Source organism: Bradyrhizobium sp. STM 3562, from assembly GCF_045571435.1.
Classification (GTDB): Bacteria; Pseudomonadota; Alphaproteobacteria; order Rhizobiales; family Xanthobacteraceae; genus Bradyrhizobium.
In genome coordinates, this window is record NZ_CP120694.1 from 7,204,301 (window position 1) to 7,260,364 (window position 56,064).

At 63.6% G+C, this 56,064-nt stretch carries 50 protein-coding genes, 1 other RNA gene and 1 riboswitch (1 of these 52 running past the window's edge); of the genes, 25 read left to right on the plus strand and 26 right to left on the minus strand.

The annotated features are described in order from the left end of the window. Positions 1-590: 590 nt before the first annotated feature. A complete protein-coding gene (locus tag P6U23_RS33200; RefSeq protein WP_407176547.1) occupies positions 591-1,838 on the minus strand; it encodes an RNA polymerase sigma factor in 1,248 nt (415 codons plus the stop codon). A gap of 116 nt (positions 1,839-1,954) precedes the next feature. Then, on the minus strand, positions 1,955-2,305 hold the full coding sequence (locus tag P6U23_RS33205) for a YciI family protein (RefSeq protein ID WP_407176548.1): 351 nt from the start codon (positions 2,303-2,305) through the stop codon (positions 1,955-1,957). A gap of 152 nt (positions 2,306-2,457) precedes the next feature. Here P6U23_RS33205 and rnpB point away from each other — a divergent pair. Beyond that, an RNA gene (gene rnpB / locus P6U23_RS33210) (RNase P RNA component class A) lies at positions 2,458-2,893 on the plus strand. A gap of 215 nt (positions 2,894-3,108) precedes the next feature. Then, entirely contained in the window at positions 3,109-3,846 is a 738-nt protein-coding gene (locus tag P6U23_RS33215) for a sulfite exporter TauE/SafE family protein (protein WP_407176549.1), read from the plus strand. A gap of 2 nt (positions 3,847-3,848) precedes the next feature. Here P6U23_RS33215 and P6U23_RS33220 read toward each other — a convergent pair whose 3' ends face one another. Next, positions 3,849-5,303, minus strand: coding sequence for a PLP-dependent aminotransferase family protein (locus tag P6U23_RS33220; RefSeq protein ID WP_407176550.1), 1,455 nt, complete (start codon positions 5,301-5,303; stop codon positions 3,849-3,851). 107 nt (positions 5,304-5,410) lie between these two features. Between P6U23_RS33220 and P6U23_RS33225 the strand changes: the two genes are divergently transcribed. Beyond that, a complete protein-coding gene (locus P6U23_RS33225) occupies positions 5,411-6,352 on the plus strand; it encodes a DMT family transporter (RefSeq protein ID WP_407176551.1) in 942 nt (313 codons plus the stop codon). Between the two features lie 126 nt (positions 6,353-6,478). Beyond that, the gene (locus tag P6U23_RS33230; RefSeq protein ID WP_407176552.1) at positions 6,479-7,405 is read left to right on the plus strand and encodes a DMT family transporter; all 927 of its coding nucleotides are present in this window, start codon (positions 6,479-6,481) and stop codon (positions 7,403-7,405) included. Between the two features lie 12 nt (positions 7,406-7,417). Here P6U23_RS33230 and P6U23_RS33235 read toward each other — a convergent pair whose 3' ends face one another. From P6U23_RS33235 to P6U23_RS33245, 3 genes are all read right to left on the minus strand, one after another. Next, positions 7,418-9,217, minus strand: coding sequence for an ABC transporter ATP-binding protein (locus tag P6U23_RS33235; protein ID WP_407176553.1), 1,800 nt, complete (start codon positions 9,215-9,217; stop codon positions 7,418-7,420). A 327-nt stretch (positions 9,218-9,544) separates the two neighbouring features. Next, positions 9,545-11,128: a DHA2 family efflux MFS transporter permease subunit gene (locus P6U23_RS33240; RefSeq protein ID WP_407176554.1), complete on the minus strand. Its 1,584-nt coding sequence runs from the start codon at positions 11,126-11,128 to the stop codon at positions 9,545-9,547. A gap of 211 nt (positions 11,129-11,339) precedes the next feature. Next, positions 11,340-12,647 (minus strand): HlyD family secretion protein, encoded by a 1,308-nt coding sequence (locus P6U23_RS33245; protein WP_407176555.1) that lies wholly within the window; start codon positions 12,645-12,647, stop codon positions 11,340-11,342. Between the two features lie 186 nt (positions 12,648-12,833). Here P6U23_RS33245 and P6U23_RS33250 point away from each other — a divergent pair, with 186 nt between their 5' ends. Together P6U23_RS33250 and arsC are read left to right on the plus strand one after the other, a co-directional pair. Beyond that, on the plus strand, positions 12,834-13,475 hold the full coding sequence (locus P6U23_RS33250; RefSeq protein WP_407176556.1) for a TetR/AcrR family transcriptional regulator: 642 nt from the start codon (positions 12,834-12,836) through the stop codon (positions 13,473-13,475). 908 nt (positions 13,476-14,383) lie between these two features. Beyond that, entirely contained in the window at positions 14,384-14,743 is a 360-nt protein-coding gene (arsC, locus tag P6U23_RS33255; protein WP_407176557.1) for an arsenate reductase (glutaredoxin), read from the plus strand. A 62-nt stretch (positions 14,744-14,805) separates the two neighbouring features. Here the strand turns inward: arsC and P6U23_RS33260 are convergent, their stop codons facing one another. Then, positions 14,806-15,849: an alpha/beta fold hydrolase gene (locus P6U23_RS33260; RefSeq protein ID WP_407176558.1), complete on the minus strand. Its 1,044-nt coding sequence runs from the start codon at positions 15,847-15,849 to the stop codon at positions 14,806-14,808. A 301-nt stretch (positions 15,850-16,150) separates the two neighbouring features. Between P6U23_RS33260 and P6U23_RS33265 the strand changes: the two genes are divergently transcribed. Then, positions 16,151-16,765 (plus strand): class I SAM-dependent methyltransferase, encoded by a 615-nt coding sequence (locus tag P6U23_RS33265; protein WP_407176559.1) that lies wholly within the window; start codon positions 16,151-16,153, stop codon positions 16,763-16,765. 98 nt (positions 16,766-16,863) lie between these two features. On the opposite strand, the gene P6U23_RS33270 is transcribed toward P6U23_RS33265, so the two are convergent. Continuing rightward, positions 16,864-18,183, minus strand: coding sequence for an extensin family protein (locus P6U23_RS33270; RefSeq protein WP_407176560.1), 1,320 nt, complete (start codon positions 18,181-18,183; stop codon positions 16,864-16,866). A 91-nt stretch (positions 18,184-18,274) separates the two neighbouring features. On the opposite strand from P6U23_RS33270, the gene P6U23_RS33275 reads away from it, so the two are divergent. Both P6U23_RS33275 and P6U23_RS33280 read left to right on the plus strand, forming a co-directional pair. Next, positions 18,275-18,448: a hypothetical protein gene (locus P6U23_RS33275; protein ID WP_407176561.1), complete on the plus strand. Its 174-nt coding sequence runs from the start codon at positions 18,275-18,277 to the stop codon at positions 18,446-18,448. Positions 18,449-18,795: 347 nt separating this feature from the next. Then, on the plus strand, positions 18,796-20,040 hold the full coding sequence (locus P6U23_RS33280; protein WP_407181670.1) for a FecR domain-containing protein: 1,245 nt from the start codon (positions 18,796-18,798) through the stop codon (positions 20,038-20,040). Between the two features lie 28 nt (positions 20,041-20,068). Here the strand turns inward: P6U23_RS33280 and P6U23_RS33285 are convergent, their stop codons facing one another. The 5 genes from P6U23_RS33285 to P6U23_RS33305 form a co-directional block, all read right to left on the minus strand. Next, the gene (locus P6U23_RS33285) at positions 20,069-22,273 is read right to left on the minus strand and encodes a xanthine dehydrogenase family protein molybdopterin-binding subunit (protein WP_407176562.1); all 2,205 of its coding nucleotides are present in this window, start codon (positions 22,271-22,273) and stop codon (positions 20,069-20,071) included. A 5-nt stretch (positions 22,274-22,278) separates the two neighbouring features. Next, the gene (locus P6U23_RS33290) at positions 22,279-23,295 is read right to left on the minus strand and encodes an FAD binding domain-containing protein (protein ID WP_407176563.1); all 1,017 of its coding nucleotides are present in this window, start codon (positions 23,293-23,295) and stop codon (positions 22,279-22,281) included. Further along, positions 23,292-23,819, minus strand: a complete 528-nt coding sequence (locus tag P6U23_RS33295) for a (2Fe-2S)-binding protein (protein WP_407176564.1) — start codon at positions 23,817-23,819, stop codon at positions 23,292-23,294. The genes P6U23_RS33290 and P6U23_RS33295 overlap by 4 nt, the downstream gene beginning before the upstream one ends. Positions 23,820-24,070: 251 nt before the next feature. Then, the gene (locus tag P6U23_RS33300) at positions 24,071-24,811 is read right to left on the minus strand and encodes an NUDIX hydrolase (RefSeq protein WP_407176565.1); all 741 of its coding nucleotides are present in this window, start codon (positions 24,809-24,811) and stop codon (positions 24,071-24,073) included. A 171-nt stretch (positions 24,812-24,982) separates the two neighbouring features. Further along, positions 24,983-25,801, minus strand: a complete 819-nt coding sequence (locus P6U23_RS33305; RefSeq protein WP_407176566.1) for a phytanoyl-CoA dioxygenase — start codon at positions 25,799-25,801, stop codon at positions 24,983-24,985. A gap of 458 nt (positions 25,802-26,259) precedes the next feature. Here P6U23_RS33305 and P6U23_RS33310 point away from each other — a divergent pair, with 458 nt between their 5' ends. Both P6U23_RS33310 and P6U23_RS33315 read left to right on the plus strand, forming a co-directional pair. Further along, positions 26,260-27,543 carry an SDR family oxidoreductase gene (locus P6U23_RS33310; protein ID WP_407176567.1) on the plus strand — a complete coding sequence of 428 codons (1,284 nt, stop codon included), beginning with the start codon at positions 26,260-26,262 and terminating at the stop codon, positions 27,541-27,543. Continuing rightward, positions 27,540-28,013, plus strand: a complete 474-nt coding sequence (locus tag P6U23_RS33315; RefSeq protein ID WP_407176568.1) for a DUF2269 family protein — start codon at positions 27,540-27,542, stop codon at positions 28,011-28,013. The genes P6U23_RS33310 and P6U23_RS33315 overlap by 4 nt, the downstream gene beginning before the upstream one ends. Positions 28,014-28,066: 53 nt before the next feature. Here the strand turns inward: P6U23_RS33315 and P6U23_RS33320 are convergent, their stop codons facing one another. From P6U23_RS33320 to asd, 3 genes are all read right to left on the minus strand, one after another. Beyond that, a complete protein-coding gene (locus P6U23_RS33320; protein WP_407176569.1) occupies positions 28,067-29,374 on the minus strand; it encodes an NRAMP family divalent metal transporter in 1,308 nt (435 codons plus the stop codon). Between the two features lie 110 nt (positions 29,375-29,484). Further along, on the minus strand, positions 29,485-31,710 hold the full coding sequence (locus P6U23_RS33325) for an AAA family ATPase (RefSeq protein ID WP_407176570.1): 2,226 nt from the start codon (positions 31,708-31,710) through the stop codon (positions 29,485-29,487). A 255-nt stretch (positions 31,711-31,965) separates the two neighbouring features. Then, positions 31,966-32,829: an archaetidylserine decarboxylase gene (asd, locus tag P6U23_RS33330; RefSeq protein ID WP_407176571.1), complete on the minus strand. Its 864-nt coding sequence runs from the start codon at positions 32,827-32,829 to the stop codon at positions 31,966-31,968. 34 nt (positions 32,830-32,863) lie between these two features. On the opposite strand from asd, the gene P6U23_RS33335 reads away from it, so the two are divergent. Next, positions 32,864-34,534 carry an aminotransferase class III-fold pyridoxal phosphate-dependent enzyme gene (locus tag P6U23_RS33335; protein ID WP_407176572.1) on the plus strand — a complete coding sequence of 557 codons (1,671 nt, stop codon included), beginning with the start codon at positions 32,864-32,866 and terminating at the stop codon, positions 34,532-34,534. 276 nt (positions 34,535-34,810) lie between these two features. On the opposite strand, the gene P6U23_RS33340 is transcribed toward P6U23_RS33335, so the two are convergent. From P6U23_RS33340 to attM, 4 genes are all read right to left on the minus strand, one after another. After that, positions 34,811-35,443, minus strand: a complete 633-nt coding sequence (locus tag P6U23_RS33340) for a hypothetical protein (RefSeq protein WP_407176573.1) — start codon at positions 35,441-35,443, stop codon at positions 34,811-34,813. A 183-nt stretch (positions 35,444-35,626) separates the two neighbouring features. Then, positions 35,627-36,316, minus strand: coding sequence for a class I SAM-dependent methyltransferase (locus P6U23_RS33345; RefSeq protein WP_407176574.1), 690 nt, complete (start codon positions 36,314-36,316; stop codon positions 35,627-35,629). 148 nt (positions 36,317-36,464) lie between these two features. Next, positions 36,465-37,520, minus strand: coding sequence for a glycosyltransferase family 4 protein (locus tag P6U23_RS33350; RefSeq protein WP_407176575.1), 1,056 nt, complete (start codon positions 37,518-37,520; stop codon positions 36,465-36,467). Between the two features lie 214 nt (positions 37,521-37,734). Next, positions 37,735-38,526: an N-acyl homoserine lactonase AttM gene (attM, locus tag P6U23_RS33355; protein WP_407176576.1), complete on the minus strand. Its 792-nt coding sequence runs from the start codon at positions 38,524-38,526 to the stop codon at positions 37,735-37,737. A 219-nt stretch (positions 38,527-38,745) separates the two neighbouring features. Between attM and P6U23_RS33360 the strand changes: the two genes are divergently transcribed. The 3 genes from P6U23_RS33360 (at position 38,746) to P6U23_RS33370 (ending at position 42,896) form a co-directional block, all read left to right on the plus strand. Continuing rightward, positions 38,746-39,636, plus strand: a complete 891-nt coding sequence (locus tag P6U23_RS33360; protein WP_407176577.1) for a LysR family transcriptional regulator — start codon at positions 38,746-38,748, stop codon at positions 39,634-39,636. A gap of 160 nt (positions 39,637-39,796) precedes the next feature. Further along, the gene (locus P6U23_RS33365) at positions 39,797-41,368 is read left to right on the plus strand and encodes a DUF4403 family protein (protein ID WP_407176578.1); all 1,572 of its coding nucleotides are present in this window, start codon (positions 39,797-39,799) and stop codon (positions 41,366-41,368) included. 316 nt (positions 41,369-41,684) lie between these two features. After that, complete coding sequence (locus P6U23_RS33370) at positions 41,685-42,896, plus strand: ABC transporter substrate-binding protein (protein WP_407181671.1); 1,212 nt, start codon at positions 41,685-41,687, stop codon at positions 42,894-42,896. Positions 42,897-43,017: 121 nt separating this feature from the next. Here the strand turns inward: P6U23_RS33370 and P6U23_RS33375 are convergent, their stop codons facing one another. From P6U23_RS33375 to P6U23_RS33385, 3 genes are all read right to left on the minus strand, one after another. After that, positions 43,018-43,233 carry a dodecin family protein gene (locus tag P6U23_RS33375; RefSeq protein ID WP_024511100.1) on the minus strand — a complete coding sequence of 72 codons (216 nt, stop codon included), beginning with the start codon at positions 43,231-43,233 and terminating at the stop codon, positions 43,018-43,020. Between the two features lie 195 nt (positions 43,234-43,428). Then, the gene (locus P6U23_RS33380) at positions 43,429-43,923 is read right to left on the minus strand and encodes a PRC-barrel domain-containing protein (protein ID WP_407176579.1); all 495 of its coding nucleotides are present in this window, start codon (positions 43,921-43,923) and stop codon (positions 43,429-43,431) included. Positions 43,924-44,123: 200 nt separating this feature from the next. Further along, positions 44,124-44,702, minus strand: coding sequence for a hypothetical protein (locus P6U23_RS33385; protein WP_407176580.1), 579 nt, complete (start codon positions 44,700-44,702; stop codon positions 44,124-44,126). 260 nt (positions 44,703-44,962) lie between these two features. Here P6U23_RS33385 and P6U23_RS33390 point away from each other — a divergent pair, with 260 nt between their 5' ends. Both P6U23_RS33390 and P6U23_RS33395 read left to right on the plus strand, forming a co-directional pair. Then, entirely contained in the window at positions 44,963-45,703 is a 741-nt protein-coding gene (locus P6U23_RS33390) for a response regulator (RefSeq protein WP_407176581.1), read from the plus strand. A gap of 1 nt (position 45,704) precedes the next feature. Continuing rightward, positions 45,705-47,054, plus strand: a complete 1,350-nt coding sequence (locus P6U23_RS33395; RefSeq protein WP_407176582.1) for an ATP-binding protein — start codon at positions 45,705-45,707, stop codon at positions 47,052-47,054. Between the two features lie 13 nt (positions 47,055-47,067). On the opposite strand, the gene P6U23_RS33400 is transcribed toward P6U23_RS33395, so the two are convergent. Beyond that, positions 47,068-47,268 (minus strand): hypothetical protein, encoded by a 201-nt coding sequence (locus P6U23_RS33400; protein ID WP_407176583.1) that lies wholly within the window; start codon positions 47,266-47,268, stop codon positions 47,068-47,070. A 217-nt stretch (positions 47,269-47,485) separates the two neighbouring features. Continuing rightward, positions 47,486-48,976, minus strand: a complete 1,491-nt coding sequence (locus tag P6U23_RS33405; protein ID WP_407176584.1) for a hypothetical protein — start codon at positions 48,974-48,976, stop codon at positions 47,486-47,488. A gap of 198 nt (positions 48,977-49,174) precedes the next feature. Here P6U23_RS33405 and P6U23_RS33410 point away from each other — a divergent pair, with 198 nt between their 5' ends. The 7 genes from P6U23_RS33410 to P6U23_RS33440 all read left to right on the plus strand — a co-directional run bounded on the left by P6U23_RS33410 (position 49,175) and on the right by P6U23_RS33440 (position 55,199). Then, positions 49,175-49,672: a lytic transglycosylase domain-containing protein gene (locus P6U23_RS33410; RefSeq protein WP_407176585.1), complete on the plus strand. Its 498-nt coding sequence runs from the start codon at positions 49,175-49,177 to the stop codon at positions 49,670-49,672. A 26-nt stretch (positions 49,673-49,698) separates the two neighbouring features. Beyond that, positions 49,699-49,839: riboswitch (TPP riboswitch) on the plus strand. After that, the gene (locus P6U23_RS33415) at positions 49,827-50,843 is read left to right on the plus strand and encodes an FAD-dependent oxidoreductase (RefSeq protein ID WP_407176586.1); all 1,017 of its coding nucleotides are present in this window, start codon (positions 49,827-49,829) and stop codon (positions 50,841-50,843) included. (Overlaps the previous riboswitch by 13 nt.) Next, positions 50,834-51,031 (plus strand): sulfur carrier protein ThiS, encoded by a 198-nt coding sequence (gene thiS, locus P6U23_RS33420; RefSeq protein ID WP_407176587.1) that lies wholly within the window; start codon positions 50,834-50,836, stop codon positions 51,029-51,031. Before P6U23_RS33415 ends, thiS begins: the two co-directional genes overlap by 10 nt. Before the next feature lie 170 nt (positions 51,032-51,201). Then, on the plus strand, positions 51,202-51,984 hold the full coding sequence (locus P6U23_RS33425; RefSeq protein WP_407181672.1) for a thiazole synthase: 783 nt from the start codon (positions 51,202-51,204) through the stop codon (positions 51,982-51,984). Further along, on the plus strand, positions 51,971-52,579 hold the full coding sequence (locus P6U23_RS33430) for a thiamine phosphate synthase (RefSeq protein WP_407176588.1): 609 nt from the start codon (positions 51,971-51,973) through the stop codon (positions 52,577-52,579). The genes P6U23_RS33425 and P6U23_RS33430 overlap by 14 nt, the downstream gene beginning before the upstream one ends. Positions 52,580-52,810: 231 nt before the next feature. Then, positions 52,811-54,676: a phosphomethylpyrimidine synthase ThiC gene (gene thiC, locus P6U23_RS33435; RefSeq protein WP_407176589.1), complete on the plus strand. Its 1,866-nt coding sequence runs from the start codon at positions 52,811-52,813 to the stop codon at positions 54,674-54,676. Between the two features lie 4 nt (positions 54,677-54,680). Then, positions 54,681-55,199 (plus strand): mismatch-specific DNA-glycosylase, encoded by a 519-nt coding sequence (locus P6U23_RS33440; protein WP_407176590.1) that lies wholly within the window; start codon positions 54,681-54,683, stop codon positions 55,197-55,199. Between the two features lie 90 nt (positions 55,200-55,289). Here P6U23_RS33440 and P6U23_RS33445 read toward each other — a convergent pair whose 3' ends face one another. Then, complete coding sequence (locus tag P6U23_RS33445; RefSeq protein ID WP_407176591.1) at positions 55,290-55,721, minus strand: hypothetical protein; 432 nt, start codon at positions 55,719-55,721, stop codon at positions 55,290-55,292. Between the two features lie 185 nt (positions 55,722-55,906). Between P6U23_RS33445 and P6U23_RS33450 the strand changes: the two genes are divergently transcribed. Then, on the plus strand, positions 55,907-56,064 hold the 5' end (the start) of the coding sequence (locus tag P6U23_RS33450; RefSeq protein ID WP_407176592.1) for a RidA family protein. Its footprint extends 229 nt past the window's final position; 158 of the gene's 387 nt are visible here — the first part of the coding sequence; its start codon is at positions 55,907-55,909; its stop codon lies off the right edge, out of view.

Sequence of the window (56,064 nt, forward strand, 5' to 3'; positions counted from 1 at the left end):
GCGTATCGCGATCGTCACGAAACGCGAGGCGGAATGCGGTGGACGCTGATTGTGCCGACGGACGAGCGGCACGTTCGCGTACGGCCAAGTCGTGTGGTCCTGGCGCGCCCATGCAGGCGCCAAGTCGGCGGACGATGCTCCACGCATCACGCCGATGACGGTGGCAAACAAGCTGGTTCACCGAGGAGAGCACGAAGTAAGCCGTCAAACCACTGCGCAGGGAAGGCCGGCGTGATTCCGCCGCCACCTGCGGTCGTCGCGCTCTCGCGCACTTTTTTCGCGCGAGGGCTGCGGGTGTCTGGCGGACATCCGGTCTTCCCTGCGCCCTCGATCTCTCGAGGGAGAAGGTCCTTGCAGAGCCCGGGCGCACGTCGTGCCGCGGGAATGCGAAGGTGTGTCTTCACGTTGCTGTTTGACAATTGAATCAGGAACGCTGTCGTCCCGGCCAACCGAAGCGCAGAGCCGGGCCCCATAGCCACAGGCAGAGGTCGTTGCGAGGATGGGGCATCCGATGTGCCGCACACTCCGGCCTGGGGTTATGGGTCCCGGCTTTCGCCGGGACGACGATTGAGTGGGGGCGGACGCTACATTCAGGCCCTCGCATCCATCTCCCGCAGCCGCCGCGCATAAAGCCTGCGCAGCGGTTCGAGCTGCGTCGCGGCCGTTGCCGCAAGATACGCTTCGCGCGCGGCGTCGCGCCGGCCGAGCCGGCGCAACAGATCGGCCCGCACCGCCGGCAACAGCTCGTATCCCTTGAGCCCGCCGCGCGCCTCCAGCGCATCGATCAACGCGAGCGCCCGCGCCGGTCCGTCGACCATCGAGATCGCAGCAGCGTGGTTGAGCTCGATCACCGGCGAGGGCGCGATGCGCAGCAGCACTTCGTAAAGGCCCGCGATCTGCGGCCAATCGGTGTCGGCGTAGCTGGAGGCACGCGCATGCAGCGCGGCGATCGCCGCCTGCACCACATAGGTCTGCGGCCGACCCGGCAGCAGCAAGGCTTCTTCGACGAGCCGCAAGCCTTCCGCGATCTGCGCATGATCCCACAGCGAGCGATCCTGCTCCTCGAGCAGCACGATGTCGCCGGCATCCGTCTCGCGCCCGCCGCGCCGTGCGTCATGCAGAAGCATCAACGCCAACAGCCCCTTGATCTCGCGGCGCTGCGGAATCAATCCGTCAAGCAGCCGGCCCAGCCGGATCGCCTCACGCGCCAGATCGGGGTGCATCAGATCCTCGCCTGCGGTCGCGACATAGCCCTCGGTGAAGACGAGATAGATCACGGCAAGCACACCGGTGAGGCGCGGCTCCAGCGCCTCGCGCTCCGGCACCTCATACGCGATGCCGGCAAGCCGGATCTTCTGCTTGGCACGCAACAGCCGCTGCCCCATCGCATCCTCGCTGACCAGGAACGCACGCGCGACCTGCGCGGTGGAGAGGCCGCAAACCGTGCGCAGCGTGAGCGCAACCTGGACCTCCGGCGCAAAGGACGGATGACAGCAGGTGAAGATCAGCCGCAGCATATCGTCGTCGAGCACGCCGGCGTCTTCCCCCTCCTCACAGCCCGCGGCGTTGTTCAAGAATTCGTGCGTCAACTCCCCCAGCTTGCCGCGAAACGACATCTGGCGGCGGATGCGGTCGATCGCCTTGTTGCGCGCGACATTGACCAGCCAGGCACGGGGATTGGATGGCGGATCGGAAGCCGGCCAGCGCTCCAGTGCGACAGCGAAGGCTTCCTGCAGGACATCCTCGGCCAGATCGAAATCGCCGACGAGGCGAATCAACGTTGCGAGCGCCCGGCTCGCCTCGTCCCGGAAGATTCGTTCGATCTCGGCTGGTGTCATGCGACTAGTCGTTACGAAACACCGTCGTTCCGACGCACCCGAAGGGTGAACCCGGAAGCTCGAGATTCCGGGTTCGCCCGCTGAAGCGAGCGCCCCGGAATGACGTAAGGAGAAGACTAATTATACACCCAGATCGGGCGGACCTCGATGGACCCATCGCGGGCGCTCGGAATGCGCGCGGCAATGCCAATCGCAGCGTCGAGATCCTTGGCCTCGATCAGGTAAAAGCCGCCGAGCTGCTCGCGCGTTTCCGCAAAGGGGCCATCCGTGGTCAGCACCTTGCCATCGCGGACGCGCACCGTCGTTGCGGTCGATGTCGGCTGCAGGCGGTCTGCGGCCTTGAAGTTGCCGCTCTGGATGATCGATTGGGTAAAGGCCTGGTATTCGGCCGTCGTCTTCTCGGCGGTGGCGGCGTCGCGCTTCGCATAGTCGACTTCATTGGTGTAGATCATCAGCAGGTACTGCATCGTCGCTTGCTCCTTCTTGATTGGCTGGATTGCCGACACCCAGTCGAACCGCCGACGGCCGGAACGACACCTTCAGGATAATTTATTTTCGACCGCGCGCCGGGCGATGATGCCCTTGACGTCGGCACCGTCAGCCCCCATGCGTAAGGGCGTCAGTCGGCCGGACGGCCGCTCCGGCAAGCACCGAAAGGTCGCCGGAGAGGAAAGTCCGGGCTCCATTGACATACGGTGCCGGATAACATCCGGCGGGGGCAACCCTAGGGAAAGTGCCACAGAGAACGAACCGCCCGCCCCTGCGGCGCAAGCTGCGAGGGCGAGTAAGGGTGAAAAGGTGCGGTAAGAGCGCACCGCGGCTCCGGCAACGGAACCGGCATGGTAAACCCCACCGGGAGCAAGACCGAATAGGGACGGTTATGCGGGCAGTTCGCGACATGCGACAACGCCTGCGGGAGCGATGTCAGGCTCGCCGTCCGGGTAGGTTGCAGGAGGTCGCGCGCAAGCGCGATCCCAGAGGAATGGCCGTCACGTATCGTGCCGCGCGAGCGGTGCGGTACCCTACAGAACCCGGCTTACAGGCCGGCTGATGCTTCTAAATGAGGGGTTCGGCGCCAACCGCGCCGGACCCCTCGCCATTTTGGAGATCATGGCCGGGCCACGTCGTTCCCGGCGCGCGCAAAGCGCGGGCCCAATGACAGGCTCCGCGCGAAGGCGGAGTCTCGCGCCACAGGGGTGCTGTCAAAGCGATGGTCCCCGCTGAAGGCGTCGTGTAAACGTCGCGACGGTTTCAATGCACGGGAGGAGACATGCACGTGGCCGGCTATGCGCTGCTGTTTACCGGAGCGCTTGCCGGCGGTTTCGTCTCTGGCCTTGCCGGTTTCGGCACCGCGCTGATGGCGCTGGGAATCTGGCTCTATGTGTTGCCGCCCTCGGTTGCGGTGACGCTGGTGCTGATCTGTTCGGTCGTCGCGCAAACCTCGACGCTGCCGTCGATGTGGAAGGGCTTTGATCTGGGCCTGGTATGGCCGTTCCTGATCGGCGGACTTGCCGGCGTTCCCCTGGGCACGATGCTGATCGCGCATGCCGATCCCGATGTGTTCAAGCTCACCATCGGCGTCTTCCTGCTGGTGTTTCCCGTGGCGCTTCATTTCAACCGCGATTGGCCGGCGCTTCGCTTCGGCGGCAAGCTGGCCGATGGCGCGGTCGGTTTTGCCGGTGGGATATTGGGTGGCCTGGCCGGCCTGTCGGGCCCGCTTCCGATTTTGTGGGCGAGCCTGCGGGGCTGGGGCAAGCACGAGCGGCGCGGGGTCTTCCAGCTCTTCAATTGGACGGTGCTTGCCGCCGCGCTTTGCCTGCAGGTCGCGAGCGGCCTGGTCGAACCGCACGTGATCTGGCTTGCGCTGGTCGCCTTCCCCGGAACGATCGCCGGCGCCTGGCTGGGCGCGCGGGTCTATCACGCCATGAGCGAGCGCAACTTCACCGATGTCGTGCTGGGCCTGCTGTTCCTGTCCGGCATCGGCCTGCTATGGAGCGGCCTGAAATAGGTTCAGCGGCGATAGTGTCGCAACACGGCACCCATCTTCTCTGCGCCTTTTTCGATCTCGCGCGCGTTCCAGGCCGCAAAGCCGAGAAACAATCCGCGCTCGGTCACGCGGCCGACGAAATGCGGCGACAGTGGACGTAACGAAATGCCGTTGTCGATCATGCGCGCGGCGACCTCATGGTCGTCGATTCGCTTGCCAAGCGAAGCGACGAGCTGCATGCCGCCGCTCGGTGGATCGATCTTGAGCCAATCCCCAGCCGACGCATCCAGCGCCCGCACCAGATGGTCGCGTCGTTCGCGATAGATGCGCGTCATCTTGCGGATGTGCGCGGCGAAATGGCCATCATCGATGAACTCGGCCAATGCCTCCTGCAATGGCGCGGCCCCAATCTGCCCGCTGTGCCGCTGCGCTTTTTCGAAAATGTCGACATAAGCCTCGGGCACGAGCACGTAGCCCAGGCGGATGTCGGCGAAAGTCGATTTCGAGAACGTGCCGACATAGAAGACGCATCCCGCTTCATCGAGGCCTTGCAGGGCGGCCACCGGCCGGCCGTCATAGTGAAACTCGCTGTCGTAGTCATCCTCGATGATGAGCGCGCCGACGCTTGCTGCGAAGGCAAGGAGCTGGCGGCGGCGGTTGATGCTCATGAGCCGTCCCGTCGGATACTGATGCGAGGGCGTGACGAAGATCAAGCGTGGCCGGCCGCTTCCGCTCTCGATCACCAATCCGGCGCGATCGAGGGATGTGCCGGCGACGCGTCCGCCCGCGGCTTCGAAGGCTGCACGCGCGCCGCCATAGCCGGGACTTTCCATCCAGGCGAGATCGCCGGCATCAAGCACCACACGCGCGATGAGCTCGATCGCGGCCTGGGCCGAGGGCATGATCATGAGCTGGCGGGCCTGCGCCCTCACGCCGCGATGGATCATCAAATGCCGCAGCAGGGCCGATTGCAGCGCCGGGTGGTTGATGGACAGCGCCTGACGGGTGGCTGCGCTGCGCGCGGCGCGACGAAGACACCGCGCCCAGAGATCGTGCGGAAATTCGCGCGCATCGCCTATTCCTGTCTGGAACGGCCGCGGGGACGCCTTGTCCCGGAAAGGCCAGTTGGACCTTTGCAGATGCTTCGCCCAACGCGAGGTCCGCGGCGCCAGGGTTGCCGTCGCCGATATCGACTTGCCGCGCGCAAGCTTCAGCGGCTGCGCCGCGATCACGGGGCGGCGCCCCTGTGCAACGTCCAGGTATCCCTCCATCGCGAGCTGGTCGACCACGCTTGAGACCGTGTTGCGCGATACCTTGAGCTGACGCGCGAGTTCACGGCTGGACGGAAGGCGGCGCCCAGGCAGAAGCGCGCCCTTCAAGATCGCTTCGCGCAGCGCATTCGCGAGCTGATGCGTCAATCTTTCCGAGCGGTTTGGCGGCAGCTCGATATCGACCAGCCCGGACAGCACGTCTTGCATCCAACTGGCTCCCTCAAATTGTTACAAATGGCTCTTTTTCGAATACCAGTTAAGGCTAACTTGGCAGCCCTGTCGAGCTCCCGATCGACATCCTTCGAGTTCATCTTATGGATTATGCCCTGCCCCGCCGCTCCGCGTTCCTGCTGTTTGCCATCGTGGTCGTGACCTGGGGCCTGAACTGGGCCGTCACGAAGGTCATCGTTCACAGCGTCTTCCCGCTGTGGGCGACTGCGATCCGCACCGCGATTGCCACTGTGGCGTTGTTTGTCGTGCAACTCGTGCGCAGGCAGTTCATCATTCCGCGCCGCGGCGATTGGCCCGTGATCGCCGCGATCGCGCTGCTGCACATGGTGGCGTTCTCCGCGCTGGTCGCCTTCGGCCTCAAATTCGCGCCGGTTGGCCGCTCGATCGTGCTGGGCTATACGACCCCGCTCTGGGTGGTGCCCGGCGCCGCGCTGTTCCTGGGCGAGGCGATCACTCGGCCGCGGCTGGTTGGCACCGCTCTTGGCCTGCTCGGACTGGCCGCGATGTTCAACCCATTTGCGTTTGACTGGAGCAATCGCGAGGCGATCGTCGGCAGTGGGCTGATCCTGCTCGCCGCGTTGTGCTGGGCGGCGAACATCCTCTATGTCCGCGCGCACAGATGGGTCTCGACTCCGTTTCAGCTCACCTTCTGGCAGACGTTGCTGGCAGCAGTCGTGCTTGCAATACTTGCCGCGCTCGTCGACGGGGCACCGCAGATTAACTGGACTCCGGCGCTCGCGGGTGCATTCTCTTATGCAGGCGTTTTCGGCACGGCGCTGGCGTATTGGGCCATGGCCATGGTCAACCGCAGCCTGCCCGCGGCAACGACCTCGCTCGGCATTTTGGCGACTCCTGTGGTCGGCGTGGTCACCTCCACGCTGGCGCTGGGCGAGGCCATCGATATTTCCTTGCTGCTGGCGATGGCCCTGATTCTCGCGGGCATCGCCATCGGCGCTATCCCCGCAAAGCGAGGCTCCGCAGGTCCAGACAGGAAGGCTTTGGCCGCTACGGTCGCCCGGCCATGATCTCATCGCGCAGCAGGGATGCCACCGAGAGCTGTCCCGGGAAACGCGGCGGCTTGGACTTGCGCGACCTTTGCCTTATCCAGATCCACTCCGCGATCACAAGTCTCTCGTCCCGCTCCCAGCATCATGTCCAGTCCTTCACTGTCGCAGCAATCTTCTCACGCGCTATCCCGTGAACGGCTCGGCCTTGCGCTCGGCTTCGTCGGCATGGCGATCTTCGGCGGGACACTACCGGCGACGCGAATCGCGGTGTCGGCGATCGATCCTTTGGCATTGACCGCGCTGCGCACAGCGATCGCCGGCGTCGCCTCGCTGGCGCTTTTGATCGTCTTGCGCCGGCAATGTCCGCCGCGCCGGTTGTGGCTCCAGCTTGCGGTGGCCTCGCTCTGCGTCAGCATCCTGTTTCCGTTCCTGATGGCCGTGTCGATGACAACAGTTGATGCATCCCATGGCGGCGTAGTGATGGGCGCGCTGCCGATCGCAACAGCTTTTGTAGCGGTGCTCATTACGCACGAACGGCCGGGGCCATTGTTCTGGATAGCGTCCATTGCAGGAGCGGCGCTGGTGGTGGCATTCGCGATGCGCCAGGGCGGCGGATCGCTGTCATCCGGTGACCTCCTGCTATTTGCGGCCGTAGCGGCCTCGGCAGTCGGCTATGCCTTCTCCGGACGGCTCACCATCGAGATGCCGGGATGGGAGGTGATTAGCTGGGCGCTGGTGATCGCGCTGCCGATCTCTTTGCCGGCAGCGGCGTTTTCTATGCCCAGCCATACGAGCGCGATCGCGCCCGGGCCTTGGCTGGCGCTGCTCTATGTGGCGCTGTTCTCGCAGTGGATCGGCTTCTTTGCCTGGAACGCGGGAATGGCCATGGGTGGGATCGCGCGGGTATCGCAGATGCAATTGCTGCAGCCGTTCGTCACCTTCGCGCTGGCTGCGCTCTTCAACGGCGAGACCATCACGCCGCAGATCGTATTGTTCGCGGCCGCGGTGGTCGCCACCGTCGCGATCTCGACGCGGACGCGGAGCCGGAAGGCACCGCGCCCGCGCAGATAGATCGACGACGGCTTACTCCGCCGCCGTGATGCGGGCGAACTCCATCGCCTGCCGCTCGAACAGCGAGCGATAGATTCCATCCCTGCGCGCAATGAGCGCAGCATGGTTGCCCTGTTCGACGATTTCGCCGCGATCGAATACCAGGATGCGATTGAGGCTTCGCACGGTGGACAGCCGGTGCGCGATCACGATCGAGGTGCGGCCCTTCATCAACCGTTCCATCGCCTCCTGGATCAGCGCCTCGGATTCCGAATCCAGGCTCGAGGTCGCCTCGTCCAGGATCAGCACCGGCGCATCCGCCAGGAACGCACGTGCTAGCGCCACCCGTTGCCGCTCGCCGCCAGAGAGTTTTACGCCGCGCTCGCCGACCAGCGTGCCATATCCCTTCGGCAGGCGCAGGATGAAGTCATGCGCGTTCGCCAGCCGCGCCGCCTGCTCGATCGCCGCCATGCTGGCACCCGGCGCGCCATAGGCGATGTTCTCGGCAAGCGAGCGGTGAAACAGGATCGGCTCCTGCTGCACGATCGCGATCTGGCTGCGCAGCGACTGCTGCGTCGCGCGAGCGATGTCCTGGCCATCGATCAGGATACGACCGCCCGAGACGTCATAGAGGCGCTGCACCAGCTTGACGAAGGTCGTCTTGCCGGAACCGGAACGGCCGACCAGGCCGATGCGCTCGCCGGCGCGGATATCGATCGACAACCCATCATAGAGCGGCGCTCGATGACCGCCATAGTGGAAGGTCACGTCCTCGAACTGGATGCGCCCGCCGGTGATGGCAATCGGCCGCGCGTCAGCGGCGTCGATGATGCCGAGCGGCTCGTCATGGATCTCGACCAGCTCCTCCATGTCGTTGACAGAGCGTTGCAGGTTATTGATGTGCATGCCGACATCCCGCAGATAGGCGTGGATGATGTAATAGCTCGTCAGCACATAGGTGACGTCACCCGGCGAGGCGCGACCCGCCATCCACAACAGCAGCGAACCGCCGATCACAGAGCCACGCAGGCACAACAGCACTGAGAGCTGCACGGCAGCCGTGTAATTGTAGCGGAGCCAGGTCCGATTGACGCGCCGGCGCCAGCGGTTGATCACCCGCATCAGCCTTGCGTCCTCGCGCGCCTCGGCACCGAACGACTTCACGACGGCGTTGCAGGTCAGCGCGTCCGCCAGCGTGCCGCCGACTTTGGTGTCCCAGGCGTTGGAGATACGCGCGGCGGGCGCGATGTACCGGGTGGAAAGCGCGACCGTCATCGCGACATAGATCAGCGCGCCGAGCGCGATGACGAGGCCCAGCGACGTCCAGTGCAGCCCGAGCAGGATCATGGATCCCAGCAGCACGGCCAACGACGGCAGCAGCGCCAGCAGGATGGTGTCGTTGTACAGATCGAGCGCCCACATGCCGCGGGTAACCTTGCGCACGGTCGAGCCGGCAAAGGAGTTGGCGTGCCAGTCGGTGGAAAATCGCTGCACCCTCTGGAACGCATCGCGGGCCACATCCGACATGATGCGGAGTGTGAACGGCACGATCGCCTGCAGGCCGACCATGCGCAGCACGATGGAGGTGAATCCCAGCGCGACGATGGCGACAAACGCAATCAGCGCGTCATGGCGTGCGGAGGCGTCCTGCGCGCCCTTGGTCAGGGCATCGACGAGGTGGCCGGAGTAGAGCGGCATGAACAGGTCGGCGACCGTGGCACCCAGCAGGCCGAAGGCGATGATTGCCGTCATCACCGGCTGCTTCAGCCAGTGGCGGAACACGAACGGCATCACGACGCGGATCGCGGCGGGCTTTTGCGCTTTTATAGTCATGGCGTCATCCGGCTGCGGCTTCCTCCGCACGCCAGCTCCAATTCGACGCGGCGCCGCGGCGCGCGGGTCGTTTTGAGAAAACTCAGTCGGGGATTTGGGAAGACCGGGGCGTCAGACCCGATCGATGCTGGCGAAAGATGCTTCTAACAGAAGCGCAATCCGGAGGAACCGGACACCATGCCCAGCGAGAGCATCGGACGCGGGCGCGCGATTTGCGAAACATGCGTATTCATGCAAATCTCTCCCGGTTCGAGCTACGATCCGCCCTTTATAGATGCATCAGGCGCGATTTGCAACAGCGGGCTTCGCCGACCGGCGACCCTGACGCTAATGCGCGTCGCCGACCGCCATCATGTTCGGCTTTTTCAAGAGCATCACCAAGAGGCTGAGCCCGACATAAAACAGCGTCAGCATGAAAAAGGCATCGCCATAGCTCATCACCACGGCCTGGCGATGGACGATCTGCGCAAATTGCTTCAGCGCCATCAGCGCCGCATCGCCCATTCCCTGGAACTTCTGGGTCATCATGTTGAGCGTTTCGGTCGCCAGCGCATTGCCCCAGGTCACCCGCTCCTGCAGGCGGCTGATGTGCAAATCGGTGCGGTCGTTCAAGACCTCGTTGATGATCGCGAGCCCCACCGCGCCGCCGAGATTTCGCATCAGGTTGAACAGGCCCGAGGCGTTCTTCACCCGATCCGGCGCCAAGGTGCCGAGCGCGATGTTGTTGGTCGGCACCATCGCGCACATCATCCCGATGCCGCGCAGGATCTGCGGCACGAGCAGCTCATAGAAATCATAGTCGCGGGTGATCCAGGTCATCTGATAGGCGCCGAGCGCGAAGACGATGAGGCCGCCTACGATGATGTAGCGCATGTCGAAACGCTGCATCAGCCGGCCGACCACCGGCGCCATCAAGAACATGGTGATGCCAGAGACGAACATGGTCTCGCCGATCATCAAGGCGCTGTAGCCGCGCACCTCGGCGAGGTAGCGGGGATAGATGTAAGTCAGGCCGTACAGGCCGATGCCGATGCAGAACTGCAGCACGCAGCCGATTGCAAAATTACGGTTGGTGAATGCGCGCAGGTCGATGATCGGCTCCCCGGCTCTGAATACGCGCCAGAAGAAGGCAACGGCCGAAATGGCGCAGACCCAGGCGAAGATCGCGACCGAGGTGTCCTGCAGCCACTCATATTGCGGCCCCTCCTCGAGCACATATTCGAGCGAGCCGAGAAAGCCCGCCATGAACAGCAGGCCCCACCAGTCGAAGCGATCGAGCAGCTCGAAATGCGGCTGGTCGAAATCGACCAGCGCCAGCACGCCGACGGTGATGATGACCCCGGGGATGACGTTGATGAAGAACAGCCAGTGCCAGGACATCACATCGGTGATGTAGCCGCCGACCGTGGGCCCCACGGTCGGTGCCAGCGTCGCGACCAGCCCGATGATCGGGCCGACAATGTAGAACTTGGACCGCGGAAACACCGTGTAGGCGGAGGCAAACACGGTCGGGATCATGCCGGCCCCCAGGAAACCCTGGATGGCGCGCCACAGGATCATCTCTTCGCTGGAAGAAGAAAAGCCGCACAACAGGCTCGAGAAGGTGAAGCCGGAAGCCGAGATCGCGAACAACAGCCGCGTGCCGAGCGCGCGCGACAGGAAGCCGGACAGCGGGATCGCGATGACTTCGGCGATCAGATAGGCGGTCTGCACCCACGACACCTCGGTCGAGCTCGCGGACAGGCCGGCCTGGATGTCGGTCAGCGATGCCGAGACGATCTGGATGTCCAGGATCGACATGAACATCCCGAACACCATGATGAGAAACGCGATCAGCCGCCGCGGCGCAATGCGATCGGCCGCCGGCGGCGCGCTCATCATTGCGGGTGTTGCGGTGGTGGCGTTCGCCATGGTTCAGTTAATCCTGCTCTCGCGACAGCGAAGATTGACCTCTCCCAAAGGGAGAGGTCGGATCGCATCGACGATGCGGTCCGGGTGAGGGATTACGGTCCCTCGAGAGAGCAGCGCCCCCTCACCCGACTTGCTGCGCAAGTCCACCTCTCCCCGCTGGGGAGAGGTGGACGGACCTCGCGGATGCTGGAGGCGCTTCATCAATGCACCGCTACTGCGGATGAATCATCGTCGGCGAGTCGAGATCGGCGTCGCTGTCGGCGTCGTCGGCGCCCTTGGTGGTGTCCACGGTTGCGTAAACCGACATGCCGGCGCGCAGCAGGTTTTCACGGGCGACGGCTTTTGGCACCCGGATGCGCACCGGCAGCCGCTGCACGATCTTGGTGAAATTGCCGGTGGCGTTGTCCGGCGGCAGCAGCGTGAACACCGAGCCTGCAGCGGGTGAAATGCTTTCGACTTTTCCGGCAAATTTTCGATGGCCATAGGCATCGACCGAGACAATCACGCTCTGGCCGGGACGGATACGCTTGAGCTGCGTTTCCTTGAAATTGGCATCGATGTAGACGTCATCGAGCGGAACGACATTGCCGAGCCGCTGGCCGACGGAGACGAAATCGCCGACATTGACGAGACGATTGGAAAAGGTGCCATCGACCGGCGCGCGCACCGCCGCGAAGTCGAGATCGCGCTCGGCTTTTGCCAGTGACGTCTTCAACTCCGCGAGCTGGGCCTCGGCTTCCGCCTGCTGCGCCTTGGTCACCTCGACCATGTCGCGCGCATTGTCGTAAGCCGCTTGCGCGGCCTTGACGCCGGCAACGCCCTGGTCGCGCGCGGCTTCGGACTGCTCGAAAGTGGCATGCGAGGCAAAGCCCTTGTTGCTCAGCGTTTGCTGACGATCATAGTCGAGACCGGCGCGCTTCAGCGCAGCTTCGGCGGAGGCGAGATTGGCTTGCGCCTGCTCGACCGCGCTCTGCTGGGCCGCGATCTGGCGGCCGATACGCGCGATGGTCGCTTCCTGCGTCGCGATCTTGGTGCGCGCGGCATCGACCGCAATACGGTAATCGCCATCATCGATCCGCAGCACCACGTCGCCCTTGTGAACCAGCGAATTGTCGGCGGGAAGAATTGCGGCGATGTGGCCGCTCACCCGCGCGCCTAGCATGGTGTTGTTGGCGCGGACATAGGCGTCGTCGGTCGAGATATAGAAGCGTCCAACCAGCAGATAATATGCGCCGTAGGCAGCAACGGCGAGTGCCAGCAGCGCAAAGATCCCCGTCAGGACCAGCTTACGCTTGCCGGACTTTTTTGCGGGCGCAGGTGCGGACGTTTGCGGAGCGGCCGGCGCCGGCTTGTCGGTGGCAGGCGCGGGCGTCTCGGGAAGCCTGCGCTTGGTTTCGTCGCTTGCGGGAGCGCGGAGCGTCTCAGCCGCGGCGGCCGATGCATCATGGGCGGCGCCGGCCTCGTCCTTGTCCGGTTCGGGACGAAGGATGCGCGCGGCCTGGTCTCTTGCTGCGGCCATGCTTGGCCTCCCCACTCACAATCGCGGACCACAAAGAGCCACTGCGGCTGCCGCCGACCCGCATGAACTTACAATTATCATTGACCGAACCGTTCGGTCAATCTACATTTCGATGCGTGGAGGATAGCCTGCGAGCCTTTCCTCAGGGTTTCGCAGCGCAAAAATCTTCTTCCAGAGCCTAAACCAATGGTTGCAGTCGATCCACATTCTATTCGGGCCGCCGGTGAGGAGGACTCCGCGAAACGCCGTCAGATTCTCGATGGCGCGCGCAAGGTGTTCATGGATCTGGGCTTTGACGGCGCCAGCATGGGTGAGATCGCGCGCGCCGCCGCCGTTTCCAAGGGAACGCTCTACGTCTATTTCGCGGACAAATGCGCGCTGTTCGAAGCCATCATCGAACAGGAGGTGGTCGAGCAAGGCAACCTTATCTTCAACTTCGATCCCGCGCGCGATGCACCGACGACGCTGCAGGAATTTGGCGAGGCTTATATCGCGATGGTCTGCCGGCCCGGCGGCGGATCCGCAATCCGCACCGTGATGTCGATTGCCGAGCGCATGCCCGATGTCGGCCGGCGCTATTACGACCGTGTGCTGGAAAGAACCATCAACCGGCTCGCCGCCTTCCTGAACGCACGTGTGAAGCTGGGCGAGCTTGCGATCGACGACTGCCAGCTCGCCGCCGCGCAATTCCCGCTGATGTGCCAGGCCACGCTGTTTCTCCCCTTCATTTTCCAGGCGGCGCCTGCCCCCTCGCCCGAACGCATCCGCAAGGTCGTGGCAAGCGCGGTGCGGATGTTCCTGGCGGCGTATCAGGTGAAGGCGAACTAAGGCACCATCATCACGGCGAAAGCCACGGCTATTGCCATTCTGATAGATGCTTGCGGTCATTGCAGCCTCCGGGGCCTCATGGTTCGAGACGGCGCTCGCGCGCCTCCTCACCACAAGGTTGGACTGTTTATGAGGTTTGACTCTTTGCCGCGCATGACGACCTCATCTTGGGGAGCCAACGGCTCCGCGCAAAGCGTGGCCCGATGATAAACTCCGCGGCGTCTCGAAGGATGGTCACCAGTCACGCTGCGGCCACAACTCAACATTCTCGCGACGCGATGCGCGTCCGAGTTTTGCTCACGACCACCCTCCTCGGAGATCAGAGGGCGCAGGGAAGGCCGGGTGCCCGCCGCACCCGCGGCCCCGTGTGCAAGAATTGCGCAAAAGCGCACACGGGAGTAACCACAGGTAAGGCGGAGTCGCACCGGCCTTCCCTGCGCAGTGGTTTACGGCTTACTTCGTACTCTCCCCGGTGAACCAGCTTGTTGCCACCGTCGCCGGCGCGAGCATTAAGCATCGTCGCCGACTTGGCGCCTGCATGGGCGCGCCAGGACCACACGACTTCGCCGTCCGCGCCAACGCTGCTCGTCAGTTAGCATCAACGCGTCCACCGCATTCCGAGCCCAACGTTCGTGACGATCGCGATACGCCCCTCGATTTCGGGCCGGAACGCGTGAAGGATGCGACTGATTTGGGGTGATCGCGAAGCGATTTATTTTTGCGAGCAGATCTGGACGCGCTATGCTGCCTTGATTCCGCTCAGCAAATTAGCTTTTTGGCGCAGCGCATTGCGAGCGTTTCGGTCACGCTGACAAGGCGCCGTCCGCAAGAAACTGAAAGGACGGGCTTCTCCGGCAGTGGTAGACCTTCGCCCAATATTTTAGCCTGAGCTGAGGAAGGTTACACGAATGGACGTCATCATCTATCATAACCCGGATTGCGGGACCTCGCGCAACACGCTCGCCATGATCCGCAACGCCGGAATCGAGCCGCATATCGTCGAATATCTCAAGACACCGCCGACGCGCGCCCTGCTGAAACGGCTGATCGCGCGCATGGACATACCAGTGCGTGCGCTTCTGCGCGAAAAGGAGACGCTCTATCGTGAACTGGGCCTCGACGATCCGGCCCTGAGCGATGACGAGCTGCTTGACGCCATGGTGGCGCATCCGATCCTGATCAATCGGCCGATCGTTGTGACGCCCGCCGGCGTGCGCCTCTGCCGGCCTTCGGAGCTCGTGGTCGACCTGCTCGCGCCGCAGCGCTAGCGCGGTCCGCCACGCCTCGGCGCGATAGGTTGTCGCCATTGCGCCTACGAATCCCTGATGCCTCAGCTCCTGCTGACATCAATGACAGCCTGCGCAAAGGCTTGCGGCGCTTCCTGCGGGAGATTGTGGCCGATGCCGCCGGCGATCGGGCGGTGCTCGTACTTGCCGACAAATTTCTTCGCATAGGCGCTCGGCTCGGGGTGCGGCGCGCCGTTGGCGTCGCCCTCCAGGGTGATGGTGGGCACGGAGACCACGGGAAAGGTCGCGAGCTTTTTCTCCAGCTCGAGATAGTCGCCCTCGGCGAGGCCAAGACGCCAGCGATAATTGTGAATCACGATATCGACGTGATCAGGATTGTCGAAGGCGGCGGCGCTGCGCTCGAAGGTGGCATCGTCGAAATTCCAATTCGGGGAAGCCGTTCGCCAGATCAGTTTCGCGAAATCGCGCCGGTATTTCTCGTAGCCGGCGCGGCCGCGCTCGGTGGCGAAATAGAACTGGTACCACCATTGCACTTCGGCCTGCGGCGGCAGGGGCTTCTTGCCCAGCTCCTGGCTGCCGATCAGATAGCCGCTGACGGAAACCATGCCTTTGCAGCGCTCGGGCCAGAGCGCCGCAATGATGTTGGCGGTGCGCGCACCCCAGTCATAACCGGCGAGCGTCGCCTGCGCGATGTCGAGCGCATCCATCAGCGCGACGATATCCACCGCCACGGCCGCCGGCTGACCGCTGCGGAAGGTCGCATCCGAGCGAAAGCTGGTGGTGCCGTAGCCGCGCAAATAGGGAATGATCACGCGATAGCCGGCCGACGCCAACGCCGGCGCCACATCGACATAGCTGTAGATGTCATAGGGCCAGCCATGCAGCAGGATCACCACCGGACCATTGGCCGGGCCGGCTTCGGCGTAGCCGACATTGAGCAGTCCGGCGTCAATCTGCTTCAATTGTTCAAACGAGGTGTGCCCACCCGGCTTGGTCGCGGGCAGCGGTGGATTCGTCTGCGCGGCTTCCGCACGTGCGGAAGCAACAAGGGCGAGTTGGCTCGAAACGAGGGTTCCGGCGGCAACGCCAAGGAAGCGGCGGCGGCCGCGGTTGAGGCGCTCTGACATGGCGGTCTCCTGGTTCGGGTTGGAGGTGCGTTGCCCGATGCGGAACCGGTTACGTGGAGATACCCGTGGACTTCTTGTTCTTTCTTCAGATGGTCCTGATTCGTCCGGCCGCAACCTGTGCTGGTTCACCGTACGTCGGCACAGCCGAGGCGCTTGATATTTTCTCCATCATTTCAACGGTTCCGTTGCGCCAAGCGGCTACCTATACAAGCTGCTCTCAAAGACGTGAGATTGCGGGGCAGTGGGGTATACTGCCGCTGGTGCCCGGAGGATCCGACCGTTACGCGAAGAAGAGGCAGACATGACCGATCGCATGTCGCATTGGGAGAACGTCTACACCAGCAAGGCCGAGGACGAGGTGAGCTGGTTTCAGGAGAACCCGGCAATATCGCTGCGCCTGATCGGAGATGCGAACGCCACGCGCGACTCCCGCATCATCGATGTCGGCGGCGGTGCATCACGGCTGGCGGATGCGCTGCTGGAGCAAGGATTTCGAGCAATCACAGTGCTCGATATTTCGGCCGCGGCGCTTGAGACCGCGAAGATGCGGCTCGGGGAGCGAAGCGCAGAGGTCGACTGGATCGTCGCCGACATCACACAATGGACGCCGAGCCAAATCTACGATGTCTGGCATGATCGCGCGGCGTTCCACTTCCTGACCGAGCCGGCCGATCGCGCCGCCTATGCTAACGCTCTGCGATCAGCCACGGCACCAGGCAGCCAGGTCATCATCGGCACCTTCGCGCTGGATGGTCCCGAAAGATGCAGCGGCTTGCCGGTCCAGCGCTACGATTCGAGCAGCCTGGCGCAGACGCTCGGCCCTGCCTTCGAGCTCGCCGATAGCAGCACCGAGGCGCATCGGACGCCGTGGGGCGCGATCCAGCGTTTTCAGTTCAGCCGGTTTCGCAGGGTGTGAGAGGAGCTTAGCCCCCATGAGCGGAGCGATGTGAGGGAGGGCTATTTCGCGGTCCCGGGTATCGCTTCGCTCACCCGGGCTATAGCCCGCTTCGACGACTATTCATCCTCGTAGTCGTCTTCGTCGCTGCCCCTCTCGCGCTTGTTGCGGCGCGCGGCTTCCTTATGGCCGCCGAGCGAACCTGTCACGTAAGGATCGCGCGCGGCGTAAGGATTGCGACGCATGGCGCGGGCGGCGACTTCCTCGCCCGAGACGGCAGCCGGCTCGCAGATCAGGCGACGGCTGGCGCGTCGCATCAAATCCACGTGGATATGATCGTAGTGGTAGACGTTGGAGCCCGGCGCGAGCACGGTGGTGAACTGCTGGCACGCTGCCCCCTGGATATCGCGCAAAAAGCCCTGCTCTTCGGGAAGACCGCGCCAGCCGTCCTTGACCGTGATGCGCCGTCCATCGGCCAGCGTGAAGGCGGCGATGTCGAGCGCGTTGCCGAAGGCATGTTCGGAAATATGCGCGTTCGGATTGCCGTTCATGCCGCGGCAGGAATAGGCGGAGATCTGCTTGATCTCGACCACGCGCGCACCGAACCAGCGCTGAGCGGCAGGCTGCACGGATTCGTCGAGCCAGCGATCGAGCGCTGAGACGATCGGACAGGCCAGCGTCGCCGCCGGCTTCACCGCAACCGGTCCGACCGCGGCGACGGAATTGCCGGAGCCGGGGCCGAGCCGCGGCAATTGCCCGTCGGCTTGCGGATAAGGCGTGCCGGCGCCGGCGCGCGGCGGATAGGCTTGCGTCGGATAACCCTGCTGGCTGTAGGGCGCGCGCCCCATCGGCGCATTCGCCGGCGGCGCGCCGTCCGGCGGCAGATTGATCTGGTCCTGATCAGGTGGAACGCCGGGCGCCGACAACGAGATCGGACCGTTCGGTGCCGCGCCATGGGCGGGCTGACGATTGGCCTGGTCCGGATAGGTCGAAGTCTGCGGATAAGAGCTTTGCGGATAAGACGATTGCGACGCGCCTTGCGCGGGCGGATAGGACGAAGGATAGGACTGCGGATACGACGCCTGCGGTAGTGGCGCAGGCGGTGAAGCCGGCGGCTGTCGCGCGATTGGCCAGCGCGGCTGGTTGCCGATCGGCGCCGGCGGCCGCAAATCTTCATCGGCAAAGCCGTAAGCGGGGGATGTGTCCTCGCCGAGCGCCGATACTCTCAACGGATAGTCGGCGCCGCAGACGCCGGGACCGGAGATCGGGTCGATGCGGACGACGTCCGGCCCCTCTTTCACCGCGCCGGATTTCAGGCAGGCGACTTCGGCCTCGGCCCGCCAGGGTTCGCGTTCGGCCTGGAAAAACCCGCGGCCGCAACCTGCCAGCGAAACAAGGACGATGGAGCCGACGAGATACAAACGAACTCCGCGCGTCATCCGCAAACGTTTGCGCGAATTTACTTAAGGACTCATCAACGCGTTGTTTTCACGGACCTTTAACCACGCTGCCTGCGCTGCACGATGCGCGATGGACAGCTATGCTGACTTTTTACGCCGTGGTGCGCTCACTAAGATGTGTGGCGAGATGTGGGCAGCGAATTCATCCGAGGGGACTGCAATGACCATGGTCAACAGATTGAGTGTGGTCGCCGTGTATGTCGCGCTTGCCTTCGTCGCCGCGATCGTGCTCGGCGTCTTCTGAACGCTAACGCAGCAGGTTTTTCGAGCCCGGCGTTTGCTTCAACCGCCGGGCTTTTGATGTAACAGAGGGGATTGCTGTCACCTCCTGCCGTCGTTCCGGAGCGGTCCGCTGAACCCGGGTTTACCCGAGTTCAGCGACATTGTTGTCCAAATCGGCAACAGCCGACTTGGATGGACCGAAACCCGGAACCTCGAGATTCTCTCACGTGCAATTGCACATCGGAGTTCGCCTCTGTCGAGGCGCCCCGGAATGACCTGGCGGCAAGACCCGGAAAGCGCGTGAACGTTCACGCGCGGTTCAGCCGGCAGCCGCCCTACTCGGTCCGGTCGATTCTTTGGGCAGGTTGGATCGTGACATCACAGAGGCTTTGGCTGACGCTCGCGCTTGTCGGCCCGCTGATGCTCGGCGCCTCGGCAAAGGTCGCGGCGATGCCGGCGCCATCAGATGAAACCGCATCGATCGCACCCGATGCGGCGCCCGACCTAGTCCGGCTGGCGCAGGCTCAGCCGGCACCAAGCACGCCGGCAGCGCCCGCCGCAAGCGCGCCCTCGCCTGCGCCCGCCGCCGAGGAGCCGATCGGCAACGTCGTCACGCTGACCGGAACCGTCACCGTGATCCGCAACAAGGACTCGCTGCCGCTGCACTTGCGCGACGACATCTTTCTCAACGACACGGTGCAGACCTCGTCGAGCTCCTCGCTCGGCATCACCTTCAATGACGCCACGACCTTCAATCTGTCGGCGAACGCGAAGATCACCATCGACAATTACGTCTACGAGGATGGCGGCAAGAGCAACGCCGGCATTTTCGATATCGGCAAGGGCACGGTCGCCTTCGTCGCGGCCGCGGTGGCGAAAACCGGCGACATGAAGATCACCACGCCGACCTCGACGCTCGGCATTCGCGGCACGACGGGTCTCGTGGAAGTGCCGGAGGGCGGCGGCGCCAGCAATGTGAACATCAAGCTTTATCCTGACGCGGACGGCCATGTCGGCCGCATCGAGGTCAACGATCGTTCAGGGACACGGCTCGGCGCGCTGACGCAAGGCGCGAGCGGCTTCACCATCCGCCCCGGTATCGGCGGCGCGCGGCCGACGGCTATGCCGCTGACCATCTCGCCGCAACAGGTCGCGCGCGACCAGGGCTTTGTGCGCCAGGTGCACAGCGCACAGAACGTCGGCCGCCAGATCGTCACCGAGCAGCGCGCGCTGCGCCGCGCCAATCCGCCCGGGCCGAACACACCTAACCGCGGCAACCGGCCGCCGGGCCCGCAGCGGCAAAATCAGGCGCCTGGACAAAACCCGTCCGGACAGCCGCAGCAAGGCGCGCCGAACCGGGGCGGTCAGCAGCAGCAGCGAACCCCGCAGGCGCCGAAGCAGACGCCGCGACCGGGCGAGAAGTTCAACACCAGGCCGGGCACACAACCCGCCACTCCGCAGCGGCAGGGTGAGAGCCCGTCGCCGTCGCAGCCAGCCGTTCGCCAAGGCGGCCTGCCAGGCGGCCCGCCCGGCGTCCAGAGAGCTCCCGGGCCGAACCGACCGGGCCTGCAAAAGCCGCGGCTACTCGCGCCCAAGCGCGAGAAGAAGCATTAGAAATGCTCTCCGCGCTCGCGCGCGAGCCTCACCGCGCGAGCTTGTCCAGCGTGATGGGAAGATCGCGCACGCGCTTGCCCGTCGCATGATAGACGGCGTTGGCGACGGCCGCCGCGACGCCGACGATGCCGATTTCGCCGACCCCCTTGATGCCCATCGGGTTGATGACGCTGTCCGGCTCGTCGACGAAAATCACCTTGATATCGTGGACATCGGCGTTCACCGGAACGTGGTACTCCGCGATGTTGGCGTTCATCACCCGGCCGAAGGCGTGATCGGTCAGCGCCTCCTCATGCAGCGCCATGCCGATTCCCCACACCACGCCGCCCATGATCTGGCTGGCCGCGGTCTTGGTATTGATGATTCGTCCTGCGGCAACCGCGCTAACCACCCGTGTCACACGGATCACGCCAAGCTCTTCATCCACCTTGACCTCGGCGAAGACCGCCGAGTGCGTATTGCGCGCATGCTTGTCGTCCTCCTTGAAGTCGGAGGATCGCTCCTTCTCCAGCCGCTCCATCTTGCCATGACGCATGACGTCCGCGACCGCGACGACCCGGCCCCCGTCGCTCTTGCTGGCGAGCGCGCCATCGACCAGCACGACGTCGTCCGGCGCAAGACCGCTCAGCGGCGAGCCCGGCATGGTTTGCGCGACCGACAGCAGCTCCTTGCGGACATCGTCCGCGGCGTTGACGATCGCGTGCGCCACCGACGCGGCGGTCCACGAGCCGCCCTCGACCTGCGCCGTCGGCAGGGTGGAATCCCCGAGCTTCACGGTCACGCTGTCGAGCGGCAGGCCGAGCATGTCGGCCGCGACCTGCGCCACGATGGTATAGGTGCCGGTGCCGATGTCGGTGGCGGCGGTGGAAATCTCGGCGTGACCGTTGGCCGTGAGTACGATCCGCGCCGAGAACGGCATCTGCAGCGCCTCCCAGACGCCGCTCGCCATTCCCCAGCCCACCAGTTCGCTTCCGTCCCGCATCGAACGCGGCGCCGGACTGCGCCTATCCCATCCAAACGCCTGGGCGCCCTGTCGATAGCATTCCTTGAGCTGCTTGCTGCTGTAAGGCAGGCCGCTCTCCTGGTCGCGATCCGAGTAGCAGCGCAGCCGCAACAGCAGCGGATCGAGCTTCAACGCGACGGCGAGTTCGTCCATCGCGCATTCCAGTGCATAGACCCCGGTGGCGGCGCCCGGCGCGCGCATGTCGCAGGGCGTCATCACGTCGAGCGGCACGAGCCTGTGCGCATAGCGCGCGTTGGGCGAGGCGTAGAGCTGCTCCGCCCAGCCGGCATCGTTGCGCGAGAAATCCTCGTGTTGCGAGGTCATCGCGACGGCTTCATAGACGACCGCATCGAGCGCGCCGCCGGCGTTCGCGCCGAGCGAAACCCGCTCGATGGTGGCGGGGCGATAGCTTAGCCCGTACATCTGGGCGCGGCTGAGCACGACGCGCACCGAGCGCTTGAGCTTGAGTGCGCCGAGCGTTGCCAGCACGACCTCATATTGGGGACGCAAGCCGATGCCGAATGCGCCGCCGACGAAGGGCGACATCACGCGCACATCGTCCGGCTTTAGTCCGAACACGCCACAGACATAGCGCTGCACGTTCTGCACGCCTTGCGTCTTGTCGTAGATGGTGAGCTTGCCGCCGCCGTTCCAGACGACGGTCGCGGCGAACAGTTCCATCGGGTTGTGATATTCGGCCGGGATGAAATATTCGGCCTCATGCCGCACCGCTGCGCCGGCAAACGCCTTCGCGGCATCGCCGCGCGGCTTCTGCGGTTTGTCGACGGTGTGCGCCTGCTCCAGGCGCGCGCGCAGATCGGTCGAAAAACCATCCGCTTCGTAATCGACCTGCACGAGCGTTGCCGCAAAGACCGCGGTCTCCCAATCCTCCGCAAGGACCAGCGCGATCGGCTGGCCGTTGAATTTGATCTTGTCGTCGTAGAGCGGGCGGAACGGCGAGCCGCCTTCCGGCGCGACGTCGTCGTGATAATCGTCGTCGCGCCCCGCCATCTTCGGACGGTCGGCGTGCGTGAGCACGGCGAGCACACCTCGCACCGCAAGCGCGCCGCTCGCATCGATGCGCGCGATGCGGCCCTTGGCGATGGTAGACGTGACCACCGCTCCATAGGCGAGATCGGACGCCGCGAACTCGCCGGCATATTTGGCCAGTCCCGTAACCTTGGCGCGGCCGTCGACGCGGGAGGTGGATGTGCCGATGCTTGGTGCCATGACGTTCACCGGATCTTCTTGACGGACTGGATTTGCGGCGTGGCGTTCGCCGCCTGAGTCAGCGTGCGGATGATCGCGCGCCGCGCAAGACCGATCTTGAAGCTGTTGTGCGAATAGCCCTTGGCGCCCGCGAGAAGCGCGTCGGCGGCCTTCTCGAAGGCGGCCCTGCCGGGAGCCTCGCCGCGCAGCGCGGCTTCGGCGTCGCGATTGCGCCAGGGCTTGTGCGCGACGCCGCCAAGCGCAAGGCGCGCCTCCTTGATGCGGCCGCCGTCGAGCTTGAGCGCGGCCGCGACCGATACCAGCGCAAAGGCATAGGACAGCCGGTCGCGAATCTTCAAGTAACTGTAGTTTTCGGCATAGCCCTCGGCCGGCAGTTCGATCGCCGTCACCACCTCGTTCGTCCCGAGATTGTTGTCGAGATGCGGGGTGTCGCCAGGCAGCCGATGGAAATCCTCGAACGCGATGCTGCGCTCGCCGGAGGAGCCCATCACGTGCACCTTGGCCTCCAGCGCCGCCAGCGCAACGCACATATCGGACGGATGCGTCGCGATGCAGGCCTCGCTGGTGCCGAGAATGGCGTTGATGCGGTTGATGCCGTTGATCGCCGCGCAGCCGGAACCGGGCTCGCGCTTGTTGCAGGGCGTTGCGACGTCATAGAAATAGAAGCAGCGCGTTCGCTGCAGGAGATTGCCGCCGGTGGACGCCATGTTGCGAAGCTGCGCCGAGGCACCGGCGAGGATCGCGCTGGACAGCAGCGGATAGCGCTGCTCGATCAGCGGGTGATAGGCGAGATCGCTGTTCGGCACCAGCGCGCCGATGCGCACGCCGCCGCCCCTCGTCTCCTCGACGCTCTTGAGCGGCAGGCGCGTGATGTCGATCAGCCGCGCCGGACGTTCGACGTCATACTTCATGAGATCGACGAGGTTGGTCCCGCCGGCGATGAACTTGGCCGCCGGATCGGCCGCAATCTGCCTGACGGCATCGGCAACATCGGTCGCCCGCGAATATTCGAAATTGTTCACGGCTTGCCTCCCATCGCGCTCATTGCCTGCTGAACGGCGGCAACGATGTTGGGGTATGCGCCGCAGCGGCATATGTTGCCGCTCATCAATTCGCGGATCTCGTCGGCGGTCTTTGCCTTCCCTTCCGCGATCAACCCGGCCGCCGAACAGATCTGCCCCGGCGTGCAGTAGCCGCACTGAAACGCGTCATGATCGATGAAAGCCTGCTGCAGGGGATGCAGCGCATCGCCATTTGCGAGCCCCTCGATGGTGACGACATCGGAGCCGTCCTTCATGACGGCGAGCGTGAGGCACGCCGTCACTCGCCGCCCGTCGAGCAGGACCGTGCAGGCGCCGCACTGACCGTGGTCGCAGCCTTTCTTGGTGCCGGTCAGGTCGAACCTGTCGCGAAGCAGGTCAAGCAGCGTGGTCCAAGGCGCAACGTCCAGCGTGCGCTTCTCGCCGTTGATCGTGAGTGTTACCGGGAAGGTGGCGGGCGTCGAGGTCTGTCGAGGGCCCGCCTGGGCTACGGGTGGTCGGTTCATGCAATCCCTCCGGAAAGCAAAGCAGCGGTCCACGCCTGTACGGCTGCACGTGAAGTAGCAGGAGGAACAATTCGTTGCGATGACGATGGTTCGATCACGGGCCGGTCAGCGTGCGTTTACGAAATCGGCGTGTATTTAAGGACAACCGCCGGCGGCATCGGGGTGCCACTATTGCGCGCGAGCACCGCCAAATGGGCCTTTAAGTCGACTATGTTCCGAGGCTCGGCGGCGCTGCGGCTGAGCGTCGAGACTTACACCGCGCGCCGCAGCCAATCGCGCAGCAACGCGGTAAGCGTCCTACGGCGCGGTTCGGCGGTCGTGGTGGCGAAGTCATCGCTCGGTTCCGATGTCTCGGCCGGACCGGCCCCGGCCGCCACGAGCTCCGGCTTTTCGACCGCCGCCACCTCGTCAGAGAGGTCTGCACTTGCCCCATCCATAACAGGCTCCGTCCTCGTTGCGGGCACCTCGACCGGCGGGCGGGACAGAGCAGGCGCGGCGAGCGGCGGCTCCGCCGACGGCACGGGCCGGCTGCGCCGTTTCTTCTGTGAGGATGGTTTTGCCCTCTCGCGCGCGACGTTCGAGGTCGCGGCTTCCAGCGCCAGCGGACCGACATTGGCGAGGAACGCGCGCTCATAGGCGCGGGACAGCCGTTCCACCGCCGCATCCAGCGGCAGCCAGTCGACCTCCCGGATGTCGTTCATCAGCTCATAGGCCGGCCCGCCATTGGCCTCCATGCGCCAATAATGCACGACCTTGGAGCGCCCGCCCGACTCATAGACCAGCGTGCCGAGAAATTCATGCACGGTGACATCGTACCCGGTCTCTTCGTTGACTTCGCGCTCGGCGGCATCGCGCGGCGTCTCGCCGTCATCGAGCTTGCCTTTCGGCAATACCCATTCATTGCGCTTGCGCAGGCGCACCACCGCAACCTGCGGCGGGCTCGCCCGCCGCAGCACAATGCCTCCCGCCGCCAGAACAGGCGCCCGCGCCATCCCGTTTCCTTAAGGATCAGCCAGAGATGAAAGAATCGACCGCGACGATATAGGGCCTGGCGGCGACAAAATCGAGATTACGAACGGCATGGATTGATTGCGTAGATCTCGCGTGCGCCCACCAAAACGAACATCGCGCGATGTCAGGGAGATCAAAGAGTGTTCCTTGCCTCAACTCTCCTGCAATGCGAGCCGGATCGCCAACTCAACCGGCGAATAGGCGCCGTCCTCGCGATTGAGCCGGAATGGCTCCTTGGGATGAAGCGGCGGCTGGGCCATGAAGCGCGGCTCCTTGCCTCGATGCATTTGCGCCGCATGAACCAGAAATGGATGGCAGAGATAGACATCACCCGCGCGCCCCGCCGCCAGCGCCAGCGGTCTATGCAGTGTCGCGCAGAATTTATCCAGTTCACCATGCGACAGCCCCGCCTCGCCGGCCGGCTGGAGGTGTCTGGCGACGTCCCGATGCGACCCGACCTTGATGCGCGTGGGCGCGTCGTTCTCTCCAACATCGGAGAACAGAAACAGCATAAGGAGCGCGCGACCGCGCGAAATTACGTTTACACGCCAATCCGAGAAGTCCTTGTTCTCGTCCCAGCGTCCAGTCGGTCCAGGAAAGCTGACATCGATATGCCATCCGGCGTCGCCGGGATCATCGGGATGCGGAAAGCGTATCGGGAAGGTGCCAAGACCGTCACGCGGACGCCAACGTCCTTTCCCGACCAACTGATCGAACGACGCATGAAGCGTTGGCGTAGTGACCGCTTTCCTGAAGGGTTCTTGGCCGTATCCGGGAAGTCGAATGACCGGTTTGCTCCAGGTCGCAGGGTTGCCGGGATCACAAGGAAGATCCCGCCACATGATCTCGCGGCCTTCCTCCGCGAGTTTGCGCGGAAAGGCTTGATCGATCCGGACGAAGCCATCTCGAATGAATTGCTGTATCTGCGCGTCGCTTAATACGCGTGCCAGTTCGTGTTCATGGATAGGCATGAAAGTCCCACATCGCTTGACCACCATCCCTGCCCGCTTCAGGCAGGGTTATCGGCCGGTTCTCGTCTTGAAGGCATCAGCCGTGACCTGGTGCCGTCGCTCACCCGCATGGGCCGCTATCAGCGGCTCAGGAAAAAGATTGAGGCGATGTGGAGAGTGCTCATCATGAGCCGGATGGTATCAGCGGCCTCCGAAATGATCAACGGAGCTCCGACAGGAACCAATGTAAGCGGCTGTAATTGAACTCGCATAGCCGGGAACACAGCCGTCCCGCCGGTTCGGTGCTGGAGAAGCACCTGCAGCTTGCCCAATCGTTGGGCTCGGAGCCGAGGCGGAAATAGAGCGTCCGAAGGCGCCTGATACGCGCCGCCCATGGAAACTGCGCAGGCGGCGCAGGAGACAGCGCTGAGACAGCCACCGCGCGGGACAATGGACAGACATCGCACGATGCGATCGCGATGAAGATTCTTCTTACCGGCGCGACCGGATTGATCGGATCCGCGCTTGCGTATCGCCTCATGCAGGAGGGGCACGACATCATTGGCCTCGCCCGCCACCGCTCCCGATCCGTGAGGCTCAAGGGCTGGGCCATTGTCGATATCGCGTCCATGCGCGAGGCCGCTGACTGGTTGCCTTATCTCGCTGGCATCGAGGCAGTGGTCAATTGCGCCGGCGTTCTGCAGGACAGTCCTCAAGAATGTACGGAGGGCGTTCATTCGACCGGAGTGGCCACGTTGTTCGCTGCGTGCGAGCAAAGCGGTATCCGCCGAGTTATCCATCTGTCCGCAATCGGCGTCGACAGGGAGCGGCCCTCGGCGTTCTCCTCGACCAAATATGCAGGCGACCGACAATTGGTGACGCGAGATCTGGAGTGGGTGATCCTGAGGCCTTCGGTGGTGCTCGGCCGATCCGCGTTCGGCGCCAGCGCTCTGATCCGCTCCCTTGCCAGCCTGCCGGTTGTGCCGCTGATGCCCGACACGCAGCCGCTTCAGGTGGTGCAGCTCTCGGACGTCCTGGCGACGATCTCATTCTTCCTGAAGGCGGATGCCCCCTCGCGCCTCGAACTGGAACTCGCCGGTCCCGACCGACTGCAGATGGGAGATGTCGTCGCGCAATATCGAAACTGGTATGGCTGGCGCCCTGCTCATACGATCATCGTTCCAAGGCCGCTGTCCCGCGTTCTATACCGTCTCGGCGATCTGGTCAGTGCGCTCGGCTGGCGTCCCCCGATGCGAACCAACGCCGCGCTGGAAATCGCACGAGGAGCCATCGGGGACCCCGCGCCGTGGATGTCCGTCACCGGCATTCGACCTCAATCTCTTCAACGGGCGCTGGCGGCCGAACCGGCGGCCATTCAAGACAAATGGTTTGCTCGATTGTATCTGCTCAAGGCGGTGCTCTTTCCGGTGCTGGTGGCATTCTGGATCGGAACGGGACTGATCTCGCTGACGTCGGGATATGCGAGCGGAGTTCAATTGATGCGAAGCACAGGGGCCGGAGCCTTGTCGGGAGCCGCCGTGATCGCTGGCGCGCTCGCGGATATGGCGATCGGCGTCGGAATAGCGTGGCGTCCCCTGACCCGCTATGGCTTGTACGCGGCGCTTGCGCTGTCATCGTTCTACGCCGTTGCTGCGACTGTGCTGCGCCCGGATCTGTGGAGCGAGCCGCTCGGCCCTCTCTTCAAGATCATCCCGATCCTCGTCCTGCATCTGATTGCGCTCGCGATTCTGGATGAACGATGACGCTGTATTTTCTCTTGAAGTATCTCCACCTGATCGGCGCCTCGGTGCTGCTCGGAACGGGCGCAGGGATCGCGTTCTTCATGCTTCGGGCTCATTTGACCGGCGACCCCACGGTCATTGCGGCCGTGGCTCGCATCGTTGTGCTCGCGGATGGTCTGTTCACGGCGACGGCGGTCGTGGTGCAACCGCTGACCGGAATAGCGCTTGCCTCTCAGGCGGGCTACGCTCTGACCGAAGGCTGGATTGTGCTCTCGGTGGCTTTGTATCTTCTGACCGGCGTGTTCTGGCTGCCCGTCGTCTGGATCCAGATTCAAATGCGCAATCTGGCAGCCATATCGGCAAGCGAGGGAAAACCGCTGCCGGTCCGGTACTACATCCTGTTCCGGATTTGGTTCGCCTTTGGCTTTCCGGCATTTGGCGCAGTCATGATCATTTTCTGGCTTATGATTTCCCGGCCGTCGATTTGGTGAAACACTTCTACCCCTTCTCGCGGCCGTGCCGAGGCAATGGCTCAACAGCGGTGCTACAACAACCAGCTCACGGGCAACCCGATACTTGCCGAGAAGATGGCAGCCACCGTAAGCCAGCTTAGCCCGTTGAGCCAGAAGCTGTTGACCTTATCGCCCATGAGGTCCCGGTTGCTCGTCATGAGGACGATGAACAAAAGCAACGGCGGAGTCGAAAAGCCCTGCACAATTCCGGCATACACCAAGGCTTTCATTGGATTGAAGCCCAGGCCATTGAGCAGGACGGCCAGCAATGTAAAGCCCGCGATCAGGGCATAAAACGCCTTCGCCTCCTTTGGCTGCGCGTGCAAGCTGCTCTTCCAGCCCATGACCTGGGCAAGATCGTACGCCGCGCCCGTCGTCATGACCGGCACGGCGAGGAATCCGACAGCGATCACGCCGATGGCGAACAGGAAAGCCGCCGCGCTCCCGGCCAAGGGTCGCAACGCTTCCGCCGCTTGCGCTGCGTCCTCGATGTTGGTTTGACCGGCCTTGTGCAGCGTTGCCCCGGTCGACAGAATGATGAAGTACATGATGATGTTCGAGAACGCCATTCCGGCTACGATGTCCCGTTGTGATCGCCTGAGCTCGCCTTCGGTGGCGCCCTGCCGATCGGACAGCCTGGTCTTTCCTTCCTCTATCTTTTCCTCGACTTCGACATTGGATTGCCACGTATACAGATAGGCAGACAGGGTCGTGCCGATCACCGCGACGAGGATCGAGAGAAAATCCCTTGATAGCTCGATATGCGGAACAAACGTTCCTCGCAGCACTTCCCAAAGATCCGGCCTTGCCAGGAACGCAGAGCCGACATAGGCGAACAGCGAGAGCGCGAGCCAACGAAAGATATTACGAATGAAGGTATAGGATCCGAATATCTGAAGCAGCAGAATGGTCGAGGCGACCGCGACGACGGTCAGAAAGGGCGGGACCGGAAAGAAGATGTTCAGGCACGCGGCCATGCCGGCGATGTCTGCACCGGCTTCAATGGTGTTTCCGGCAAGGACACCAATGAGCATCGGCCACAGAACCCATTTTGGATAGCGCTCCTTTACGACCTGAAACAAGCCCTTGCCGGTCACCTGCCCCAATTTGGAGGACAGATAGACGACGGCGAACATCATCGGAAAGGTGACGGGGGCCGTCCAAAGGAAGCTCAGCCCGAATTGCGCACCTGCACTCGCATAAGTCCCGATTGCAGAGCAATCATCGTCGGCAGCGCCGGTGACAACGCCCAGTCCGAGCGTCCGCGCCAATTCTCTTCGGTTCCGCGTTCGCCCGGATTGGCTCGTTGCCCGACTCTCAGTCTCCGCTTTTCCCGACATCGATTACGGACGCCCGAGTCTAATCGGCCCATTGCAGCATCAAGCTTGCGCGATTGGATTCGTTCCCGCGTGCCGGCATACCCACTTCGTCATGGCGCGCCTGCGGTCACTCAGGCTGACTCGCGGTAGTAGGCGTCGCGCCGATCCGAATAGCCTTCGAAGCGTCGCAGGAATTTCTCGTCCGCCTTGTTGAGAACGGTCCCCAGCAGACGTTCGGAAAGAAGCGGGGATGAGCGTACGGCGTTGAGGATCTCCTTCGTCGACGTGCCGCCCCATTCGACGATCAGGATGAACGCGTCGAAAAGATGGGCCGTTGCCTTGACATCTACGATCGGCAGGACCGCGGGCAGGTCGCAAAGGACATAATCATACTCGTTGCGCGCCGCTTTCAGCATGTCCTTGATCGCCGACGAGTTCAGCGCATCGGAGCTGCTGAAAGGTCTCGCCGCGATGGGAGACGCCAAGACATCAAACTTGAAGTTCGGATCCGTGATAACGAGATTTTCGAATTCCAACCCATTCTCGACCATGTCAATCAGCCCCGGCCTGTCGGCATAGCCAAGCATTCGAGACGCGGAGGGACTGCGCAAGTCGGCATCGATCAGAAGAGTGCGCGCACCGGTCCCCGCGAGGAAGGCTGCAAACGCAGCCGTGACAGTTGTCTTCCCCTCGCCCGGAAGCGCCGACGTGATGCCGATGATCTTGGCGCCCGCCGGATGAAGGTCGATCGCAACCTTCATGTATCGCAGCGCTTCCGCGGTCGCGGAGAAACATGGGGCTTCGGTGATCTGGACGAAGGGCAACGAGTCACTTTCCCGGAATCTGCCCAACGGCTTGGATATCGCCGGCAGAACCGCGAGGCAGGCAGAGCCGACAAGCTTTTCGAGCTGATCGCGCGTGTGAATGCGGCGGTTCATCAACTGCTCGCGGGCGATCGCCGACATCACGCCAAATCCCAATCCGCACAGCGTCGCAAAGGCGAGAGTCAAGGCGATCTTGGGCGAACTTGGCTCGCGCGGAGCAGGCGCCTCGGTCACTACGCGGGCCTCGGTCGAGGGAAACGACTGCTGCTGCAGGGCTTGAGTGAACCTCGACAGGAACGTCTCGTAGATCCCGCGATAGGTCTCGGCACCGCTCTCCAGTTCGCGCAGGTGAACTTGCGCCTGCCTTGTCGCACCGGACTTCTGGAACACCTCCATCATCCGCTTGTCGATGGCTTCTTCCTGGCTTTTGGTTATCTGGAGCTCGCTCTTGTAGCTCTCCGCAATCCGGGAAATCTCATCCCAAATCGAACTCTGCAGGGCAGCCATTTCGGCACGAAGATTCCTGACCGCAATGTGATTGACGCCATATTTGGCGTTCCATTCCGCCTGCCTGGCCTGATCGTCCAGGAATTGCTGCCGCAGCTTGGTGACGACGGGGCTGCTCAAGGCATCCGTGACAACGGGGTCGGGGATGCTGAAATCGCCCATATTGTTGGAGCGCTGCTCGAGAACCCGCTGGATGCGATCGAGCTTGGCCCGGGCCTGGCTGGTGTCGGCACGCGCCCTGGCCAGCGCCACACCAAGCTGATCAAGTTCGATGTCGCTCGCCAGCTTGCCGTCCTTGCCGATGATGATGTTCTTTTCGGTTTTAAAATCCTGAACCGCCTTATAGGCATCGCTCGCCTGTTGACGGAGCGCGCGCATCCGCTCGTCGAGCCATTCGCTTGCGCGACGGATCTGGTCGAACTTCGCCTGAAGCTGGTCTTCAATGTAAGACTCTGCAAACGTGTTCGCTATCTTCGCCGCTTTTTCCGGGTCGAGAGATGTGTACGAGATCCGCTCCACGTAGCTCTGCCCTACCCGTGTCACGCGCAGATTGTTCTTGATCGTGGAGAGCGCCCGTCGCATCGGTTCGTCGCTTGTTGCGTCCGACCCGGGTTCTTGCGTGAGCAAGGCAACGATGCGAGCTCGAATTCCCTGCCGGGGCCCGACGAACTCCGGATCTTCAGTTAGATTGAGCTGATGAACGACAGACCTTCGAACTCTTTCGGACCTGGTCGTCTCGAGTTCGGTTTCCACCGCAGCATCATCGATGGAGCGGGTCTCCGAGGACATCTCGCTGTGGGTCCAGGTGATCTTCTCGGTATCGATGATCATGTCCGCAGTGGCGGTGTATTTGGGCGGCGTCGTGGCAACGTACGTAACCCCACCACCAAACGACAAAGCGGTGATCAGAGCGAGAAGGCGCCACTCGCGGCGAAGGAAATCGCGGAGGTGAACTAGAAACTGTGTTTCGAGATCGGCGGCGCCATCTGCTGCTGCAAAAGGCCCAAACTCACCGGCAATGTCCATCCACTGCCTTTCCGTTCGAGTTGGTACGACGACGATAGCACGTTTTCACAAGCCGGGCGTACGCAGAGAGCGCACGCCCTGATTTGAAGGCGCGATGTCACCTAGATACCGGCGGCGCCTGCTGCAGCCGTCAGTGAACCCACTTTTGTCTTTAGCTTGCGCAAGGAACTAGCGCGAAGGCCAGAAAGTTCCGCGTCGCGTCCAAACAAGACGCCGGGCTCGCCTGTTCTGCGTGCGACCGAAGGGCCTTCGCTTTTAGGAGATTCGCAGCAGCGGTTCCCCGGCGCGGACGCGCCCCCACTCCGTGACGTTGTCGCAGAACTCAAAATGGGCGGGCGCCAGCACGATGATCGTCGAGCCGTGCTCGAACCAGCCGAGCTCGTCACCCTTCTTCACATCGACATCGCAAGGGTAGTTGAGCGGCCCGCGCGTCTGGCCGTTGAGCACGAGATCGAGAAAGTGCAGGCGGATGCTCGCGACCAGGATGGCGGCGACCGGCACCAGGGTCAGGGCGTCGCCGCTTTTCAGATGCGTGCTGATCACCGCGCGCTCGTTCTTGCAGAACAGCCTTTCGACGCGCTTGAGCGCGATCGGGTTGACGTTCCAGGTATCGCCATGGATCAGCCTGACCTCGTCGATATGGCAGTCATGCGGCGCGTGGAAGCGGTGATACATGCTCGAGGTCAGCCGCAAGGTGATGAACCGCCCGTTGCGGTGCGCCTCGACCTGCGCGGGATCGCCGAGGAGATCGGCAAGGGAATATGGGGCGCCCTTGATCTGGAACAGCTCGCCCTCCCGGATCGTGCCGAAGGCGCCGATGATCGCGTCCGACGGGCTCGCCACGATGTTCGGATCGGGATCGTAGGGACGCAGGCCGGGTTTCAGCTCGCGGGTGAAGCAATCATGCAGGCTCTTGAAGTGGGTCTTTTTGGCTTCGGACAGGTCGAGATCGGAGAACTGCCGCCATAGGCCGATGGAGAGATCCCGTACCAGGGGGTTCTCGATCTTGGAGAACCAGCCCATGAAACGGGTCACTGCTGCGCGCGGGATCCGGTTGGTGAGCAGGAAATTGAGGTCTTCCTGCTGGGTTATCGCGGAGATGAGGCTCTTGACTGTCATGAATCTGTCAGCAGGACTGGTTAGCGCTTAACGTATGGATACGCAGCTTCCGATTCTCTCGTTCGCCGGCGGTGCGGTCGCCCTGACCGCCACCGCCGCCGTCGCCCCCAAGGTCAAGGCGCGGATCGCGCTGTCGCGCGCCAAGCACCGCTCGCTTACCGGACATTCGAAGATGTCGAAACTGGTGGCGCGCCTGATCCCGCACTACGAGTTCGATATCAACGACTTTTTCCGCTCCGACGGAGCGCCGGCGGAGGTGGCCACCAAACGCCAGGACGGCTTCTTCCGGCTGGCCGAACTTTACAAGCAGCGCTTTGCGCAATCGCGGCAGATGACGGCGGAGGCGGCGGGGCGGATTTCCGACCTGCAGTTCACGCAGGCCTATCGCGTGCCGTTCCAGTACAGCCGCCTGGTGCGGGAGCATCTTTCCGCCGGCACGTTCATGCAGGCTTCCTCCGGCGTGACGCTGACTGATCTCGACGGCAACGTCTTTTACGACCTCGCCGGCTCCTACGGCGTCAACATCTTCGGCTACGACTTCTACAAGGAGTGCATCGAGAACGGCGAGAAGCGCGCGCACGCGCTTGGGCCCGTGCTCGGCTTGTATCACCCGGTCGTCGCCGAGAATGTGCGGCGGCTCTGCGAGATCTCGGGGCTGGACGAAGTCTCCTTCCACATGTCCGGCACCGAAGCGGTGATGCAGGCGGTGCGGCTCGCGCGCTATCACACCCGCCGCACCCATCTGGTCCGCTTCGCCGGCGCCTATCACGGCTGGTGGGGCGACGTGCAGCCGGGCGTCGGCAACCCGGTCTCGCCGCACGAGACCTATACGCTCGCCGACATGTCCGAACGAACGCTGCATGTGCTCAGGACCCGCCGCGACATCGCCTGCGTGCTGGTCAACCCGCTGCAGGCGCTGCATCCGAACGCCAATGCGCCGAGCGACGGCTCTCTCGTCGACAGCTCCCGCAAGGGCGGCGTCGACCGCGCCGCCTATGGCGAATGGTTGAAGAAGCTGCGCGAGGTCTGCACCGAGCGCAACATCGTCCTCATTTTTGACGAGGTCTTCGTCGGCTTTCGGCTCGCCCCCGGCGGCGCCCAGGACTATTTCGGCGTGCGCGCCGACATGGTCACCTATGGGAAGAGCCTTGCCGGCGGACTGCCGATCGGCGTGGTCTGCGGCAAGAGAGAACTGATGCGGCGCTTTCGCGACGACCGGCCGGCCGACGTCTGCTTCGCCCGCGGCACCTTCAACTCGCATCCTTACGTGATGACGGCAATGGACGAATTCCTGAGCCGCCTTGCGAGCGAGAATTTCCGTGCGGTGTACAACGGGCTTGACGAGATCTGGAACGGCCGCGCACGGCAACTCAACGAGGCGCTCGCGGCGCAGAAGCTTCCGGTGCGTGTCGCCAATCTCTCCTCGATTTGGACCGTCACTTACACCGAACCCTCCCGCTACAACTGGATGCTGCAATATTATCTCCGTGCCGAAGGCCTGGCGTTGAGCTGGGTCGGCACCGGGCGCTTCATCTTCAGCCTGAATTACACCGACGCCGATTTCGCCGAGGTGATGCAGCGTTTTGTCAGCGCCGCTTCCAAGATGCAGCAGGACGGCTGGTGGTGGCATGATGCCGCGCTCACCAATAAGCGCATCCGGCGGCAGATCCTGCGGGAAATGATCGGCAGCAGGTTTGCGCGGTAAGCGCTGCCGTAGCTTCATCAACAAGGTTGGCTCTTCGTCTGCCCCCGCGGCCGGCTTCGCTCCTTTTTGCACCGTCATTCCGGGCGCTCGCGAGCAGCGAGCGAACCCGGAATCTCGAGATTCCGGGTTCGCGCTCCGCGCGCGAGCGCCCGGAATGACGGGCGCTCATCTGGCATGATCGCTGCAAAAACGTGGATGACCGGGACCCGCCGCTAAGGCTTCGGCGGGCACGCAAGCCCGGCCATGACGTGCCGTGAGTGTCCTCGAACCCAATCGTCAGGCCGGCTTCTCTTCCAGGCCATGCTCGATGATGTCGAGACCCGGGTCGATCAGCTCGCCGCGCAGCAGCGCGAGCGGGGCCTTGTGATACAGCACGAAGTCATTGAAGGGATCGGTGATGATCTTGGTCATCCAGACCAGGCCCGTCTCAACGTCACGGATGAAGAACAAATGTACGGTGCGGAACAACAGGCCGCCGATGCCCACCACCAGCCAGATTTTCGCGACCTGGCGAACGAAATCGGCGGGCGTTGCCCAGGGGGTGAAAAGGCCGAACAGGGTGGGATCGAAATACAGCACGACCGGTGAAGCCGCCCAGATTGCCATCAGCACCACCTTGCGGCGGAGATTGTAGCCGACCTTGATCTCTTCCTTGTGCTCGTGGGTCGCCTGGTTGATGTGGTCGTAGCCGCGCGGCTCGAAGAAGAAATGGCCCGCCTGGCGCGAGGTCATCGAGACCAGCCAGCCGATCAGCGCCGACATCAGGGGATCGAAATACAGCATCACATAACCGATCATGAAACTGATGGCACTGACGAAGTGCAGGCTCTGGTTGATCCGGCTGTGATGATAGTAACGATGGTCATCCCAGCGCTGGATGCGAAGCTGCTCCAGGAAATTCTTGATCATTTCTTGCCCCTAAGAGTGAGTCGCAAGTGGTTGTACAGGGATTCGATGTAGCGCGTGTGACATCATCATGATGACATATGACATCACGCAACTGACGCAGTGACAGGGATTGCTGGAAAGCGATGGCGTCGGGTCGAGACCGGCTATCGCGCTTTGCGGGTGCTTTGCTTGGGGACCCGCGGCTCAAGCGGCCGCGGCGACTTCCAATTTGCGGAAGCGAACCAGCGAGAAATGGCCGAGCGGCGGAATGAGCCTGCGCTCCACCAATTCCATGCCTTTGGCGCCCGCCAGCCACTTGGTGTAGCGCGACCATGCGAACTCGGCGGTGCGGAAGCCGAGCCGGCGTACCACCGGCTGCAAGCGCTGCTCGATGAAACGGCGCATGCCGGCATCGGCGCTGACCCGGGTCAGAATGATCAGCTCGCCGCCCGGACGCAGCACGCGCGCGAATTCATCAAGCGCCGCTTCCGGGTTCGGCACCGCGGTGACGACATATTGCGCCATCACAACGTCGAACGAATTGTCGGCGAATTCAAGCTTCTCGGCATCCATCACCGCAAGCCCCTCGACATTCTTCAGACGCTGCTCGGTGACGCGCTTCTTCGCTTTCTTGAGCATCTCTTCCGAGATGTCGGTGCCGAAGATGCGGACATGCGGCGCGTAGAGCGGCAGCGAGATGCCGGTGCCGACGCCGACCTCGAGCACGCGACCGCCGATCTTGTTGGTGGCCTCGATCGCCGCATCGCGCCCCTTGCTGAAGACACCGCCGAACACGAGGTCATAAATGGGAGCCCAGCGGTCGTAGGCGTGCTCGACCATCTCGCGGTCGAAGTCGAGTTGCCTGGTGCCGTCAAGCTTCATGGTTTCTGCCATCGTTCGTCTCGCTTACCTTTGTGATGGTGCTCTGAAGGTGAATGTTCCAGAGCGGAATGCCGCTCCTTCGGATCGCCATTCCGCTCTATTTTTGCCTTGAGCATGATCTTCTCGGAAAACCGGCCTCCACTTTTCCGGATCATGCTCCTCAGCCGCGGACCGGGCTGCGGCTGGCCGCGACCCGGCTCGGCCGCGGCGCACGGCTTACCTGCAACGCGCTCAAGTTACCGATGAACTGTCTGGCACTGTTTTCCCAGGAGCGCTCGAGCGCGAAAGCGCGGCAGGCTTCGCGCGACATCGAGAGCGCGCGCAAGCACGCGCTGCGCAGATCGTTGTCCAGCGCGCCGATCGGATGGTCCGATATCACGTCCTTCGGACCGGTCACCGGAAAGGCTGCTACCGGCGTGCCGCAGGCAAGCGACTCCAGTTGCACGACCCCAAAGGTGTCGGTGAGGCTCGGAAACACGAACACGTCGGCGGCCGCCATATGCGCGGTGAGATCCTTGCCGGTCTTTTCACCCAAGAAGTGCGCGTCGGGAAAGCGGCGCTCCAGCTCGGCCTTTTGCGGGCCATCGCCCACCACGACTTTCGAGCCCGGCAGATCCAGCGACAGGAACGCCTCGAGATTCTTTTCCACGGCGACACGGCCGACCGTCATGAAGATCGGCCGCGGCAAGTCCAGCTTGGCGGGATCGTTCGGATTGAACAGGTCGGTATCGACGCCGCGCGTCCAGAAGCCGAGCCTCTTGAAACCGCGCTCCGACAGCTCCTGCTTCAGCGACGGCGTCGCGACCATGGTCATCGCCCCGGCATTGTGGAAGTAGCGCAGCACCGCGTAACCAGCGCTCGCGGGAATGCCGGTTCGGACCGAAATATATTCGGGGAAGCGCGTGGTATAGGAGGTGGTGAAGGCAAGCCCGTTGCGACGACAGTAGCCGCGCACCGACCAGCCGATCGGCCCTTCGGTCGCGATATGGATCGCCTCCGGTGCGGCGGCCTCGATCCGCCTCGCGATCTCGCCCCGGTTCGGCAAGGCGATCCGCAAGCTCTGATAGGTCGGAACGGCCATCGACGGGAAGCCATCGGGCGTCAAGAATTCGATGTCGGCCCCAAGCTTCGCGGCGGCGCGTGACAGCGACGTCAGGGTGCGGACCACGCCATTGACCTGCGGATGCCAGGCATCGGTCGCAATTAAAATCCGCATCAGGGAAAGCCTCGAGAGTTGGAATGATTCTCGCTTCCCGAGTGTTGGTCTATGGATATTTCAAACGTGTGACGTCATGCAAATGTTGAAGACTCTTTTTGCGACTCCCCGCGCCGTCCTTGTCGCGAAACCGTCATGAAGCAAGTGCCAACGGCCCGCGGACCATCGGCACTCATGTGTCATCCGCCTGCATCCGCTCCTGATAGTCCAGAACTCAATCATAATACGCCGGAGCGAGTTTGAAGCCGGGCCAGGCGTCCGGGTCGTGACCTGTCACCACGCTCGCGCCCGTCCGTTCCGCCAGAGCGCGCAGCTTCCGAACGGACCGCACCGTGTCCACCGCGGAGGCCATCAGGCTAGGCAGCGCCTTTTCATTCCAATGGTCCGAGGTGTAGACGGCATCGACGGCGAGCAAGATTGGCCCGCTGTTGCGCAACGTGACCAGAAAGGACTGATGTCCGACCGAGTGCCCGGGCGTAAACACCATCCGCAGCGTACCATCGCCGTAGAGGTCATAGCCGTCAGCCGCCTCGCCCTCCAAGAACTGCCACTTCAGGCCCGGCCGATCGAAATCCTTGCGGGCATAGGCGCCGGACGCAAACCAGTCCGGCGCGAAGGCATACTCGTATTCGCGCCGCTGCACGACGTGCGTGGCGTGGGGGAAGCGGCCGATCGCACCGGTGTGATCCGAATGCAGATGCGAGAGCACCACGAAACGTATGTCCTCGGCCGCGAGGCCAAGCGCTGCGAGCTGGACGACGCAGCCTTGGTCTTCGCGCATCACCGGTCGGAAGGTATCGACCGCGTCGCCCCAATAGCCGCGTGGATCGGCCAAGCCTTCAGCCGCGAGCCCGCCGTCGAGAACCACGTTGCCCTTCGGATGAACTAGAACGAACCACGGGACCGGTATCTCGTAATCGGTCCCGATGCCCTGGTTCATCTTGATGTCGTGCACCTTGCATTTCTGCGTGCCGGATTGAAGCATATAGAGCCGGATGTCGTTCATGCACCTTCTCGCCGTCGAGGCGGGCAAAGCCGCCGATATCTCCGCGCCGTCGCGGAAGCGGGCAGCGAACTGGCCGTGCCCGACGCCTGTTTCGGCGATCCGCCGCGCCGCCGGTAGACCGAATCGTCAGATTACATTTATCGGCTGAGCCGATATGTTGCGTGGATGGACTTGTTGGTGGCAATGCGCGTTTATGTCAGGGTCGTGGAGCGGGGCAGCATGTCCGCGGCAGCCCGCGACCTCGGCATCGGCCAGCCAGCGGTGAGCGAGCGCATCGAGCGGCTGGAGACTCATCTGGGCACACGCCTGCTGCGTCGGAACACGCGGAAGATTTCGCTCACCGACGCCGGAGCGGCCTTCTATCACCGCAGCAAGCATGCGCTGGAAGCGGCTGACGATGCGGTGGCAGCCGTCGCCCAGGACGCGGCGACCCACGACAAACCCATGCGCGGAAAAATCCGTATCGCCGCGCCGCACGGCGTGGGTGAGATGGTCTTGCCCCCAATTCTGCTCCGCCTGCGGGATCGTCATCCGCATCTGGAAATCGACCTCGTGCTCAATGATCGCATTGTTGATCCGGTGACCGAAGGCGTCGATATCTCGCTACGGCTCGGGGATTGCGGCGAAGGCAGCTTCGCGGCGCGCCGACTTGGTCACGTACGCCGTGTGCTGGTGGCAGCGCCGAACTATCTCGCGCGACGCGGCAGGCCGACGAAACCGGCCGAACTGATCGATCATCCTTTCGTCCGCGTGACCGGCCTGTTCAACAACGGACAGCTCCCGCTGGTCTCCAGCGGCCGGCAGACCACGCTGGCTCCGATCCACATCGCCTTGAGCTTGAGTCACTGGCGGCCCGTACACGCGCTCCTGTTGGGCGGAGCCGGTATCGGCGTTTTGCAGGAGCCTGTCTGCACTGAAGATCTCGCCAGCGGCCGCCTGACACAGGTTCTGCCCGGATTTGCCGTGCCGGGCTTTGATCTGCACGCGCTTTACCCGGCGGCAAGGTCCATTGCGCCAAGGATCCGGAGGGTCCTATCGCTGCTGCAAGAGCATTTGCCGGCGATTCTGCGCCGGCCAGTTCCCGTCGATGCGCGCGGCAAAGCGAGCTGAATCGCTTCGTGCGCACATTAAATTCTCTAAAGGTGATCCAAAGCGGCTCCGACGGCCTCGCCGGGGCCGCTTTCGTTTGGGTAAATCGGTTCGGGCGCCGGTCTGGCGCGGGCTCACCCGGCCCTGTAAAAGTTCCAGCTCGATTCCTTTCGGGGGGACAATGCGTCTGGACAAAAGGCTCAAAGCGATCGGGCTCGCATTCGGCGTGATCGTGCTGTCGTTCCTGGTGAGCCTGAAGCTGATGGACTGGCTGGCGCCAGGCGGCGCGGTGAAAGCTCCCGCCATCGCCGAGCCGGCGCCGCTGCCACCGGTGTCGCGCAGCTCCTTCGTCGTTGCGCCGGTGACGATCACGCTCGCCGCCATTCGCGATGCCGCCGAGCGCGGCACGCAGAAGAATTTCGCCGGCAAGGCCGACAATCCATTGGTGGCGCAGGTGCTGCAGAATGCCGAGGTCGGCTGGACCGCCTCGCGCGGACCGATCGCCGCGAGCGGCGGCCAGGACATGCTGTCGCTCTCGACCCCGCTCACCGGAAAGCTGAACGTCACCGGCGCGCTGTCATCGAAGGCGACCGGCGCGATCACCGATGCGATCGGCGGACTGCTGGGGGCCAACGCGGCAAAACAACTCGGCAGCGTCAACATCAAGGCGATCAACGCCAGCGCCGAGATCAAGGGCAACGTCACCATCACCGCGCGGCCGAAGTTCGCCGCGGCCTGGCACCTGGAGCCGAATTTCGGCGCCCAGGTTTCGCTCGGCGACACCGACCTGTCGCTCGCGGGCGCACATGTCAATGTGCCGGCGCAGGTCAAACCCTTCATCGACAAGTCTGTCGGCGAGCAGCTCGAGGCGGTGAGCGCGAGGATTCGCAACGATCCCACGCTCGAGAAGAACGCGCGCGTGCAATGGGCCAAGGCCTGCCGCTCGCTGCCGCTGCAAGGCGCGGGCGCGACGGCGGCGATGCCGGCGCTGTGGCTGGAAATGCGCCCGACCCGCGCGATCGCGGCACAGCCGCAGATCGATGCCTCCGCCTTGACCCTGACGCTGGGGATCGAGGCGGAGACGCGGATCACGCCGACGCCGACCAAGCCCGACTGTCCCTTCCCCGACAAGATCACCATCGTGCCGCCGACCCCGGGTGGCTTGAGCATCGGCGTGCCCATCGACCTGCCTTTCACCGAGATCAACAAGATCGTCGAGACGCAATTTGCCGGCAAAACCTTTCCGGAGGACGGCTCGGGCCCGGTCGACGTCACCGTCAAGCACGCGACGGTCGCACCGTCCGGCGATCGGCTTTTGATCTCGCTTGTGGTGCACGCGAAGGAGAAGAAGAGCTTCTTCGGGTTCGGCACCGACGCGACCGTGCACATCTGGGGCCGGCCCGTGCTGGACGGGGCACAGCAGACACTGCACTTCACCGACATCCAGCTTGCCGTCGAATCGGAAGCGGCCTTCGGTCTGCTCGGGGCCGCGGCCCGCGCAGTGATGCCGCGGCTGCAGCAGGCGCTGTACGAAAGGTCGATCGTCGACCTGAAGCCGTTCGCTGCCAATGCCAAGCAGAAGATCGCGGAAGCGATCGCAGATCTTCAGAAGAGCGACGATGGGGTGCGAGTGGAAAGCAAGATCAATGATCTCAGGCTCGCCGACATCGCCTTTGATGCCAAGACGCTGCGCGTGATCGCGCAGGCGGAAGGCTCGATCAACGTTTATGTGACCAAGCTGCCGGGGTTGTAAGGGATCTTCGTCCTCTCCTTGTTCTTCACGCGGAGAGGGTCGGGGGCTGTCTTCGCGACCGCAACTTGTGGAGAGCCCCTTCGCCGGCCGCGCGGAGCCTGTCATCGGGCCGCGCTTCGCGCGGACCCGCTGACGCGTCGGCTCTCCCCGCGAGCGGGGCGAGGTAAGTCAGGCATACGCGAGCAGGATCCGCCCGCCTTTTTGTTCACCGTTCGCGTTGAATTTCCTCGCCTTTGGCTTTGCGTGGCGGGACGGATGTGGCAAGTAGCGCCCGTCCTTAAGCCCCTAAACAACAACACAAGTAGGGAGAACAATGATGAAGCGACTTGCCTCAGCCCTCGCGACGGGATTTGCTTTCGCGGCGCTGACCGTCCCCACCCATGCACAAACCATCTCGGATGACGTGGTCAAGATCGGCGTGCTCACGGACATGTCGAGCCTCTATGCCGATGCGACCGGCAAGGGCTCGGTGGCCGCGGTCCAGATGGCGGTTGCCGATTACGGCAGCAAGGTCAAAGGCAAGCCCGTGGAGGTGGTCTATGCCGACCACCAGAACAAGCCCGACGTCGGCGTTTCCATCGCGCGCAACTGGTACGACAATGAAAAGGTGGACGCCATCTTCGACGTGCCGACCTCATCGGTGGCGCTGCCGATCTCGGCGCTGACCCGGGAGAAGAACAAGATCCACATCAATTCCGGCGGCGGCAGCTCCGATCTGACCGGCTCGGCCTGCTCCCCCAACACGGTGCACTGGACCTACGACACCTACGCGCTGTCGAATGTCGCCGGCAGGGCGATGGTCAAGCGCGGCGAGGACACCTGGTTCTTCCTCACCGCCGACTACGCTTTCGGCCAGGCGCTGGAGCGTGATGCGGCGAACGTGGTCAAGGAAAGCGGCGGCAAGGTGCTCGGCGACGTCCGCCATCCCCTCAACAATTCCGACTTCTCCTCCTTCCTGCTGCAGGCCCAGGCCTCGAAAGCCAAGGTGGTTGCGCTCGCCAATGCCGGCGGCGACACCACCAACGCGCTGAAGCAGGCGGCCGAATTCGGCATCACGCCGGCGCAGAAGATGATCGCGCTCTTGATGGAGATCACCGACGTGCATGCGCTCGGCATCAAGGCGACGCAGGGGCTGATCGTGACCGACGCCTTCTACTGGGACAAGGACGACGAGACGCGCGCCTTCTCAAAGCGCTTCTACGACAAGGTCGGACACATGCCGACCATGATCCAGGCCGGTCTCTATTCGGCGACGATGCACTATTTGAAGGCGATCGACGCCATCGGCACCGATGAAGCCCCGAAGGTGATGGCGCAGATGCGCGCGATGCCGATCAACGACTTCTTTGCGAAGAACGGCAAGATCCGCATCGACGGCCGCATGGTCCACGATATGAATCTGTTCGAGGTCAAGAAGCCGGAGGAGTCCAAGGGCGAGTGGGACCTCTACAAGCTGATCACGACCGTCCCCGGCGACGAGGCGTTCCGTCCGCTGGACAAGGGCGGCTGCCCGCTGGTGAAGGGCTGACCGTCCTTGCGAGCGCAACGATCCGTACGGTGGGCAAAGGCGCTTCGGGCGCCGTGCCCACCGTGTGCGTCGCCACTCGCCGCGGTGGGCACGTTTCGCTTTGCCCACCCTACAAACTAGATCACGTACCCTCGAACTTGAACGAAAGGTTGAGCTTGGAGCGATAGGCTTCGACCTTTCCCGTGGCATCCAACTGCAAATCGAGTTCGACAACTTCCGCGACGCGAAGGTCACGAAGAGATTTTGAGGCTTGCTCGACCGCGTTTGCGGCCGCCCTCTCCCAGGATTCCTTGCTGGTACCGATCACTTCGATGACTTTGTAGACGCTATCGGTCATGCCGTCCTCCCGTCCGCTGTGAAGCAACAGGGAGCAGGGTGCTCCCTGCCAACGCAAGGCTAACACCGCCAGAACCGCGCCGAAAGGCTGCGGCGCATCGGGTGCATTGGCGATGGCGCGAACGAAAGGACGACGAAGCACAACAAAACGCGCCCGGCCGGATCGGGCGCGCTGTGTTTGAGATGGACGACCACCCTATTCGTTGTATTTGAACTCCGTCATCTTGTTTAGATCGTCCTTGCTCGCATTGAAGACGGCGTGGTCCGGATACCAGGGATTGGATTTGGACGCATTGGCCGACGATGGCGAGCCGTTCGCAGAGCCGGTGGTCGTGGTTGAAGGCGGGCGGTTGCCGGGCGGGCTCGTGTTCGACGCGGTGGCGGACGAAACCGGCTGGTCCGAGAACTTCATCTTATCAAAGGACACGGCGACGAGGCGCTCGCCCACGCCGAGGAAGCCGCCGACACCGATCACGGCCGCCTTGATCGAGCCGCCCTTGTCCATCAAAAGATCGTTGATCGCGCCGATCTTCTCATTGTTGTCATTGTAGACGCTGAGACCCACCACCTTCGACGCGCGCCAGGTGCCGTGGAGATCAGACTGCGAAATCGCTGTGGGCGGCTCTGCGAACGCGGCGGTCGCCAGCAGCGCCGACCCGACCACGCCGGCGGTGATATATTTCAGTAGCATCTCTTCTCTCCCTCATTAGACAAAAGGTGGAGAAGAAACCCCGATTGCCGATGCGCGGTTCCGGCGGCGATTGTCGAATTCCAAGTTGCACAGCGGCAAAGCGAGTTCCGCTGCAGTGCCGGCTTGCAGGTTCCGCCGAACAGCGACGGCCATCTTCCGTCGCTGAAGGATGGCCGTCGAAGCATGATCACTCCGCGAGCTCAGGTGCGGTAGTCGACAAGAACCGCCGACAGTGAGGAGCTGCCGTCGGATGTGCTGGTGGCACCGCTGGCGTTGTAGGTCGTCGAAGAAGCGGCGGAGCTGGAGAGCGAAGACTGCAGCAACTGCAGGAATTGCTGCAGCAACTCGGCCGTGGTGGTGTCCGAAGAGTCACTTGTGCTGCCGCTCGATGATGAACTGGTGGACGATGAGCTGGTGGCGCTCGTGGTGCTGCCGTCATCGCTTGTAGGAGGCGGCGCGCCGGCGCCATTGCCGAAGGCTGCCTTGAACACGCCTTTCAGTTCGCTCGCCTGATCGCTGGTCAGCTTGCCCGAGGACACTTCGTTCTGGATCAGATCGTCGATCTTGGTCTGCAGGTCGCCTGGAGCGGATGTGGTCGAGCCGCTCTGGCTGCCGCTGCCCGCCTGCAGCTCGGAATCGATGTCCTTCAGCGCCGAGGACAGCGCCGAAGCATCCGACGAGCTGACGGTGCCGTCCGCGACTTCGGACTGCAATTCCGCCTCGAGCTTTTGCAGAGGCGATTGATAGGCGGTGCTGGAAAGCGAAGAGATCGTGGTCATGGGGCGGCTCCAATGTCTTCAATTAAAGCGCGATGAGGTCGAGTTGAATCGGCATCGCGCGTTAGCTCTTTGATTGAGCATGATCTTTTCGGAAAACCGCTACACACTTTTCCGGATCATGCTCTAGGACGCGCCGACCCTGAATTAACCATATTAACGGGGCCTTGTCGCATGTTGCCGGCCGTTGCGGCGGCTCCGGTAGAAATGTTCAGAAACAAAAAACTTTCCCCAAACCGGCCGAATCACCGACAAAAGTCAGTATGGTCAGCCCATCGCCCAACATTCTCGTCGTCGAAGACGACCGCGAAACGCGCGCGCTGATTGCGAAATATCTGCGCACCAATGCCTGCAACGTCGCCACGGCCGCCGACGGCCGGGAAATGGCACGCGCCATGACCGATCATCGCGTCGACCTTCTGATCCTCGACGTGATGCTGCCGGGCGAGGATGGGCTGAGCCTCTGCCGCAAGGTGCGCGCGGAATCGAGTGTTCCCATCATCATGCTGACCGCGCGCGGCGAGGACGTCGACCGCATCGTCGGCCTCGAGATGGGGGCCGACGATTACATGCCGAAGCCGTTCAACCCGCGCGAACTTCTCGCACGCATCAAGGCCGTGCTGCGCCGTGAGGCGGCGGCCCGCAACGCCTGCGCCGTCGAAGGCGCGACCGCTCTGTCGTTTCAGGGCTGGCATATCGATTTCCGCCTCCGCGAATTGCGCAATCCGGCGGGCGCGCGGGTGGCGATGACCAGCGCCGAATTCGACCTGCTGCGCACCTTTTGCGAGCGGCCGGGCCGCGTGCTGTCGCGCGACAGCCTGCTCGATCTGACGCAGGGCCGCAGCGCAGGCTCGTTCGAGCGCAGCATCGACGTGCTGGTCAGCCGCATCCGCCGCAAGATCGAGCCGGATCCGCAGGAGGCGACGCTGATCAAGACCGTGCGTTCCGGGGGTTACATCTTCACGCCCCGGGTCGAAGCGGTCGCATCGGCTCCGAACCTCTGACATGACGCCGTTCGGGTTTCTGAATCTCAGGGCCATCGGCGGACAGCTCGCGGCGCTGGTGATCGTCTCGATCCTCGTGCTGCACCTGATCATCACCGCGATCTTCCTTGCGCATCGGCTGGACGACTCCCACCCTCAGCCCTGGCACCTGCACAGTCGCTTCGCGGCGGCGGCCCAATTGCTCGGCGCAGCTCCGGCATCGGAGCGCCCACGTTTGCTCGCAGACGCCGAGAAGGCGTTTCCGCAACTCTCCTTCGAAAAATTGGCGCCCGCCTCGGTACCCGCAACGGGCCAAGCCGAAGATCGCGCGCTGCACCACCTGCTGCATCTGCCGACGGAGTATCGCGTCGTCAGACTGTCGACGGGCAACGATTCGCAAAGACTCGCCGTCGTCCTGCCCGACGGTGAAGTCGTTGCGGCAACTGTTCCGCAGGCGATGCGACCCGGACCGTTCTGGGGCAGCCCGCTGATGAACACGCTGATGTTCGCGGTCATCTGCGTCACCCTGCTCGGCCTGTGGGCGGCGCGGGCGCTGGCGAGGCCGCTGTCCTCTTTCGCCAAGGCCGCCGAAAGCTTCAGCTTGGATGGCACTTCCGCAGCCCTGCCCGAACGCGGGCCCGAGGAGATCCGCGCCGTGGCCAAGGCGCTGAACCGAATGCGACAGCGGATCACCGGATTGATGGACGATCGCACCCGGATGCTCGCGGCGATCAGCCATGATTTGCGCACGCCGCTGACGCGGATGCGCCTGCGCACCGAATTCATCGAGGACGACATCAGCCGCAGCCGCATGCAGGCTGATCTCGACCAGATGCTGTCGATGCTGGAGTCCGTGCTCTCGTTCCTGCGCAACGACCGCAGGCTCGAATCCTTTACGCTGGTCGATATCGCGAGCACGCTGCAGCTCGTGAGCGATCAATTCTCCGACATGGGCCGTCGCGTGAGCTATGTCGGCCCCGATCATGCGATGGCGATGGGGCGGCCGGACGATTTGCGTCGCGGGGTGACCAATCTCGTCGAGAACGCGGTGCGGTTCGGCGCCGAGGTCACGATCCGCCTGACGCTGTCTGCCGACAGCATGACCATCGATGTCGCCGACGACGGTCCGGGCATTTCCGACGCCAACAAGGCCTCGATGCTGGAACCCTTCGTGCGCGGCGATGACGCTCGCAACATGGATGACGAAGGTACGGGCTTCGGGCTTGGCTTGTCGATCGCGCGCGCCATCGCGCTCGCCCATGGCGGCGAACTGTCGTTACACGACCGCACGCCGCAGGGGCTTATCGTGCGCATGGAGATGCCGCTGCGCGCCATGGCGTCGCGGGCGCAGAGCGAACGCAGCGTGGCGTGAGCGCGCTTTCCGCTTAGGCGGCGATCGGCCGCTGGTGGGCGCCAGCGTCTTCGAAAACTGCGATCGCCTCGAAACGGTAGTCGCAGGCGCGGCAATGCCAGAGATAGATGGTGCGATCCGCTTCTTCCTCGACCCATTCAGGAGCGGCAATCGGTTGGCCGCATTGGGCGCAAGGATTTTGCTTGGGCAAGTAACGAAGGCCTGATCGGGTCATGGCACTTCCTCCCTTCGGGGCGTTTCTTGTTTTGCAAGCAATGGGGCAAGATCGCTGTCGGAAATCATCCAGCAGATCGCCGTGGATTGCTCCCAACAGCCCTGTGGATATCTCCAATAGCAATGCATGGTCGTCGCGGCAAGTGTCCTTGCAATGCGCAATGCGAGAAGAGCTCGAAGAAGTTCCAGGTCGCTTGGATTCGGACTCGATGGCGCGGTCAATTCGCGTGCGGATCGATCGCCGGCTCGCGCGTATGCGTGGCGCCCGCCTTGCGCAGGTGGATGGTGGCGATGTCGTCCGAATAGATTTTTTGCCAACCGTCCATGTGGTCAAGCAGTTTTGTCGCCGCGCTTTGCGTGCGCATGAGCGTGGCCTGGATCTCGTACTGATCGAGCAGACGGAACAGATTATCCGGTTCCATCAATCCCGACGCCGCGTTGTGATCGACGAAGAATTTTTCGCCATAGAGTTCGGTGCGGCCATCGATGAACGTTGGAACATCGCGATAGATCAGATAGCCGCCGAAATCGTAATCGTTGAGCACGCGCGCCAGGTTGAGCTTCTTCAGCTCGGTCACCGCGGCGACCGGCGCGCCGCGCATGTTCGGTTCGAAGCGATGCACCGCGGCGTAGGCGAAGGTCCCCGCGGCCATCGCAACTGCAAGGCCTGCGATCAGGGTGCCGCGCGGAAATGCCGCGGCTGTGTCCCGCGCCTCCGCACCGCCAATCTGCCTCGCCAGCGGGGCCGCGAGGATGAGCGGCGCAACCAGCGCCAGGATTTCGGCGGCCCGCCCTTGCGCGAGCGCCATGTGCAACAATCCGAGCAGGATGACGATGCGCATCAGCGGCAGCGTCACGCCCCGGTAAAGAGCAAGGCCGATGCCGAGCAAGAGACAAATCTCCAACGGGCCGAGATGGCCGAAATCGGCCGGCTTCCACTCCATGATCAGCGGAAGCGCGCCGCCGAGCGCCAGAATCTTCTGCGAGGCGAGCAGCGAATCCCAGCCATAGGGCGTGCAGCACGCGGCGACGAGCGCCCCCAATCCGAACATGGCCCAGCGCAAGAGGAGCGATTTGCGTTCGGCCTTCGCCGCGCTCACGACCGCATCGAGCGCAATCGGGGCGACGATCATCACGCCGAACACGAAGCCGCCATGCAGGTTAGCCCATAGCGCCATCAGCGGCAGCAGCCAAAACGACGGCGCCTCGTGACGGTCAGCGGCCGCGACCAGTCCGGCGATCCACGCCACCATCACCGGCATCGCCAGCACATGCGGCCGCGCAAACAGATGCGGCGCCGTGAGCGCCGGCGCGGCGGCGACAAACACGAGCGTGGTGCTGTCGCTCAAATCCCGGCTCAACGATCGCGCAAACAGCGCAAACGTCACCGCGATCGCGAAGGCGGCAACGACCACCGGCCCGGTCCAGCCGGCAAGCGCGAAGGCCTTGGCGTAGATCACTTGCGCAAGCCACTGGGTCGAAATCCAAGGCTCGCCGCGCATTGTGAAGGAATACACGTCGACCTGCGGCACGGCGCGGTGATCGATGATCCACTGCCCGATCGTGACCTGCCACAGCGTATCGGGGTCGATCAGCAGCCGATTTCCGGCGGCCAAGAACAGCACGTAGATGAAAAGCAATACCCATAGCGGCAACGGCCCGCGCAAGCCGCGGGCGCCCTCATCGGCGTGGGAGACTGAAATCGTCATGAGCGGGCTGGTCGAGGCGCTGTTTCCGCCGCGATCAAAGCATGCGAGGCATAATTCCGGGTAAACCGGGTCTGCAGATCCGGACCATGATCTCGCGATCCCGCCCGGTTTTTGCCACATTCTTGCCCTGCTGCCGGGGAACAGGGTAGGCAAAAGGTTAAGACGCGCCGAACGCCAAACCTGACGAGCCCATTCCGCATGAAACGTGCACTTCCGCTGAGCTCCCTCGCAGTCGCCGCTGTGCTCGCGGGCCCGGCGATCGCGCAAGCCGGACAACCCGAATATGCCGCGATGGTCGCCGCCCATGCGCAAGCCGAGGGCGTGCCGGAAGCGCTGGTCCACCGGGTGATCATGCGCGAGAGCCGCTATCAGCCGCAGCTCGTCGGACGCGGCGGCACCATCGGACTGATGCAGATCAAGCTCGCGACCGCCCGCAGCATGGGCTACACCGGCGACGCCGCAGGCCTGCGCGATCCCGAAACCAACCTCACCTATGCCGTCAAATATCTCGCCGGCGCCTATCGCGCGGCGAATGGCGACCATACGCGTGCCATCCGTTACTATGCGGCCGGTTATTACGGTGTCGCCAAGCAGCAGCGGCCGCACGCCCCGCTGCAGCTTATTGCACCGCAATATCGGGTCGCCGCCAGCGTGATTGACGCGCGCGCCCAAGTTTCGCGCCACAGGCAGCGTTGACACGCCCGCCCATCCGCTTACATTAGCGCCGTTCCGAGGGGAGCTCCGAGGAGGAGCTGAGAAACCGCACGCTTGAGGCCAGGCTTCCGAGCAGGCCGAAAGACCGCGGTGACCCTTTGAACCTGATCCGGGTCATGCCGGCGAAGGGACAGGGATGCAGCAGACCAAAAGACCGCGGACGGAATCGTCCGTCTCCATCATCGGCGCAGGCATTGCCGGCGCCTGGCAGGCACTCTTGTTTGCCCAGGCCGGCCACGACGTCACGCTGCACGAGCGCAGCGACGCGAGCCTGATGCTCTCCACCAGTCACTGGGCCGGCGGCATGCTCGCCCCCTATTGCGAGGCCGAGGCCGCCGAGCCCATCATCAGCCGCTTGGGCCTGCGCGCGCTCGATCTGTGGCGGCGCGAATTGCCCGACACGCCCTTCAACGGTTCGCTGGTGGTGGCGCATCCGCGCGATCGCAGCGACTTCGAACGTTTTGCCAAGCTGACCGAGGGCCATCGGCGGCTGGATGCCAAAGGCCTTGGCGAGCTCGAGCCCTCGCTCGACGGCCGTTTCCGAGAAGGCCTGTTCTTTCCCACGGAAGGCCATGTCGAACCGCGCCGCGTGCTGCCCAAGCTGCACGAGCGCATCATCGCCGCCGGCGGCACCATCAAATTCAACAGCGACGTTTCCGCCGACGAGGTCGACGGCATCGTGATCGATTGCCGCGGATTGGCGGCGCGTGACGAGCAGGGCGAGCTGCGCGGCGTCAAGGGCGAATTGATCCTGATCGAAACGGATGAGGTGACGCTGTCGCGCCCGGTGCGGCTGATCCATCCGCGCTGGCCGCTTTACGTGATCCCGCGCGAGGATCACCTGTTCATGCTGGGCGCGACCTCGATCGAGGCGGAAGATACCGGCGTCAGCGTGCGTTCGGCGCTGGAGCTGTTGAGCGCGGCCTATACTGTGCATCCGGCTTTTGGCGAGGCGCGCATCATCGAATTCGGCTCGGGCTTGAGGCCCGCCTTTCCCGACAATCTGCCGCGCATCGCCATCGGCCGCAACAACCGCATTCAGGTGAACGGGCTTTACCGTCACGGATTCCTGATCGCGCCGGCGCTGGCCGAACTGACGCTGAGCTTTGTCGAGCGTGGCCAGATCGACAATGAGGTGATGCGATGCGCGTGACCGTCAATGGCGAGCAACGCGAGATCGCGTCGAACAGCGTCGCCGCCCTGCTCCGCGAGCTGGACTACGAAGGCACGCATTTTGCAATCGCGCTGAACTACGACGTCGTGCCGAAGAGCCGCTGGTCGGAAACGCTGCTCACCGCCGGCGACGAGATCGAGATCATCACGCCGCGGCAAGGAGGATGAAATGAGCACTCCTGCAGTAACACCTCCGCTGTCGTCCTGGCGAAAGCCAGGACCCGTAACCACCGGCTTGCGTTGTGCACGGTCGCTGTCACGTCACGGTGCCCGACCGAAACATTCCGCGGTGTGGGTCCCGGCTTTCGCCGGGACGACGAGCTATGCGAGCTGATGCGATGGTGAACTTCTACGGCAAAGACTTCAATTCCCGTCTCCTGATCGGCAGCGCGCTGTACCCCTCGCCCTCGATCATGCAGAGCGCGATCCGCGCATCCGGCGCGGAGATCGTCACCGTGTCGCTGCGGCGGGAATCCGCCGGCGGCAAGACCGGCGATTCCTTCTGGAAGCTGATCCGCGAGCTCGACGTGACCGTGCTGCCGAATACCGCCGGCTGCCGCACCGTGCGCGAGGCGGTGACCACGGCGAGGCTCGCGCGCGAATTGTTCGCGACCTCCTGGATCAAGCTCGAGGTGATCGCCGACAACGACACGCTGCAGCCCGACGTGGTCGGCCTGGTCGAGGCGGCGACCATCCTGATCAAGGACGGCTTTGACGTCTTCCCCTACTGCACCGAGGACCTTTCGGTGGCGACGCGCCTGGTCGATGCCGGGTGCAAGGTCGTGATGCCCTGGGCGGCGCCGATCGGCAGCGCCAAGGGCATCATCAACCGCGACGCCTTGAGGCTGCTGCGCGACCGCCTGCCCGACATCACGCTGGTGGTCGATGCGGGCTTGGGCGCGCCCTCGCATGCGGCGCAGGCGCTCGAACTCGGTTACGACGCCGTGCTGCTCAACACCGCGATCGCCAAAGCCAAAGACCCCGTTGCCATGGCCAACGCCTTCCGCCTCGGCGTCGAGGCCGGCCGCACGGCCTATGAATCCGGGCTGATGGACGCGCGCGACTTCGCCTCTCCCTCCACTCCAGTCGTTGGGACCCCGTTCTGGCATGCCGTATCCTGATCGCTTCTATCCCGTGGTCGACAGCGTCGCCTGGGTCGCGCGGCTGGCGAGGCTCGGCGTCGGCACGGTGCAGCTCCGCGCGAAAAATCTTGGCGATGCCGATGCACTCGCGATCGTGCGCGAGGCACTCGCGGCGACGAAGGGCACGGGCACAAAACTCGTGGTCAATGATTACTGGCGCGCGGCCATCGATGCGAATGCGACGCATCTGCATTTGGGGCAGGAAGATCTGGCCGACGCCGATCTCAAGGCGATCCGCGATGCGGGACTGACGCTCGGCATCTCCACCCATGATGACGAAGAGCTCGCCACCGCGCTGGGCGCCAAGCCGGATTACGTTGCGCTCGGCCCGATCTTCTTCACCACGTTGAAGTCGATGCGCTTCGCGCCGCAGGGCATTGCAAAGATCACCGAATGGAAGCGGCGCGTCGGCTCTATCCCGCTGGTCGCGATCGGCGGCATCAAGCTCGAGCACGCCGCGGAGATCTTTGCCGCCGGCGCCGATTCCATCGCCGTCGTTTCCGACGTCACCCAGAACGCCGACCCGGACGCGCGCGTGCGCGCCTGGCTCGCGCAGACGATGGAGGCGGCGTGATGCGGACATCCAGTTCTCACCGCTGTCATTGCGGGCGCAAGCGAAGCAATCCAGAGCCTCACGCGCGGCTCTGGATTGCTTCGTCGCTAACGCTCCTCGCAACGACGGAATCCAGCAGCGTCATTCCGGGGCGCAAGCGCGAACCCGGAATCTCGCGCCACAACCTCGAGGTTCCGGATCGGTCCGCATGCCGCGGCCCGTCCGGAACGACGCTATAACAAGGAGGAATCCATGAACATCCGCCCCAATCCGGACACCACCGTGCCCGCCGTAACCACCGGACCATTGCCCTCCTCGCGCAAGATCTTTGCAACGCCCGATGCCGCGCCCGATGTTCGTGTGCCGCTGCGGGAGATCATCTTGAGCGAAGGTGCCGGCGAGCCGAACCTGCCGGTCTATGACACCTCCGGTCCCTATACCGACCCGAACGTCACGATCGACGTCAACGCCGGCCTGCCGCGCACGCGCCAGGCCTGGGTGCTCGAGCGTGGCGGCGTCGAGGAATATCAGGGGCGCGTGATCAAGCCGGAGGACAACGGCAACGTCTCCTCCGACAAGGCGGCGCGCGCCTTCTCCGCCTATCACAAGCCGCTGCGCGGCCTCGATGGCCACAAGGTGACCCAGCTCGAATACGCGCGCGCCGGCATCATCACCAAGGAGATGATCTATGTGGCCGAGCGCGAGAACCTCGGCCGCAAGCAGCAGCTCGAACGCGCGGAAGCGGCGCTTGCCGACGGCGAGAGCTTTGGCGCCGCGGTGCCGGCCTTCATCACGCCGGAGTTCGTGCGCAGCGAGATCGCGCGGGGACGGGCGATCATTCCGTCCAACATCAATCACGCCGAACTCGAGCCGATGATCATCGGCCGCAACTTCCTCACCAAGATCAACGCCAATATCGGCAACTCCGCGGTGACGTCGTCAGTGGAGGAAGAGGTCGACAAGATGGTGTGGGCGATCCGCTGGGGCGCCGATACCGTGATGGACCTCTCCACCGGCCGCAACATTCACACCACGCGCGAATGGATCCTGCGCAACTCGCCGGTGCCGATCGGCACCGTGCCGATCTACCAGGCGCTGGAGAAGGTGAACGGCGATCCCGTCAAGCTCGACTGGGAGGTCTACAAGGACACGCTGATCGAGCAATGCGAACAGGGCGTCGACTATTTCACCATCCATGCCGGCGTGCGCCTGCCCTATATCCATCTCACCGCCAACCGCGTCACCGGCATCGTCTCGCGCGGCGGCTCGATCATGGCCAAGTGGTGCCTCGCCCATCACAAGGAGAGCTTCCTTTACACGCATTTCGAGGACATCTGCGATCTCATGCGCAAGTATGACGTCTCGTTCTCGCTCGGCGACGGCCTGCGCCCGGGCTCGATCGCCGACGCCAACGACCGCGCGCAATTCGCGGAGCTGGAGACGCTGGGCGAATTGACCAAGATCGCCTGGGACAAGGGCTGCCAGGTCATGATCGAGGGCCCGGGCCACATCCCGATGCACAAGATCAAGATCAACATGGACAAGCAGCTCAAGGAGTGCGGCGAGGCGCCGTTCTATACGCTGGGGCCGCTGACCACCGACATCGCGCCGGGCTATGACCACATCACCTCTGGGATTGGTGCGGCCATGATCGGCTGGTTCGGCTGCGCTATGCTCTGCTATGTCACGCCGAAGGAGCATCTGGGGCTGCCCGACCGCAACGACGTCAAGACCGGCGTCATCACCTACAAGATCGCGGCGCACGCCGCCGATCTCGCCAAGGGCCACCCGGCCGCGCAGCTCCGCGACGACGCGCTCTCGCGCGCCCGTTTCGATTTCCGCTGGGTCGACCAGTTCAACCTCGGCCTCGATCCCGACACGGCTCGCCTGTTCCACGACGTGACGCTGCCGAAGGAAGCGCACAAGGTCGCGCATTTCTGCTCGATGTGCGGCCCGAAATTCTGTTCGATGAAGATCACGCAGGACGTGCGCGATTATGCGGCGACGCTGAACGATAAAGAGCAGGGCATGGCGCAGATGAGCGCCAAGTTCAAGGAGATGGGCGGCAATGTCTATCTCGATGCGGACAAGGTGAAGGAGAGCAATCAGGCGTTGTGAGGGAGTGTCTGACAAATCGACAGACCGACTTCCTGATCAACTTCGGGACGATCTTCGATTGGTCTTCGTGGGCACGGCGGCGAGCAGAATGTCAGCCGCCGTGGGTCATTACTACGCGCATCCCGGCAATCGCTTCTGGCGGACCATCCATGAGGTCGGCCTCACGCCGCGCCTGTACGAGCCGCGCGAGTTTCCATCCCTGTTGAACCTGGGCATCGGATTCACCGATCTCTGCAAATCAGGTGCAGGGATGGATTGTGAAATCGTTGATCATCCGATTGACGTGGCGGGCTTCAAGTCGAAGATCCGAAGGTTTCGGCCGCGGACGATTGCATTCACGAGCAAGAAGGCGGCGAGTTTCTTTTACGCGAAGCCAACAACCGCGATCGCGCTTGGACGCCAACGCTCCGAGCCGGACTTCGCCGAGGTATTCGTGTTGTCGTCGCCCTCAGGCGCTGCCTCGGGCCATTGGACGATCGAGCCCTGGCAAGACCTCGCGGATTGGATCAGGAGAGGAGCGTAGGTGGCTCGAGCAGAACGAAGCCCACCGCATCATCACCGCGGCGGAAGTGGTGGGTTACGCTTCGCTAGTCTAACCCACCCTACTCCATCGCTACTTCAACGTAATCGCAAGACCACTCAAATCCGCATTCGCCATCAGCCCGACCTGCTGTCCCGACAATTCCAGCACCGCGCCCTTCTGGTTGGTCAGCACGATCGCGCGGGCGCCGGCGCCGACCGCTAGGCCCGCGCCGGCCGCGCCGTAGACGCCGGCGACGTCGGAGGGGCTATTGATGTTGCGCACCCGGCCGCGCAGGATTGTCTTCGAGCCGCCGAACACCAGGCCGTAGTCCAACCCGCCGGTGGTGAGCGGGTATTTGCGGCCGTGGAAGTTCAGCACGCCGTGGCCGCCGGATCCGCCGATGATCCAGCCGCCCTTGTAGATGACGAGCGAGACGGTACCCTCGTCCGCATGAGCGGTGGAGAGACCGGCGAACGCTGCGAGCGCGATGAGCGCGCCGCGAATGGCGGATGACATTGTCATAGGCGCAATCTCCGGGAAGACGTTGCGAGCGGATGGAACGGAGCAGATCGAATCAGCCCGTTCGAATCTAGCGCATGGCCGGGGCGGGCAAAATGCATTCCCGCTGGCCTAAACCGCCCGAACGGCGCAATATCTCCGCCTCGCGCCCGTGCCGCGCGCCTCCCTCGCGACCCCCGGAGGTCTTCATGTCCAAGATCCAGCATTTCGCTGCCCCGCCCGGCATCAAAGCCCCGCCGCTCTCCTTCGCCACCCGCGTCGGCGACCTGCTTTTCATCTCGGGCATTCCGGGCTTTGACGAGCACGGCGCGCTGCCGGATACTTTCGAGGCGCAATTCGGTAACGT

What these genes read in the sequence shown, in the direction of transcription:
- P6U23_RS33260 (WP_407176558.1), bottom strand. Translation starts at nt 15,849, where the DNA reads ATGTCAGAGCGCCTCAACCGCGGCCGCCGCCGCTTCCTTGGCGTTGCC.
- P6U23_RS33240 (WP_407176554.1), bottom strand. Translation starts at nt 11,128, where the DNA reads ATGGCGAACGCCACCACCGCAACACCCGCAATGATGAGCGCGCCGCCG.
- P6U23_RS33310 (WP_407176567.1), top strand. Translation starts at nt 26,260, where the DNA reads ATGAAGATTCTTCTTACCGGCGCGACCGGATTGATCGGATCCGCGCTT.
- P6U23_RS33235 (WP_407176553.1), bottom strand. Translation starts at nt 9,217, where the DNA reads ATGACTATAAAAGCGCAAAAGCCCGCCGCGATCCGCGTCGTGATGCCG.
- P6U23_RS33445 (WP_407176591.1), bottom strand. Translation starts at nt 55,721, where the DNA reads ATGACAATGTCATCCGCCATTCGCGGCGCGCTCATCGCGCTCGCAGCG.
- P6U23_RS33400 (WP_407176583.1), bottom strand. Translation starts at nt 47,268, where the DNA reads ATGACCCGATCAGGCCTTCGTTACTTGCCCAAGCAAAATCCTTGCGCC.
- P6U23_RS33275 (WP_407176561.1), top strand. Translation starts at nt 18,275, where the DNA reads ATGGACAGCTATGCTGACTTTTTACGCCGTGGTGCGCTCACTAAGATG.
- P6U23_RS33200 (WP_407176547.1), bottom strand. Translation starts at nt 1,838, where the DNA reads ATGACACCAGCCGAGATCGAACGAATCTTCCGGGACGAGGCGAGCCGG.
- P6U23_RS33390 (WP_407176581.1), top strand. Translation starts at nt 44,963, where the DNA reads ATGGTCAGCCCATCGCCCAACATTCTCGTCGTCGAAGACGACCGCGAA.
- P6U23_RS33395 (WP_407176582.1), top strand. Translation starts at nt 45,705, where the DNA reads ATGACGCCGTTCGGGTTTCTGAATCTCAGGGCCATCGGCGGACAGCTC.
- P6U23_RS33315 (WP_407176568.1), top strand. Translation starts at nt 27,540, where the DNA reads ATGACGCTGTATTTTCTCTTGAAGTATCTCCACCTGATCGGCGCCTCG.
- P6U23_RS33385 (WP_407176580.1), bottom strand. Translation starts at nt 44,702, where the DNA reads ATGACCACGATCTCTTCGCTTTCCAGCACCGCCTATCAATCGCCTCTG.
- P6U23_RS33305 (WP_407176566.1), bottom strand. Translation starts at nt 25,801, where the DNA reads ATGCCTATCCATGAACACGAACTGGCACGCGTATTAAGCGACGCGCAG.
- P6U23_RS33345 (WP_407176574.1), bottom strand. Translation starts at nt 36,316, where the DNA reads ATGGCAGAAACCATGAAGCTTGACGGCACCAGGCAACTCGACTTCGAC.
- attM (WP_407176576.1), bottom strand. Translation starts at nt 38,526, where the DNA reads ATGAACGACATCCGGCTCTATATGCTTCAATCCGGCACGCAGAAATGC.
- P6U23_RS33425 (WP_407181672.1), top strand. Translation starts at nt 51,202, where the DNA reads ATGGTGAACTTCTACGGCAAAGACTTCAATTCCCGTCTCCTGATCGGC.
- thiC (WP_407176589.1), top strand. Translation starts at nt 52,811, where the DNA reads ATGAACATCCGCCCCAATCCGGACACCACCGTGCCCGCCGTAACCACC.
- P6U23_RS33250 (WP_407176556.1), top strand. Translation starts at nt 12,834, where the DNA reads ATGGTTGCAGTCGATCCACATTCTATTCGGGCCGCCGGTGAGGAGGAC.
- P6U23_RS33360 (WP_407176577.1), top strand. Translation starts at nt 38,746, where the DNA reads ATGTCCGCGGCAGCCCGCGACCTCGGCATCGGCCAGCCAGCGGTGAGC.
- P6U23_RS33415 (WP_407176586.1), top strand. Translation starts at nt 49,827, where the DNA reads ATGCAGCAGACCAAAAGACCGCGGACGGAATCGTCCGTCTCCATCATC.
- P6U23_RS33245 (WP_407176555.1), bottom strand. Translation starts at nt 12,647, where the DNA reads ATGGCCGCAGCAAGAGACCAGGCCGCGCGCATCCTTCGTCCCGAACCG.
- P6U23_RS33370 (WP_407181671.1), top strand. Translation starts at nt 41,685, where the DNA reads ATGAAGCGACTTGCCTCAGCCCTCGCGACGGGATTTGCTTTCGCGGCG.
- P6U23_RS33270 (WP_407176560.1), bottom strand. Translation starts at nt 18,183, where the DNA reads ATGACGCGCGGAGTTCGTTTGTATCTCGTCGGCTCCATCGTCCTTGTT.
- P6U23_RS33205 (WP_407176548.1), bottom strand. Translation starts at nt 2,305, where the DNA reads ATGCAGTACCTGCTGATGATCTACACCAATGAAGTCGACTATGCGAAG.
- P6U23_RS33215 (WP_407176549.1), top strand. Translation starts at nt 3,109, where the DNA reads ATGCACGTGGCCGGCTATGCGCTGCTGTTTACCGGAGCGCTTGCCGGC.
- P6U23_RS33430 (WP_407176588.1), top strand. Translation starts at nt 51,971, where the DNA reads ATGCCGTATCCTGATCGCTTCTATCCCGTGGTCGACAGCGTCGCCTGG.
- P6U23_RS33375 (WP_024511100.1), bottom strand. Translation starts at nt 43,233, where the DNA reads ATGACCGATAGCGTCTACAAAGTCATCGAAGTGATCGGTACCAGCAAG.
- arsC (WP_407176557.1), top strand. Translation starts at nt 14,384, where the DNA reads ATGGACGTCATCATCTATCATAACCCGGATTGCGGGACCTCGCGCAAC.
- asd (WP_407176571.1), bottom strand. Translation starts at nt 32,829, where the DNA reads ATGACAGTCAAGAGCCTCATCTCCGCGATAACCCAGCAGGAAGACCTC.
- P6U23_RS33405 (WP_407176584.1), bottom strand. Translation starts at nt 48,976, where the DNA reads ATGACGATTTCAGTCTCCCACGCCGATGAGGGCGCCCGCGGCTTGCGC.
- thiS (WP_407176587.1), top strand. Translation starts at nt 50,834, where the DNA reads ATGCGCGTGACCGTCAATGGCGAGCAACGCGAGATCGCGTCGAACAGC.
- P6U23_RS33285 (WP_407176562.1), bottom strand. Translation starts at nt 22,273, where the DNA reads ATGGCACCAAGCATCGGCACATCCACCTCCCGCGTCGACGGCCGCGCC.
- P6U23_RS33325 (WP_407176570.1), bottom strand. Translation starts at nt 31,710, where the DNA reads ATGGACATTGCCGGTGAGTTTGGGCCTTTTGCAGCAGCAGATGGCGCC.
- P6U23_RS33350 (WP_407176575.1), bottom strand. Translation starts at nt 37,520, where the DNA reads ATGCGGATTTTAATTGCGACCGATGCCTGGCATCCGCAGGTCAATGGC.
- P6U23_RS33220 (WP_407176550.1), bottom strand. Translation starts at nt 5,303, where the DNA reads ATGCAAGACGTGCTGTCCGGGCTGGTCGATATCGAGCTGCCGCCAAAC.
- P6U23_RS33225 (WP_407176551.1), top strand. Translation starts at nt 5,411, where the DNA reads ATGGATTATGCCCTGCCCCGCCGCTCCGCGTTCCTGCTGTTTGCCATC.
- P6U23_RS33230 (WP_407176552.1), top strand. Translation starts at nt 6,479, where the DNA reads ATGTCCAGTCCTTCACTGTCGCAGCAATCTTCTCACGCGCTATCCCGT.
- P6U23_RS33365 (WP_407176578.1), top strand. Translation starts at nt 39,797, where the DNA reads ATGCGTCTGGACAAAAGGCTCAAAGCGATCGGGCTCGCATTCGGCGTG.
- P6U23_RS33265 (WP_407176559.1), top strand. Translation starts at nt 16,151, where the DNA reads ATGACCGATCGCATGTCGCATTGGGAGAACGTCTACACCAGCAAGGCC.
- P6U23_RS33340 (WP_407176573.1), bottom strand. Translation starts at nt 35,443, where the DNA reads ATGATCAAGAATTTCCTGGAGCAGCTTCGCATCCAGCGCTGGGATGAC.
- P6U23_RS33320 (WP_407176569.1), bottom strand. Translation starts at nt 29,374, where the DNA reads ATGTCGGGAAAAGCGGAGACTGAGAGTCGGGCAACGAGCCAATCCGGG.
- P6U23_RS33380 (WP_407176579.1), bottom strand. Translation starts at nt 43,923, where the DNA reads ATGCTACTGAAATATATCACCGCCGGCGTGGTCGGGTCGGCGCTGCTG.
- P6U23_RS33300 (WP_407176565.1), bottom strand. Translation starts at nt 24,811, where the DNA reads ATGGCGCGGGCGCCTGTTCTGGCGGCGGGAGGCATTGTGCTGCGGCGG.
- P6U23_RS33410 (WP_407176585.1), top strand. Translation starts at nt 49,175, where the DNA reads ATGAAACGTGCACTTCCGCTGAGCTCCCTCGCAGTCGCCGCTGTGCTC.
- P6U23_RS33295 (WP_407176564.1), bottom strand. Translation starts at nt 23,819, where the DNA reads ATGAACCGACCACCCGTAGCCCAGGCGGGCCCTCGACAGACCTCGACG.
- P6U23_RS33335 (WP_407176572.1), top strand. Translation starts at nt 32,864, where the DNA reads ATGGATACGCAGCTTCCGATTCTCTCGTTCGCCGGCGGTGCGGTCGCC.